Genomic DNA, 56,383 nt, shown 5'->3' on the forward strand with positions numbered 1-56,383 from the left:
AAACGCCCGGTTACATTTCGAACCCGGAAGCTAAGCCTCACAGCGCCGATGGTACTGCAGGGGGGACCCTGTGGGAGAGTAGGACGCCGCCGAACTACCTTTAGAGCTCCGGCTCTTGGGCCCACAGCCCAAGAGCCGGAGCTTTTTGCGTTGAGGTAGGGTCAGGGGGCATCGTTGGCACGTTTCCCACAGGAGGCTCCCGGGTGGAGGTCCAGGAGACCCGCGTCCAGACAGACCGGGTCCTCACCATCCCGAACATCCTCAGCATGGCGCGGCTCGTTGGCGTGCCGCTCTTCCTGTGGCTGATCCTCAGGCCCGAGTTCGGGGGGCCGAAGAGCGACGGTTGGGCGCTGCTCGTGCTCATGTTGAGCGGAGTCAGTGACTACCTGGACGGCAAGCTCGCGCGGCACTGGAACCAGATCAGCAGCCTCGGCCGGCTCCTCGACCCGGCGGCCGACCGGCTCTACATTCTCTCGACATTGGTCGGTCTTACCTGGCGGGAGATTCTGCCAATCTGGTTGACCGCTGCACTTCTGGCGCGAGAACTGGTTCTGCTGGTGATGGTGGGCATCCTCAGACGGCACGGCTATCCGCCGCCCCAGGTGAACTTCCTGGGGAAGGCCGCCACCTTCAACCTGATGTACGCCTTCCCGCTCCTGCTCCTGAGTGACGGAAGTGGATGGATCGCGTCACTCGCTGCTATTTTCGGATGGGCGTTCGCCGGATGGGGTACAACGCTGTACTGGTGGGCAGGAGTCCTCTACGTGGTACAAGTCCGCCGCCTGGTCCGTGCGGACGCCATGGCCGACTGACCCCGCCGATTCGCGGTAGCAGTGGCTCGATGGCCCGCAGCGGAAAAATGCGGGACAATCTGGACGGGTGAAGTCGGCTAGACCGTCGTCTCTTCTTAGGAGGACGCTTCCGACATGAAGGCCGTCGTGATGGCCGGAGGCGAAGGCACGCGCCTTCGTCCTATGACCTCGAGCATGCCCAAGCCGCTCCTGCCGGTGGCCAACCGGCCGATCATGGAGCACGTTCTGCGGCTGCTCAAAAGGCATGGGCTCAATGAGACCGTCGTAACTGTGCAGTTCCTGGCGTCACTGGTCAAGAACTACTTCGGTGACGGCGAAGAGCTCGGAATGGAGCTCACGTATGCCAATGAGGAGAAGCCACTCGGTACCGCCGGAAGTGTCAAGAACGCCGAGGAGGCGTTGAAGGATGATGCCTTCCTGGTCATCTCCGGTGATGCCCTGACGGACTTCGACCTCACCGAGCTGATCAATTTCCACAAAGAAAAGGGTGCGCTGGTCACCGTCTGTCTGACGCGTGTACCCAATCCGCTGGAATTCGGCATCACGATCGTCGACGAGGAAGGCAAGGTCGAGCGCTTCCTCGAGAAGCCGACCTGGGGGCAGGTCTTCTCGGACACCGTCAACACGGGTATCTACGTCATGGAGCCCGAAGTGTTCGACTATGTCGAGCCCGACGTGCCCGTCGACTGGTCCGGAGATGTCTTCCCGCAGTTGATGAAGGAGGGGAAGCCGGTCTACGGCTTCGTCGCCGAGGGGTACTGGGAGGACGTCGGCACGCACGAGAGCTATGTGAAGGCACAGGCCGACGTGCTCGAAGGCAAGGTCGACGTGGAGATCGACGGCTTCGAGATCTCGCCGGGAGTCTGGGTGGCCGAAGGGGCCGAGGTGCACCCTGACGCCGAGCTCCGCGGGCCGCTCTACATCGGTGATTACGCGAAGGTCGAGGCCGGGGCCGAGATTCGTGAGCACACCATCGTCGGCTCCAACGTCGTCGTGAAGAGCGGGGCCTTTCTGCACAAGGCCGTGGTGGGCGACAACGTATATATCGGTCAGCACAGCAATCTGCGAGGCTGCGTGGTCGGAAAGAACACCGACATCATGCGTGCGGCCCGGATCGAGGACGGCGCCGTCATCGGTGACGAGTGCCTGATCGGTGAAGAATCGATCGTGCAGGGCAATGTCCGGGTCTACCCGTTCAAGACCATCGAGGCCGGCGCCTTCGTCAACACCTCGGTGATCTGGGAGTCGAGGGGGCAGGCCAATCTCTTCGGTGCTCGGGGCGTGACCGGCATCCTGAACGTCGAGATCACGCCGGAACTCGCGGTGCGGCTCGCCGGTGCCTACGCGACGACGCTCAAGAAGGGCTCCACCGTTACCACGGCCCGTGACCACTCCCGTGGCGCGCGGGCCCTGAAGCGGGCGGTCATCTCGGCGCTCCAGGCCAGCGCTATCGACGTACGGGACCTGGAGAACGTACCGCTGCCCGTGGCGCGGCAGCAGACCGCGCGGGGCAGTGCCGGCGGGATCATGATCCGGACCTCGCCCGGGGTGCCGGACTCCGTGGACATCATGTTCTTCGACGGGCAGGGCGCCGACCTGTCGCAGGCCAGCCAGCGGAAGCTGGACCGGGTGTTCGCGCGGCAGGAGTACCGGCGGGCGTTCCCGGGGGAGATCGGCGACCTGCACTTCCCGGCGAGCGTGTTCGACTCGTACACCGGGTCGCTGCTGCGGAACGTCGACACGACCGGGATCGCCGATTCCGGGCTCAAGGTCGTCGTGGATGCCTCGAACGGCAGTGCGGGTCTGGTTCTGCCCAGTCTGCTCGGCAAGCTCGGTGTCGACTCGCTGACCGTCAACCCCGGTCTCGACGAGTCCCGGCCGACCGAGAGCGCTGATATGCGGCGCTCGGGGCTGGTGCGGCTCGGGGAGATCGTGGCCTCCTCGCGGGCGGCGTTCGGGGTGCGGTTCGACCCTGTCGGTGAGCGGCTGTCGCTCGTCGACGAGAAGGGGCGGATCGTCGAGGACGACCGGGCCCTGCTGGTGATGCTCGACCTCGTGGCCGCGGAGCGCCGCAGTGGCCGGGTGGCGCTTCCGGTGACCACCACGAGGATCGCCGAGCAGGTGGCGGCGTATCACGGAACCCAGGTCGAGTGGACGACCACGTCTCCCGACGATCTGACGCGCGTCGGGCGGGACGAGGCGACCATCTTCGGCGGCGACGGCAGGGGCGGGTTCATCGTCCCGGAGTTCAGCAGTGTCTTCGACGGTACGGCGGCGTTCGTGCGGTTGATCGGATTGGTGGCGCGGACGCAGCTCACGCTGAGCCAGATCGACGCGAGGATTCCGCGTGCGCACGTCCTGAAGCGGGATCTGGCGACCCCGTGGGCCGTCAAGGGGCTCGTGATGCGGCGGGTCGTCGAGGCGGCCGGAGATCGCTTCGTGGACACCACGGACGGCGTGCGGGTGGTGGAGACCGACGGGCGCTGGGTGATGGTGCTGCCGGACCCGGCTGAGGCGGTCACCCACCTGTGGGCGGAGGGGCCGGACGACGCGTCCGCCCAGGCACTGCTCGACGAGTGGTCGGCGGTCGTGGACAGCGCGGGGCGCTGAAACACACTGCACGCGTGCGTGCCGGACAAGTGTCCTCAAGGGGGCCGGTCCGGCACGCCGGTGGGGCCATTCGGAGGTAGTGGTCGCGACGTGCGACGATGTGCGGCATGCCGCAGCAGCCCCCCGTTCGGAGCACACCCACGCGCCCCTCGCGGCCGGACGCGTCCATGTCGCTGCTCACCAACGTCATGGACCACAGCCTCGACGACGGCTATGCCGAGGCCGCGGCCCGGAAGAAGGCCGCGGGCGAGGGCGGGCTGCCGAAGACACTGAGAGCGAAGCTCGGCCTGGCCGCCGGCCTTGTCCTCGCGGCCCTCGTGGTGACCGTGGGAGCGGCGCAGGCGCGGGTGGCGGCTCCTGTCGTTGCCAAGGAGCGCGAAGAGCTGATCGACCGGATCGACCGGGAGACCGAGGCGGCGGAGAAGCTCGAAGGCAGCGTCGACAAGCTGCGCGGCGACGTCAGCGCGCGGCAGCGGGAGGCGCTGAAGCAGAGCGGAGGCGGCGACCAGGCGGAGCTGGTGGGCATCCTGTCGGGCGCCGTCGAGGTGCACGGCCCCGGTGTGAAACTGGTCGTGAACGACGCCAAGGAAGCCACCACGGGCGGTGACGGCGACCCGCGCGAGACGTCCGGTTTCTCCGACACCGGACGCGTGCGCGACCGGGACATGCAGCGCGTGGTCAACGGGCTGTGGGAGTCGGGCGCGGAGGCCATCTCCATCAACGGGCAGCGGCTGACGGCGCTGTCGGCGATCAGGGCCGCGGGTGACGCGATACTGGTCGACAACAAGCCGCTGGTGCCGCCGTACACGGTGCTGGCGGTGGGGAACGGGCAGCGGTTGAGCACCAGGTTCCAGAACAGCGCCGACGGTCTCTATCTGCACGCCCTGCAGGAGAGCTACGGCATCCGGACCGGGATCTCCACGGAGGACGACCTCCGGCTGCCGGCCGCCCCGAGTGTGATCGTACGTACAGCACAGCCGAGAACTGAGAAGGGCACATCGTGATCGCCGTACTGGGCCTCGTCGTGGGAGTCGTGGCCGGCCTGTTGGTCCGGCCTGAGGTTCCGGCGGTCGTCGAGCCTTATCTGCCGATCGCCGTCGTCGCGGCGCTCGACGCCGTTTTCGGAGGTCTGCGGGCCATGCTCGACGGGATCTTCGACGACAAGGTCTTCGTGGTGTCGTTCCTGTCGAACGTGGTGGTGGCCGCACTGATCGTGTTCCTGGGCGACAAGTTGGGCGTGGGTGCCCAGCTGTCCACCGGTGTCGTGGTCGTCCTCGGCATCCGCATCTTCTCCAACGCCGCCGCGATCCGCCGGCACGTCTTCCGGGCGTGAGGCCGATGAGCGACAAGGACGAGACGGCCGAGAACAGGCTGCGCAAGGAACTGCCCGAAGAGGTGCCCGCGGCCGAAGCGGAGGAGGCCGCCTCCGAGGAGGCGGCCAAGCCCGGACTGACCGGGCGGCAGCGGCTGGCGCAGGGGCTGTGGCCGCCGCGGGTCACCCGGGCCCAACTCATCGTCGCCCTGCTCCTGTTCGGCCTCGGCTTCGGTCTGGCCGTCCAGGTGGCGTCCAACAGCGACGGCGACAGCGCGCTGCGCGGTGCGCGTCAGGAAGATCTCGTGCGCATCCTCGATGAACTGGATGACCGTACGCAGCGTCTTGAGGACGAGAAGGCGGGGCTCGAGAAGCAGCGCCAGGAGCTGGAGAACAGCTCCGACCAGGCCGAGGAGGCCCGCAAGCAGACGGTCGAGAAGGAGCGGCAACTCGGCATTCTTGCGGGCACGGTGGGGGCGCAGGGCCCCGGCATCACGATGACCATCGACGACACGAAGGGGACGGTCGAGGCGGACATGCTGCTCGACGCGATCCAGGAGTTGCGCGCGGCCGGCGCGGAGGCGATCCAGGTGAACGGCGTGCGCGTCGTCGCCGACACGTATCTGACGGATTCCGGCAAGAGCGTGAGCGTCGACGGGAACAAGATCACCGCGCCCTATCGTTTCAAGGTCATCGGCAAGTCACAGGATCTCGAACCGGCACTCAACATCCCTGGAGGTGTGGTGCAGACTCTCGAGAAGGAGCAGGCCACCGTCGCCGTCGAGCGGTCGACCAAGATCGTTGTGGACGCCTTGCGGGCGGCGAAGCAGCCTGACTACGCTCGGTCGTCCTCCCAGTGAACCGGGGGTGCATGGGGGCCGTCCGACGGGGGCATGAGGTTGCGGGGGGTCGGCGCACCGAATGGGTGGTGCGTGGTGGAAACTGTCTGGTGGATACGGACGTTGTGAGGATGTCCGGGTCGGCCGGTGTATTCAGTCAGGGTTCGTCCTGCCCCACGGGCGGGTCTGTTTCGGTCAAGGGGAATCGCCCGTGAAGTTGTTTGCGAAGTTGTTCGGCAAGAGCGCGCGAGAGGGCAGTGACAACGCCACCGCTCGTCATCGCGCACAGCCCGACGCGGAGGGCCAGCGGCCGCTGTTCCGGGACCAGGTCGGTGGTCCGGGTGGTGACATTTCCGGAGGTCAGGGCGCGCCGTCTGTTGACCCTGCCCAGTCCGGAGGCATAGGTTTCGGGCAACCGTCAACCTCAAGTACGGGTGGAGGGTTTTCCCCTATGTCGGCCCTGGTGTGTACGAGGTGCGGTAACCGCAACGCGGAGAACAGCCGCTTCTGTTCCAACTGCGGTGCTCCGCTGCGGCCGGGAGTCGCCCCCGAGCGCGCGTCGGAGACGACCTCCACGATCTCCATCTCCGGCCTCGAGGCCTACGACTCCGAGGCCACTGGCCAGACGCAGCTTCCGGCGCTTTCTCCGGAGGCGCAGGCCGCCGTGGACGCCCTGCCGCTGGGGTCCGCGCTGCTGGTCGTGCGTCGCGGCCCCAATTCGGGCAGCCGCTTCCTCCTGGACGGCGACCTGACCACGGCCGGGCGTCATCCGCAGAGCGACATCTTCCTGGACGACGTGACGGTCTCGCGCCGCCACGTGGAGTTCCGGCGCAGCCCGGACGGCTCGTTCACGGTGGCCGACGTGGGCAGTCTGAACGGTACGTACGTCAACCGTGAGCGGATCGACCAGGTCGCTCTGTCGAACGGGGACGAGGTGCAGATCGGCAAGTACCGGCTGGTCTTCCACGCGAGCCAGCGGGGCTACTGACCCTCCTCCGGACTCCGTCCGGGGGGACCCCAGGGAAGGTCCATGCTTCATACACCGAGGGGCGGCGCCGGGCACGGCGCCGCCGCCGCGGACAGTGGACTGATGAGCATCGGCACGGTGCTGAACGGGCTGCGCGACGAGTTTCCCGAAGTCACCATCTCCAAGATCCGTTTTCTGGAGTCGGAGGGGCTCATCGAGCCGCAGCGGACCCCTTCGGGGTACCGCAAGTTCAGCGCCGCGGACGTTGAGCGCCTCGGCCACGTCCTGAGGATGCAGCGGGACCACTATCTGCCGCTCAAGGTGATCCGCGAGCATCTGGACGCCATGGAGCGCGGCGAGGCCGTACAGCTGCCCGCGCTCGGCCGTCAGCGCAACGGTGAGAGCGGGGCCGAGGTCTCTGAGGGGCCCACCGCGGCCCGCATCGGGCGGGCCGAGCTGCTGGCCGCGGCCGGGATCGACGAGCGGGAACTCGCCGAATGGGAGTCGTACGGGCTCGTCACGCCGCTGGAGGGCGGGGTGTACGACGGGGAGACGGTGACCGTGGCCGCGCTCGTCGTCGAGCTGGGGCGGTTCGGGATCGAGCCGCGGCACCTGCGGGTGATGAAGGCCGCCGCCGACCGTGAGGCGGGGCTGGTGGACCAGGTGGTGGCCCCGCTGAAGCGGCACCGCAATCCGCAGACCAGGGCCCACGCCGAGGCCCGTACGAAGGAGCTGGCGGGGCTCACGGTGAAGCTGCACGCCGCGCTGGTGCAGACCGCCCTCGGGGTGCGGCTGCCCTGAGCGGGCCGTTCGCCGGCCCCGTGCGGAAGGGGCCGGGGTGGCCTGATCGGCCGCCGGATCCCGGCCCGACTACCCAAACGTCCCGGGCACGGCCTAGGGTTGCTGTGTGAACGAGCTCGATGTCGTAGGTGTCCGGGTCGAAATGCCCTCCAACCAACCGATCGTGCTCCTGCGTGAAGTGGGAGGCGACCGCTACCTCCCCATCTGGATCGGGCCGGGGGAGGCGACGGCCATTGCCTTCGCCCAGCAGGGCATGGCCCCCGCGCGACCGCTGACCCACGACCTGTTCAAGGACGTGCTGGAGGCCGTCGGCCAGGAGCTCACCGAAGTGCGCATCACGGACCTGCGTGAGGGCGTCTTCTACGCGGAGCTGGTCTTCGCCAGCGGGGTCGAGGTGAGCGCCCGCCCGTCCGATGCCATAGCGCTCGCACTGCGCACCGGAACGCCGATCTACGGCAGCGACACGGTGCTCGACGACGCGGGCATCGCGATTCCGGACGAGCAGGAGGACGAGGTGGAGAAGTTCCGCGAGTTCCTCGACCAGATCTCGCCCGAGGACTTCGGCACCAGCAGCCAGTAGCGGGGGCCGGTGCGGCCGGGGCGGCCCCGTGTATGCGGGGCACTCGCCGCGATGATGCGTGTGCCACGGCCCGCTCCGCCGGACAGGACCGAAATGCCGGTATTTGCCAGCGGCGCCGGAGTGCGTCCTGCGGCTCCTCCTCAGGGCATTCGGCTAGCCTTTCCCCGCGGTGGGGCACGGGAAACCACTCCTTGGGTGATTATCACTCGGCGTGCCGAGTGTGGCGATCGTTGACGCACCCCTGGTGACTGCCTACCGTCGAGAAGGCAGGTCAAGGACGGAGGTCGGCGTGAGAAGCAGCGGCGACGGTACGACTGGGGGTGCCCCCGGACTCGGTTCCGGGGGGAGCGGTCCGTACCCTCCCCCAAGCTCTCGGTTCCGCTCGAGCAGGGGGTACCCCCACCCCGGCAGCGCGGCCGACCACGCACCGCAGCGACCGGCGGCCGTGCCGAGCGGCGGAGGGGCGGCGTCCATGGAGTCAGAGGAGATCGGCTACCGCGGTCCGACGGCCTGCGCGGCCGCCGGCATCACCTACCGGCAACTGGATTACTGGGCGCGTACAGGGCTCGTCGAGCCGAGTGTGCGGCCCGCCTACGGCTCCGGGACGCAGCGGCTCTACAGCTTCCGGGACGTCGTCGTCCTGAAGATCGTCAAAAGGTTCCTCGACACCGGGGTGTCGCTGCAGAACATCCGTACCGCCGTCCAGCACCTGCGTGAGCGGGGGTTTCGCGATCTGGAGCGGATGACGTTGATGAGTGACGGCGCCACGGTCTACGAGTGCACGTCGCCGGACGAGGTGCACGCGCTCCTCCAGGGCGGCCAGGGCATCTTCGGCATCGCCGTCGGTGTGGTGTGGCGGGACGTGGAGAGCGCGCTGTCGCAGCTGCACGGGGAGCGGATCGACACGGGGGAGACCCTTGTCGGGCACAATCCGGCGGACGAGCTGGCGCGGCGGCGTAACCGGGCGGTCTGAGGGGCCGTCGGTTGTCCGGAGGCGGCGCCGGGAGGGCATTGTCAGTGGCGTAGGGCAGCATCGGAGATGTGAGAACCGCGCCCACGATCCTGCATCTCGACATGGATGCCTTCTACGCCTCGGCGGAGCAGGCAGCCAAGCCGAGTCTGCGCGGGAAGGCCGTGATCGTGGGTGGGCTCGGGCCGCGCGGGGTGGTGGCGACCGCCTCGTACGAGGCACGGGTTTTCGGGGTGCACTCGGCGATGCCCATGGGCCAGGCGCGTCGGCTCGCTCCGAACGCCGCGTATCTCGTGCCGCGGTTCCAGTTCTACCGGTCGATCAGCGAGCAGGTGATGGAGCTGCTGCGGGCGCTGTCGCCGCTGGTGGAGCCGCTGAGCCTGGACGAGGCGTTCGTCGATCTGGAGGCCGGGGCAGTGGCGTGGGACGAGGAGTCCGCGCGGCTGGTGGGGACGAGGCTGCGCGCCGACATACGTGACTACACGGGGCTCACTGGGTCGGTGGGGCTGGCGGCCTCCAAGATGCTCGCGAAGATCGCGTCCGAGCGGGCCAAGCCGGACGGGCTGGTGGTGATCGAGCCGGGGACCGAGCGGGCGCTGCTGGGGCCGCTGTCGGTGCGTACGTTGCCTGGAGTGGGGCCCGCGACGGGAGATCATCTGCGGCGGGCCGGGATCACCACGGTCGACGAGATCGCCGAGGCGGGGGAGGACGAACTCGTACGGCTGCTCGGGAAGGCGCACGGGCACGCCCTGCACGCGATGGCGCTGGCGCACGACGAGCGGCCCGTGGTGGCCGAGCGGGAGGCGAAGTCGGTGTCCGTGGAGGACACCTACGACGTCGACATCCATGATCGGGTGCGGGTGGGGATGGAGGTGCGGCGGCTGGCGGACCGGTGCGTGCGGAGGCTGCGGGAGGCGGGGTTGTCGGGGCGGACGATTGTGCTGAAGGTGCGGCGTTACGACTTCTCGACGTTGACGCGGTCGGAGACGCTGCGGGGGCCCACGGATGATCCGGCGGTGGTGCGGGAGGCGGCGGGCCGGTTGCTGGGCTCCGTGGACACGACGGGTGGGGTCCGGCTGCTGGGGGTGGGGGTCAGTGGGCTCGCTGACTACACACAGGAGGATTTGTTCGCGCAGGCGGCCGAGGAGAGTGTCGAGGAGCCGGTGGAAGAGGCGCGGGGTGAGGTTGTGGCGGGGGAGCCCGAGCCTGCTGAGCGGCGGTGGCATCCGGGGCATGACGTGCGGCATGCCGAGTACGGGGCCGGGTGGGTGCAGGGGAGTGGGGTGGGGCGGGTGACTGTGCGGTTCGAGACGCCGGGATCCGAGCCGGGGAGAGTGCGGACGTTCCTGGTTGACGATCCCGAGTTGGAGCCGGCGGAGCCGGTGCCGTTGGTGACGCGACAAGGCAGGCCGGAGAGGGGCGAGGGTTCTGTGGGTGCCGGTGAGATACGTGCGGGGGCGTCGGGTGGGGCGGGGCGTGCGGCCCGGCACTGACCGGGTGCGTCCTTCTCAGGGGTCTTCTGTTCCTGCCAGCTTCCCGAAGTCGTGGTCGGGGAGGGGGGGAGGTGGGGCGAGGTCCAGGCCGTAGTGGTGGTAGAGCTGGAGTTCTTGTTCGGGGGAGAGGTGGCGGCCTACGCCGAAGTCGGGGGCGTCCTTGATGAGGGCGCGGTCGAAGGGGACGTGCAGGGTGCCCTCGATGAGTTCGCTGGGTTCGAGGGGGACGAAGGCGTCCCGGGAGAAGAGACCGGTGCGTATGGCCGCCCACTCGGGCACGCCGGTCGCGTCGTCGAGGTAGACCTCGTCGATCGTGCCGATCTTGGTGCCGTTGCGGTCGAACGCCTTGCGGCCGATCAGGTTGCGCGGATCGATGTCGGTCAGCACGGGCCCTCCACTTGCTCGCAACTCATCCGTAAGCACTACAAAAGAGCACATTGGAGAAGGCGGCCACTCGAAGGCGTGTGCGTGGACCTCGCTGGTAGGCTGACAACGGCTGCTGACCCCGTGCGGGAGAGTCCTCCAGACATCATCGGAGGCGCCGAAGGAGCAAATCCTCCCCGGAATCTCTCAGGCCCACGTACCGCACGGACGAGGTCACTCTGGAAAGCAGGGCGGGTGTCGTCGACGGCTTCCGCTCTCACCGACGGTGAAAGCCGGAGACCTTCGGGCGATCCGGTGAAGCTCTCAGGTTGAGATGACAGAGGGGGAGGCCGTCCGGGTACCCGTGCAGTGGTGCCCCTCGAAGGTCGCGTCAGACCAGGAGGCCTCCGCAATGACCGCCCACCGCATTCCGCTCTCCGAGCTCGAGAAGGGGATTCCCTTCGAACAGCGCCACATCGGCCCCGACCATGAGGCGCGGGCCAAGATGCTCGCGCAGGTCGGCTATGGCTCCCTGGACGAGCTCACCGCCGCCGCGGTCCCGGATGTGATCAAGAACGCCGACGCGCTGGACCTGCCGGGCGCGCGCACCGAGGCCGAGGTGCTGGCCGAGCTGCGGTCCCTGGCGGATCGGAACCAGGTGCTCGATTCCATGATCGGGCTGGGGTACTACGGCACCTTCACGCCGCCGGTCGTGCTGCGGAACGTCATGGAGAACCCGGCCTGGTACACCGCCTACACGCCCTACCAGCCGGAGATCTCCCAGGGGCGCCTCGAAGCCCTGCTCAATTTCCAGACCATGGTCGCCGACCTGACCGGGCTGCCGACCTCCGGCGCGTCGCTGCTCGACGAGGGCACGGCCGCCGCCGAGGCCATGGCGCTCTCCCGGCGCATGGGCAAGAACAAGAAGGGCCTCTTCCTGATCGACGCGGACGCGCTGCCGCAGACGATCGCAGTGATCGAGACACGCGCCGAGCCGACGGGTGTGGAGGTCGTGGTCGCCGACCTCGGCGAAGGGATTCCGGCCGAGATCGCCGGGCGTGAGATCAACGGCGTGCTGATCCAGTACCCGGGCGCTTCCGGTGCCGTACGCGACATCAAGCCGCTGATCGAGCAGGCGCACCAGCTGGGCGCGCTCGTCACCGTCGCCGCCGATCTGCTCGCGCTGACGCTGCTGACGTCGCCCGGGGAGCTGGGGGCCGACATCGCGGTCGGGACGACGCAGCGGTTCGGTGTGCCGATGGGGTTCGGCGGGCCGCACGCCGGATACATGGCGGTGCACGAGAAGTTCGCGCGCAGCCTGCCCGGGCGGCTCGTGGGCGTGTCCGTGGACGCCGACGGGAACAGGGCCTACCGGCTCGCGCTGCAGACGCGTGAGCAGCACATCCGCCGGGAGAAGGCGACCAGCAACATCTGCACCGCGCAGGTCCTGCTCGCTGTCATGGCCGGGATGTACGCCGTGTACCACGGGCCCGAGGGGCTCCGGGCGATCGCCCGGCGGACCCACCGGTACGCCACCGTGCTCGCCGCCGGCCTCGCGGCGGGTGGTGTGGAGGTCGTGCACGGTGCCTACTTCGACACGCTGACCGTGCGGGTGCCCTCGAAGGCCGCCGAGATCGTCGCCGCCGCCCGGGAGCACGGGGTCAACCTGCGCCTTGTCGACGCCGACCACGTGTCGATCGCCTGCGACGAGACCACCGCGCGGGCCCAGGTCGGTGCCGTCTGGGCCGCCTTCGGGGTCGAGGGTGACATCGAGGCGCTGGACGCGGCCACCGAGGACTCCCTGCCGGAGGCGATGCTGCGCACCGACGAGGTCCTGACCCACCCCGTCTTCCACCAGTACCGCTCCGAGACCGCGATGCTGCGCTACCTGCGCAGGCTGGCCGACCGGGACTACGCGCTCGACCGGGGCATGATCCCGCTCGGCTCGTGCACGATGAAGCTCAACGCGACCACGGAGATGGAGCCGGTCACCTGGCCCGAGTTCGGCCAGCTGCACCCGTTCGCGCCCGCCGAGCAGGCGCAGGGCTACCTCACGCTCATCCGGGAGCTGGAGGAACGTCTCGCCGAGGTCACCGGGTACGACAACGTGTCCCTCCAGCCCAACGCCGGGTCGCAGGGCGAACTCGCCGGGCTGCTCGCCGTACGCGGATACCACCAGGCCAATGGTGACGAGCAGCGGACGGTGTGCCTCATTCCGTCGTCCGCGCACGGCACCAACGCCGCGAGTGCCGTGATGGCGGGCATGAAGGTCGTCGTCGTGAAGACCGCCGAGGACGGTGAGATCGACGTCGACGACCTGCGGGCGAAGATCGAGCGGCACCGTGACGAGCTGGCGGTGCTGATGATCACGTACCCCTCGACGCACGGGGTGTTCGAGGAGCACGTCGCCGACATCTGCGCGCAGGTGCACGAGGCCGGCGGTCAGGTGTACGTCGACGGGGCCAACCTCAACGCGCTGGTCGGGCTGGCCAAGCCGGGGCACTTCGGCGGTGACGTCTCGCACCTGAACCTGCACAAGACGTTCTGCATCCCGCACGGTGGCGGGGGTCCGGGCGTCGGTCCGGTGGCCGTGCGGTCGCACCTGGCGCCGTATCTGCCGAACCACCCGCTGCAGCCGGCCGCCGGACCGGAGACGGGTGTGGGGCCGATCTCGGCGGCGCCCTGGGGGTCCGCGGGGATCCTGCCGATCTCGTGGGCGTACGTGCGCCTCATGGGCGACGAGGGGCTGAAGCGGGCCACGCAGGTGGCCGTGCTCTCCGCCAACTACATCGCCAAGCGGCTCGAACCGCACTATCCCGTGCTCTACACCGGGCCGGGCGGGCTCGTCGCGCACGAGTGCATCATCGACCTGCGGCCGCTGACCAAGACGACGGGTGTGAGCGTCGACGACGTCGCCAAGCGGCTCATCGACTACGGGTTCCACGCGCCGACGATGTCGTTCCCGGTGGCCGGCACGCTGATGATCGAGCCGACCGAGTCCGAGGACCTGACCGAGCTGGACCGGTTCTGTGAGGCGATGATCGCGATTCGCGCGGAGATCGAGAAGGTCGGCTCGGGTGAGTGGCCCGCGGACGACAACCCGCTGCGGGGCGCCCCGCACACCGCGGCCGCGCTCGGTGGGGAGTGGGCGCACGCGTACAGCCGTGACGACGCCGTGTTCCCGGCCGGGGTCTCGGCGGCCGACAAGTACTGGCCGCCGGTGCGCCGTATCGACCAGGCGTTCGGGGACCGGAACCTGGTCTGCTCGTGCCCGCCGCTGGACGCGTACGAGGACTGAGTGAGGACTGAGTGACGTGTCCGAGGGCTCCCCGTTCCGGTTTCCGGGCGGGGAGCCCTCGGCGTGTCAGGCCGTGGCGAGGGCGACCTCGGTCGACTTGATCAGGGCGACCACGGAGGAGCCGGGGGCGAGGGCGAGGTCGGCGGCGGCGTCCGCGGTGATCACGGCGGTCAGCGCACCGCCGTCGACGGACAGCTTGACCAAGGCCATCGCGCCGCCGGTGGAGATGTCGGTGACCGTGCCGGGGAGCCGGTTGCGGATGGACAGGCCCTCGACCGGGCCGGTGGTGAGGGAGACCTCCGTCGACTTCACCAGGGCGCGGACGGCGGAGCCGGGGGCGAGGCCGAGTTCGGCGACGGCTTCCCGGGTGATCGCCGCGGTGAGGGGCTGGCCGCCGGTGAGGCGGAGGCCGACGGTGGCCATCACCTCGCCGGGGGTGATGGTGGTGATGGTGCCGGGGAGCTGGTTGCGGATGCTCATCGTCATGAGCATCAACGTAGGGCCCTCGAAGCGTTATGCCGGGTATGCGTGGGTCTGCGTCGCCTTGACGGTCGCCCAGACCTGGGCGCCCGGATACAGGTCGAGTTCGGCGGCGGCGACCGTGGTGAGGTCGGCGACGAGGGGGAGTTCGCCGGTGAGGTCGGCGCGGATCTGGTCGCCGTGGGTCTCCAGCCCTGCGACCTCGCAGCGCCACAGGTTGCGGGCGCTGGCGCCGGTCGGGCGGTCGCGGTAGAGGGTGACCGCGCTCGGCGGGAACGCGACGAAGACCGGTCCGGAGAGGACTTCCGTGGTGGTGATGGCGGGGCCGGCGTCGAGGCGGACCATGTGGCCGTCGGCGCGGCCCCGGTAGAGGTTCAGGCCGACCAGTTGCGCGATGTAGTCCGTGCGGGGGTGGCGGGCGATGTCGGAAGGGGTGCCCTCCTGGACGACCCGGCCGTGTTCGACGACGACCAGGCGGTCGGCGAGGACCATGGCGTCCAGCGGGTCGTGGGTGACGAGTACGGCGACGGCCTCGAAGTCGGCGAGGTGGCGGCGGAGCTGGGCGCGGATCTCCAGGCGGGTGCGGGCGTCGAGGGCGGCGAGGGGTTCGTCGAGGAGCAGCAGTCGGGGGTGGGTGGCCAGGGCGCGGGCCAGGGCGACGCGCTGGGCCTGGCCGCCGGAGAGGTGGCGGGGCTTGGCGTTGGCGTGTTCGGCGAGGCCCATGCGGTTCAGCCACTCGGTGGCCTGGGCGCGGGCCTCCGCTTTGGTCGCGCCGTGGCAGCGGGGTCCGAAGGCCACGTTGTCGAGGGCGGTGAGGTGGGGGAAGAGGAGGTAGTCCTGGAAGACGACGCCGACCGGGCGGGATTCGGGAGGCGTACGTTCCAAAGAGGCGCCGTCCAGGCGTAGGTGGCCGCCGGTGAGGAGGGCGAGGCCGGCCAGTGCGCGCAGGGCTGTGGTCTTGCCGGCGCCGTTGGGGCCGAGCAGGGCGACCACGTCACCGGGGGCGGCGGTCAGTGTCACGTCCAGCTGGAAGGTGCCGCGGTCGACGAGGAGGTGGGCGTCGAGGGCGGTGTCGCGGGTGTGATTGGTGTGGGGGCCGGTCTTGGTGGTGTCGGGGTGGGTCATGGGGTGCCGGTCCAGGGGTGGAGGGGGCTTTGTTGACGTGGGCCGCGTGACTTCCGGTGTGCTGTGGCTGGGGTGGGGTGGATCGCGCAGCCCGGCGCTTGCGGGGTGCGGCCCGCGCCCACCCTCCCCCACGATGCGTGAGTGGATGGGGTGGCTGAGCGCCGGGCGTGTCCGCGAGGGTCGCCGACGGGCACTCGTGGTGTCCCGGGCGGCGCGGCTGCCTGCGGACCGAGGGCGTGGCTGATGCTGCTCATGGGGGTGCTATCCAGCGGTCGCGGAGGGCTGCCAGGACTGTGATGGAGACGGCGAGGAGGACGAGGCTGAGGGCGATGGCCGCCTCGGGGTCGTTCTGAAGGGCGAGGTAGACGGCCAGCGGCATGGTCTGGGTGCGGCCGGGGAAGTTGCCGGCGAAGGTGATCGTGGCGCCGAACTCGCCGAGGGCGCGAGCCCAGGCCAGTACCGCGCCGGCCGCGATGCCGGGGGCGATCAGCGGCAGGGTGACGCGGCGGAACGCGGTGAAGCGGGAGGCACCCAGGGTGGTGGCCGCCTCCTCGTAGCGCGGGTCGGCGGCGCGGAGGGTGCCCTCGACGCTGATGACGAGGAACGGCATCGCCACGAACGCCTCCGCGACGACGACGCCCGCCGTGGTGAACGGCAGGGTGACGCCGAACCAGGAGTCCAGCCAGCGGCCGACGACGCCGTTGCGGCCGAGTGCCATCAGCAGGGCGACACCGCCCACGACCGGGGGCAGGACCAGCGGCAGGGTCACCAGGGCGCGGACCAGGCCGCGGCCGGGGAAGTCCGTACGGGCGAGGACCCAGGCCAGCGGAACGCCGATGACCAGGCTCACCACGGTCGCCGCCGTGGCGCAGACCAGGGACAGCTGCAGGGCCTGCCACACTTCCGCGCTGGTCAGCTGCTCCGGGAGGTCGCGCCAGGGGGCCCGTACGAGCAGGGCGACGAGCGGCAGGAGCAGGAACGCCAGGCCGACCAGGGCGGGGAGGAGGAGGGGGAGGGGCGGCAGGGGGCGGGGGGCACGGCTGGGTGTACCCCTCGTGGCCCTGGCCTTCCCCACGCGGCTGCGCCGCGGACCGTCCCGCACGGTGTCCGCGGCGCCTGCGGCTGTCCGGTCGGGCGGTGTCATGGCTTGAGGAAACCGGCCTCGGTCAGGATCTTCTGGCCCTCGGCGGATCGCACCAGGGCGATGAAGGCTTTGGCCGCCTCGGCGCTGGGGGCGTTCTTCAGCAGGGTGATCGGGTAGTCGTTGACGGCCTTGGCCGACTCGGGGAACTCCACGCCGTCCACCTTGTCACCCGCGGCCTTCACGTCGGTCTTGTAGACGACCGCGGCGTCGGCCTCCTTCAACTCCACCTTCGTCAGGGCGCCTTTGACGTCCTGCTCGTAGGAGACCGGTGTGAGCTTGAGGCCGCTCGCGGCGAGGGCCTTCTGGGCGGCCGCGCCACACGGCACCGTCTCGTCGCACAGGACGACCTTCAGGCCGGACTTGGTGAGGTCCTTGAGGGAGGAGACCTTGTCGGGGTTGCCCGGCAGGGTGGCGATCTCCAGCTGGTTGCGGACGAAGGTGACCGGCGTGGTCGCGTTGCTCTTCTTGTCGGTCACGATCGCCATGGTCTTGGTGCTGGCGGCGGCGAAGACGTCCGCGGGGGCGCCCGCGGTGATGTTCGCGGCCAGGCTGTCGCTGCCGCCGAAGTTGAAGGTGACCTTCGTGCCCGGGTGCTGCTTCTCGAACTCCGCGGCCAGCTTGGTGAAGCTCTCCTTGAGGGAAGCGGCGGCGAAGACGGTCACCGTGCCGGAGAGCTTCGCGGACGACGAGGAGGACGAGGAGGCGGAGGCGGGCTTGGAGGACGCGTCGGAGTCGGACGAGGAGCAGGCGCTCAGGGTCAGCAGCGCGGCGGCTCCCGCGCCGGTCACCTGCAGCATCCGGCGGGTCCGGCGCGGGGAACGGGTCATCACGGATCTACTCCTCGGTCTCGACGGCCGTGCGGTGATGATTCTGCCGCATGTGCGAGGCGGGAGTCTCCTATCAGGTTGCATGAGCTGGCACATCGCGCCTTGTGGGTCCGCACATGCGACCCGTAGACGAGCTCTCGTTCAGGTGCGGTCGATGTGCACGTTCGTCGACTTCACGCGGGCGGTGGCCTCCATGCCCACTTCCAGCCCCAGCTCCTCGACGGCCTCGCGGGTCAGCAGGGAGACCAGGCGGTGCGGGCCGGCCTGGATCTCCACCTGGGCGGCGACGTCACCGAGCTTGATCGCGGTGACGATCCCGGGGAAGGCGTTACGGGCCGAGGTGTACGAGGTGCCCTCCTCGGCTCCGCCGGTCTTGGCGAGTTCGACGGAGAACGCGGCGAGAGCCTTGCCGTCGATGAGGCGTCGCCCGGTCTCGTCGCGGTGGGTCGCCACCCGGCCGGCGTCCGCCCAGCGGCGCGCGGTGTCTGGGCTCACGCCGAGCAGCCGAGCCGCCTGGCCGATCGTGTAGGACTGCATGCCGGTCACGATAGGGCTGGTGGCGCGGAACCGTGGACGCGGGGCGGCGCGTTGCGGCAGGGGACGCGGCCCGGGGGTCGTGATCGACACCGACGCCCTGGTGACGAACGACGCCAGGACGAAGACGCGCACGGCAGGAAATCCCGACCCCGACCGCCTGTCCTGCTGCGCGTCGAGGTCGTGGCGCGCACCCCGCGCACGGCACGGCGGCTCTGACGGAGGGGCCGCCAGTGACGGCCCCTGCGCTCAGCCCGTGTGCACGCGTGGCCTGCGGGCGCGGTCCGGTTCGGCCTCGCGCAGCACCTCCCGGGTGACCGGGGCGACCTCACCCTGGCCGAACAGGAAGAAGCGCAGGAAGTTGGCGAAGGGGTTGCCCTCGGTCCACTCGAAGTAGATGTGCGGGGTGCAGCCGGTGGTGTCGCGGACGTGCAGGAGCATCGCGGCCAGCGCGTTGGGGACGGAGGAGGACTCCAGGGTCAGCACCCGGTAGCGGTTGTGCAGGACCTCGCCGCGTACGTTCAGGCCCGACTCGAACTCGGAGGGGTCGGTGACCGTCACTTCGGCGAAGACGAAGTCCTCCTGACCGGGGATGTCGTTGTCCTCCCGGATCTGCTCGATCTTGTCGCGGTACTCGGCCTTGTCCCGGCGGTCGGGCTCGTTGGCGATGAAGCGGATCTTGCGGCTGGCCATGTCCCGGATGAACCGCTCCGCCATGGGGTCGAGCGTCACGCTGGTCACGCGCAGCTCGAAGGCGCGGGCCAGCCGGGACAGCAGCGAGACCAGGATGATGCCCGCGATGAAGCAGGCGCCGATCTTCACACCGTCGGGGCGCTCGATGACGTTCATGACGGTCGTGTAGAGGAACACCGCCGATATCACCGCGAAGGCGATGGTCCAGCTCCGTTGCCCGGCCTTGTGGGCGGCGATGGTCACGGCGATCGCGGCGGAGCTGATCAGGACCAGCACGCCGGTGGCGTACGCGCCGCCCTGCGCGTCGACGTCGGCGTCGAAGATCCAGGTGACCAGGAAGGCGACCAGGATGAAGACGATGACCATGGGACGCACCGCGCGGGCCCAGTGGGGGGCCATGCCGTAGCGCGGCAGGTAGCGGGGCATCAGGTTCAGCAGACCGGCCATCGCGGAGGCGCCGGCGAACCACAGGATGGTGATCGTCGAGACGTCGTAGACCGTGCCGAAGGCGTTGCCCAGGTACTCGTGCGCGAGGAAGGCGAGGGCGCGGCCGTTGGCCTGGCCGCCGGACTCGAACTCCTTCTCCGGGATCAGCAGGGTGGTGATGAAGCTGGTCGTGATCAGGAAGGCGCTCATGATGAGGGCGGCGGTGGTGAGCAGCTTCTTGGTGTCCCGGATCCGGCCCCTGGGCTGCTCCTCGGTGTCGCCGGGGTCGCCCTTGACGTGTGGCATGACGGCGACGCCGGTCTCGAAGCCGGAGAGGCCCAGCGCGAGCTTCGGGAAGACGATCAGGGCCATGCCGATCATGACGAAGACGTTGCCGTGCTCGGCGGTCAGGGCGCTGGACCAGTCGGCGATCACATGGCCCTCGGTGCCGACGTGCCACAGCCCGACGACCACGACGACGACGTTGAGCGCGAGGTAGAGGCCCACCAGGACCACGGCGACGCCGATGGCCTCCAGAAAGCCCTTGAGGAAGACCGCGCCGAGCAGGGCCACGAGAATGAGTGTGATCAGCAGCTGCTTGTCGTGCAGGGCGCTGGTCAGATGCGGGTTCTCGACGAGGTGGGTCGAGGCGTCGGCCGCCGAAAGGGTGATGGTGATCAGGAAGTCGGTGGCGGCGAAGCCGAGCAGGGTCAGGACGAACAGCTTGCCCTGCCAGAAGGACAGCAGGCGCTCCAGCATCGCGATCGAGCCCTCGCCGTGGGGGCTCTCCTCGGCCACGCGGCGGTAGACGGGCAGGGCGCCCGCCAGAGTGACGATCACCAGCACGATGGTCGCCACCGGTGACAGCAGGCCGGCGGCGAGGGCGGCGATGCCGGGCTGGTAGCCGAGGGTCGAGAAGTAGTCGACACCGGTCAGGCACATCACCCGGTACCAGCGCTGGCCCTTGTGCGGGGGCTCGGGCTCGGCGTGCGGACCCGTGTGGCCACCGGCCTTGCCCATGTCGGACAGGCCCTCCAGCATCCAGGCGCGCAGGCGACTGGGCGCCGGGTGTTCGGTCGTGGCCATCGGCGTGCTCCTGAGGGACGGCTCAGCGTGCGGTTTCGGCCATCACGCGGACGGCGGCACCAGCGTAAGCAGAGAGTGACGCCTGGGCCTATGGATCATGGGGGGGCTGGTCGTCAAGCTTCCGTTAAGACTGGCAGGGTGCCGACTGGGCCGTAGGGGGGACGGCAGGTCGGCGGCCGGGGACGTGCGGTCGGCGGCCGGGGGCGGCGACCCAGCAACGAAGCCAAGGCCAAGGTCGTCAAGGACAACTCGACGGCCGACTACAAGGTCCAGCCCTCCCAGGTCCCGGCCGACGCGGTCACCTCTTCCGGCTCGGGCCTCGACCCGGACGTCTCCCCGGCGTACGCCCAACTCCAGGTCCACCGGGTCGCCGAGCGCAACCGCCTGCCCGTCCCGCAGGTCGAGAAGCTGGTCGAGGAGCACACCGAGGGCCGCATCCTCGGCTTCATCGGCGAGCCCCGCGTGAACGTCCTGGAACTCAACATCGCGCTCAAGGGAGTCGCTGAGGGCAGGTGACAGGGCCCGGCTGAGGACGAGAGCGCCGCGGCGGCCGTCGCGGCGCCCTTGTTCTTCCCCGGGGTGCCTCCTACAGTCCGCTCCGTAATGTTCGTCATCGAGACCGAATGTTTCGACCGGTCCGGCGGAGGGGCAGAGGTACATGCGGACGTACGAGAATCCCGTCATCGGCGGATTCCATCCCGACCCGAGCGTGTGCCGGGTGGGCGAGGACTACTACCTGGTGTGCTCCAGCTTCGAGTACTTTCCCGGCGTCCCCCTCTTCCACAGCCGTGACCTGGTGCACTGGCGGCAGATCGGCAACGTCCTCGACCGGCCCGGGCAGTTGGAGCTGCCGGACGACCTGCCCGCGTCCGCCGGTGTCTACGCCCCCACCATCCGGCACCACGACGGCCGTCTCCACGTCATCACCACCAACGTCGGTGGCGGGGGCAACCTCCTCGTCACCAGCGAACGGCCCGAGGGGCCCTGGTCCGACCCGGTGTGGATCGACCTGCCCGGGATCGACCCCGACCTGGCCTGGGACGAGGACGGCTCCTGCTGGTGTGCCGTGTCCGGGGTGCGGGTGGCCCGTATCGACCCCGCGACCGGGAAGGTGCTCGAAGGGCCGCTCCCCGTGTGGTCCGGGACGGGGATGCAGCACCCGGAGGCGCCGCATCTGTACCGGATCGGCGACTGGTGGTACCTCGTGCTCGCCGAGGGCGGCACCGCCCACGGCCACAGCGTCTCCGTCGCCCGGGCGCGCTCGCCGCGCGGGCCCTTCGAACCGGCCCCGCACAACCCCGTCCTCTCCCACCGCAGCACCGACTCGCCGATCCAGTGCACCGGCCACGCCGACCTGGTCCAGGCACCCGACGGCAGCTGGTGGATGATGCTGCTGGCCACCCGCCCGCGCGGCTACTTCCCGCAGTTCCACGTCCTCGGGCGGGAGACCTTCCTGACCCCGGTGGAGTGGGTGGACGGCTGGCCCCGCATCGCACCCGTGGCCGAGCGGCACCCGGCGCCACGCGGGGCCTGGCACCCCGGTGAACCCGAGCCGGTGCGCGACGACTTCGACGCCCCGGAGCTCGCACCGCGGTGGATCTCCCCGCGCCGTCGGCCGGAAGGCTCCTGGTCGTTGAGTGAGCGGCCCGGGTGGCTGACGCTGACCGCGACGGGCGACAGCCTCGACCGGCCCGGCACCACCTTCGTCGGACGCCGGCAGCAGCACCCCGACTGCCGGGCGGCGGTCCGGGTGGACCCGGGTTCGGGGCGGGCCGGCCTGTCCGTGCGCATGGACGAGGCGCACCACTACGACGTCGAGGTGGGCGGGGGAGCGGTGGAGGTCGTCGCACGGATCGGCCCGGTGCGGCAGAGCCTCGCCCGCCGGCCGGTGCCGCCGGGACCGCTCACCCTGGCGGTCGACATCCGCCCGACGGACGTACTGCCGCCCACGGTCACGGCCGCCGACCAGGACGCCCCGGGCATACGGGCGGGCGGACCCGACACGATCGGCTTCTCGGTCGAAGGGCCGGACGGTGCCGTGAAGTTGGCGGAGCTCGACGGCCGTTATCTGTCCACGCAGGTGGCCACGGGCTTCACCGGCCGGGTCATCGGCATGTACGTCACCGAGGGCAGCGCGACCTTCGACTGGTTCGACTACACATCCGCCTGACCCCAACTGCCCGCAAGTGCCGGGCGGTTCGCAGAGGGCTGTCGAAGGATTCACCGCGTACGAGGGGTTGCCACCCGTCGGACGCTGTCCTTAGGGTGCGGCAGCAACGAACCTTTCAGGATCAACTCCGAAACTTTCGCAACCTCGAGGAGTGCATGATGGGCGAGCCGGCACTGTCCCGCCGCGGTTTCCTGGCGGCATCCGCCGCGGCCGGTCTGGGCATCACGGCACTGAGCGGCTGCGGCGGCGACTCGGACGGGGGGTCGTCGGGCACGACCACCCTGGAGTGGTGGCACATCATGACCACCGAGCCGGCCAAGGGCGTCTGGGCCTCGCTGGCCCGGCAGTTCGAGTCGCAGAACCCCAACGTGAAGATAAAGACCGTCGCGCTGGAGAACGAGGCGTACAAGTCGAAGATGACCGCGCTGACCGCATCCGGGAAGCTGCCGGACATCTTCCACACCTGGGGCGGCGGTGTCCTGAAACAGCAGGCCGACGCGGGCCTCGTCGAGGACCTCACCGACCGGACCAAGGACTGGGCGGGCACGCTGCTGCCGGTCGCCAAGGAGCCGTACCTGGTCGACGACAAGGTCTACGGCATCCCGGACGACATCGGCATGGTCGGCTTCTGGTACAACAAGGCGCTTTTCAAGAAGGCCGGGATCGCCACGCCCCCGACCACCTGGTCCGGCTTCCTCGACGCCGTCCGTGCCCTGAAGTCCGCCGGGGTCGCGCCCATCGCCCTCGCCGGCAAGGAGAAGTGGCCCGGTATGTATTTCTGGGCCTACCTGGCGATGCGCACCGCCGGAATCGACGCCCTGCAGAAGGCCGCCGACACCAAGGACTTCACCGGGGCCGGGTTCGTCGAGGCCGGTGAGCACCTCAAGGAGCTCGTCGCGCTCCAGCCGTTCCAGAAGGGGTTCCTCGGCGCCGCCTACTCCACGCCCGCCGGGCAGGCCGCCGCCGTCGGCAACGGCAAGGCCGCGATGGAGCTGATGGGCCAGTGGGCGCCCAGGGTGCAGGACAGTGAGGGCAAGGGCCTCGGTGCCGACCTCGGCTTCTTCCCGTTCCCCACGGTCGAGGGCGGCAAGGGCGCGCTCACCGAGGTGTTCGGCGGAGGCGGCGGACTCGCCCTGCGCGAGGGCGCTCCACAGGCGGCCGTCGACTTCCTGAAGTTCTTCGCCTCGGCCGGCACCGGCCGCGAACTGGTGAAGAAGACCGGCACGCTGCCGGTGGTCACGGCCGCCGAGGACGCGCTGGCCGACCCCAACCTGAAGGCCGTGCAAACGCAGTTGAAGAGCACCACCGGCTTCCAGCTCTACCTCGACCAGGCCTACCCGCCCGCCGTCGGCCAGGAGGTCAACGACAGCGTCGCCGCGCTGATCGCCGGCTCCAAGTCGCCCGAGCAGGTCACCGAGTCGATCACCAAGGTCGCGAAGGAAGAGCAGTAGGCCGCGATGACCTCAACCTTCCTTCCGGACAAGCGATCCGGCCCCGACGTCGCGCCGACGCCCCCGGCCGGCCGGCCGTCGCCGGGGCGCAGACGGCGGCGCGTGCTGCACTGGCTCACCGCGGTCTCCTTCCAGCTGCCCGCGCTCGCGCTGTTCGGCCTGCTCGTCCTGCTGCCGATGCTCTTCGCGCTCTACGCCGCCTTCTTCCGGTGGGGCGGCTTCGGCATGCCCTCCGACTACACCGGCACGGACAACTTCACGCGGCTCTTCGAGGACCCGGTCTTCCTCGGCGACCTGTGGCGCTGCCTCCTCCTGGTGCTGCTCTCGCTCGCGTTGCAGCTGCCCTTCGCGCTTGCCATGGCCGTCCTGCTCAACCAGCGGCTGCGGGGGCGGGCGTTCTACCGGATGCTGTTCTTCGCCCCGTACATCCTGTCCGAGGTGATCACCGGCATCCTGTTCTCGATGATCTTCGCGCCGGACGACGGACTCGCCGACCGCGTCCTGGGCGGCATCGGCCTGGACGGGATCGGCGGGAAGTGGTTCTCCGACCCCTCCACCGTCATGGCCACTCTCTTCCTCGTCATGACCTGGAAGTACTTCGGCTTCCACATGATGCTCTACCTGGCCGGACTCCAGTCCATCCCGGCCGAGTTGACCGAGGCCGCGATCGTCGACGGCGCCGGACCCTGGCAGCGGTTCCGCAACGTCACCCTGCCGCTGCTCGCGCCCACGCTCCGGATCAGCGTCTTCCTGTCCGTGATCGGGTCGATCCAGCTCTTCGACCTGGTGTGGGTGATCACCGCGGGCGGCCCCGACCACCACTCCGAGACCATGGCTATCACGATGTTCCAGTACGGCTTCAAGCGCTACCAGGTCGGCTACGCCAACGCGATCAGCGTCGTCATCTTCGGTATCAGCCTCGTCTTCGCCCTCGCCTACCAGCGGTTCGTGCTCCGCCGCGACCTCGAAGGGGCCACCACGACCATGCGGGGAGGCGGACAGTGACGGTCAGTCAGAAACGTCGGGGCAGGGGTCTGCCGCTGCACGTCGTGCTTGTCACCGTCGGCGCGGTGATGGCCGTACCCCTGCTGTACGCGGTGTTCTCCGGCTTCAAGTCCACCGACCAGCTCTCCCGCAACCCGATCGGGCTGCCCGACCCGTGGGTGTCCTCGAACTACACCGGCATCCTCGGCTCGGGCGACTTCTGGCGGATGCTCGGCAACAGCACGCTGATCGCGGTGGGCACGACCGTGCTCGTCGTCGCGGTGTCGGCGCTCGCGGCCTTCTCCTTCGCCCGGTTCGCCTTCCGGGGGCGGGAGGCGCTGTTCACGCTGTTCACGATGGGGCTGATGTTCCCCTTCGCGGTGGCGGTCCTGCCGCTGTTCCTGCTGCTGCGCTCCATGGACCTGCTGGACAACCCGCTGGGCGTGATCCTGCCGCAGGCCGCCTTCGGGCTGCCGATGACGATCGTCATCCTGCGCGGCTTCTTCCGGGAGATCCCGGCCGAACTGGAGGAGGCGGCCACGCTGGACGGCTGCGGCCCGTTCGGCTTCTTCTGGCGGATCCTGCTGCCCATGGCCCGGCCCGCGCTCGGCACGGTGTCGGTGCTCGCGGTGGTCGGCAGCTGGAACAACTTCCTCCTGCCGCTGCTCGTGTTCAACGAGCCCGACTGGTGGACCATCCCCGTCGGCGTCCAGCAGTTCCAGGGCCAGTACGCGTCGGACACCGCCCGTGTCTTCGCCTACCTGGTCCTCGCCATGGTCCCCGCCCTCGCCTTCTACTCGGTCGCCGAGCGCCAGCTCGTCGGCGGCCTCACCGCCGGCGCCACGAAGGGATGACCCGCGCCGACGGACGTACGGCTCACCCACACCCCCCGATCGTGAGGAGTCGCACCATGCGCAAGACCACCCCCTCCCGCACCCGGCTCAGACTCGCCGGCGCCCTCGCCACCGTTCTGGTCGGCGCGGGCATCGTCACCGGCCCTGCCGCCCAGGCCGGTGAGCAGCACGGCAAGGAGCGCACCCTCGCCGAGCTCGCCCAGCGGCACGGGCGCTACTTCGGCAGCGCGACCGACAACCCCGAACTCACCGACGCCCCCTACACCGAGCTCCTCGGCGACGAATTCGACATGATCACGCCGGGCAACGGCATGAAGTGGTACGCCACCGAGCCGCAGCAGGGCGTCTTCGACTTCTCCAAGGGCGACGAGATCGTGAAGCTCGCCCGCAAGAACCACCAGCGGGTCCGCGCCCACACCCTCGTCTGGCACAGCCAGCTCCCGGGCTGGCTCACCTCGCGCACCTGGACGGCCGACGAGCTGCGAGCCGTACTGAAGAAGCACATCCAGACCGAGGTACGGCACTACCGGGGCAAGGTCTACGCCTGGGACGTCGTCAACGAGGCGTTCAACGAGGACGGCACCTACCGCGAGACGGTCTTCTACAAGACCCTCGGCCCCGGCTACATCGCCGACGCCCTGCGCTGGGCCCACCAGGCCGACCCGAAGGCGAAGCTCTACCTCAACGACTACAACGTCGAGGGCATCGGTCCGAAGAGCGACGCCTACTACGCACTCGCCAAGGAGCTGAAGGCCCAGGGCGTCCCGCTGCACGGCTTCGGCCTCCAGGCCCACCTCGCCCTGCAGTACGGCTATCCGACCACCCTGGAGGACAACCTCCGCCGCTTCGCCCGCCTCGGCCTCGACACCGCGCTGACCGAGGTGGACGTACGGATGCTGCTGCCCGCGACCGAGGAGAAGCTGGCGCAACAGGCCGACTGGTACCGGGACATGACGAAGGCGTGCCTCGCGGTGCGCCGGTGCGTGGGGATCACGGTGTGGGACTACACCGACAAGTACTCGTGGATCCCGGCGTTCTTCGAGGGCCAGGGCGCGGCTCTGCCGTGGGACGAGCAACTCCGGCCGAAGCCGGCGTACTACGCGATACGCGAGGCGCTGAGCTAGGGGGCTGCCCTGGCTGTGCTGTCCGGGCGTGGTGCGGACGTGCTGGACCGCACCACGAGTTCCGTGCCCAACTCCACCCGGGGCGAGTCCGGCTGCTCGTCCCGGGCCAGCCGCAGCACCGTACGGACGGCGAGTTTGCCCATGTCGGCGAGGGGTTGGCGGACGGTGGTCAGGGGCGGGGCCGACCAGCGGACCTCCGGAAGGTCGTCGAAGCCCACCACGCTCATGTCCTCGGGCACCCTGAGCCCCCGCCGGCGCAGCGCCTCGATCGCGCCGAGCGCCATCTGGTCGCTGGCCGCGAACACCGCGGTCGGCGGCTCGGGCAGGTCGAGGAGGGTGTTGCAGCCGGTGAAGCCCGACTCGGGGTGGAAGTCGCCGGGGACGACGAGCGACTCGTCGACGGGGACGCCGGCGGCCTCCAGCGCGGCGCGGTAGCCGTCGAAGCGGGCCCGGGAGCACAGCAGCCTGGGCGGCCCGGCGATCAGACCGATCCGGCGGTGGCCGAGGGACAGCAGATGCTCGGTGGCGGTCAGGCCCCCCGACCAGTTGGCGGCGCCGATGGTCGGGGCGTCCAGGTCGGGCGAGCCCGTGGGGTCGACGACCACCAGCGGCACTCCGAGGATGCGCAACTGCTCGTGCAGGACGGGGTCCAGGTCCGAGGTGACCAGGATGACGCCGTCGGAGGCGCGGGCCCGCAGGTTGCGCATCCACTCACGGGCGTCGCCGGAGCGCCCGTGGATCGCCGACACCACCGTGCCGACCCCGGCCGCGTGGGCGACTTCCTCGACCCCGCGGATGATCTGCACGGCCCAGGGGCTGTCGAGGTCGTTGAAGACCAGGTCGAGCAGGGCGGCGCGCGAGGTGGTGGTCTGCGGGCGTTTGCGGTAGCCGTGCCGGCGCAGCAGGTCCTCGACCCGGGCCCGGGTCTGCGGCGAAACGTCGGACCGTCCGTTGACCACCCGGGACACCGTGGGCACCGAGACCCCGGCCTGCCGGGCGATCTCCGTGATCGTGACCTTGCCTCGCCCGTCGGACGCCGTCTCGGCGCCGGCCTCGCGCGCTGCCAATACCCCCACCTCCGTTGTTCCGGACGCGTTCTCGAAACTTCCAGAAGTCTTCCGGAAGTTGGGTGGCCGTGGGAAGTCGTAGCGAGGGGCGAGTCGTGGAACTACGGTGCGTGACCGGCTGCGGACATGCGTCGGGGCCGGTTCGCAGCGCGGGTCTGCGGCCGGCCCCTCGTGTCTGCCGGGCGAGGCTCGGTGCCCCCGCCCGGTGGTGCTCAGGCTGCCGTCATCACCCGTTCGGCGCCCAGCGGGCGGTGCGGGGCGATGATCTGGCCGTCCGGCAGGAGCTCACCGGTGTCCTCGAACTGGAGCACGCCGTTGCACAGCAGGCTCCAGCCCTGTTCCGGGTGGTGCGCCACGAGACGGGCGGATTCCCGGTCGGCGGAGTCGGCTGTAGGACACGGTGGCTGGTGCTGGCACATGGGTGGGATCTTTCGCTCTGTCGTGGTCATGTCCGCCCCCCGTTGCGGTATGTGGTCGGAACCCAGTGTTGCCCCATGGGCGTCAATCCGCAGGTATTTCGCAGCACGGCTTCTTCACAGGTTGATGACGCGTCGCTCACGCGGATGGTTCATCCCAACTGGGCGGTCACTTCGGGTGGTTCGGGATGGCCGGATGGGGCTAGTCCGCGGGGGCGGGGTGCCTTTCCGACTCGCAAGAGCGGTGAATTGCTCGTACGAGCGGGTATTGCGGTCCCGTACATCAGGAGCGTCATGGCGGGCGGACATGCGGACGAACCCCGCCGCCCCTTGTTCGGGCGGCGGGGCGCGAAAGTAAGCCTCAGGCCGGCGAACCCAGCAGCGGGGTCGGCGGGGTCACCCGGTGGGTCAGTACCGGGAGCAGTTCGGCGACCCGGTGCGGACGGTGGGCCGCGATGCCGGGCGGTGCCGGAGCCAGCGGGACCAGGAGGTCCGTGGCGGCCGGGTGGCCCTCGGCGCCGTCCGCCGTGCAGTCGCCGTGCAGCCAGAGTGTGAGCATGTACAGGCCCGGCAGGGACAGCAGGCGCGGCTGGTACGCCTGCGGCAGCGTCTCGGCCTGGCGCAGGGCGAGCTCGGTGGAGGCGATGTACGGGCCCTCGAAGAAGTGCGAGAAGGCCCAGCCGTCGGGGGTCAGCATGGTCTCGGCCGCGGCCACCGCACGGTCGCCGCAGCGGATCAGGAACCGCCACCCGGCGAGCCGGGTGGCGGAGACGCCCTCGGGGGTGATCCGGTCCAGTACGTGCACGGGCAGCGGAAGGTCGGGCGTGGCCGGTCCCTGTGCGGTGCGCAGGGAGGGAGTTCGGGCCTCGAGGACCGCGGTGGGGGAACCGAGCGCCGTGAGAACGGAGCGAAGGGCGGGTGCGGGAGCCGGGGGGACATGCAGCGTCATGATGGGTCGCCTCTCATTTGGCAGGCACAGTGGCGCGAGGGCGGGGCAGGGCGGGGGCGGACGGCACTGTCAGCTCTCGGGGGGTCAGAGAGGCAGGGGCGGGGTCTGTGAATGAGAGGTACGGGTGCGGCCTGCCGTACGTCGCCATGACGGCAGCTTCCATCGACCGGGCGCCAACCTTCTCTGCCTTGTTCGCGGAGTTTATACGACGCATGTTCAGACTGTGTTTCGTCTAGTCGTTTCCGAAGGACTCCGCAAGGGTCCATTCAGTCGGCGATTCGCGGGAATCCTCCCGATTCAGAGCCTGCCGCGCGGCGGTGACCTCGGGATATGCGTCCGCAGCGGTCGGCCCATTGTCGTCGGCGTTTTTCACGAGGCCCGCTGGGTACACGCATCTGCACACTGCACCATGCCCGGTGAATGTGCCGCCGGTCACGTTCCATCAGAGTAGCGGGCGTCACGCCCGGCCGGGACGTTATCGATCGCTTCGGTTGGGCATAAGCCACCTGACCCGGGCCACCGGCGGGCGGATCCATCGGCCTGCCCATCCGAGGAGGGACGCTTCCATGGGGGAGAAGGTCGTGGCAGGAGGGTTCGACCTGTCCGATCGCCAGCACTACCGCGACAAGCTCCGGCGGTGCCTCGCGGGGCTGGAGCGACTCCTGGCGGAGGAGCGGTTCGATCGGCCGAAGAACCTCATGGGGCTCGAGATCGAATTGAATCTCGCCGGAGCCGACGGCACGCCCAGAATGCTGAATGCGCAAGTACTGGAACGTATCGCGAGCCGAGATTTCCAAACAGAACTCGCCATGTTCAACCTGGAAGTCAACATTGCCCCACACCGATTGGGTGGCAGGGTATTCGACCGGCTCGCCGAGGAACTCCGTACGTCGCTGGCATATGCCGACCGGAAAGCGGGCGAGGTCGACGCGGGAATCGTGATGATCGGCATTCTGCCGACCCTCGACCGGGACGACCTGGTGTCCGCCAACCTCTCCGACGTCGACCGCTACGCGCTGCTCAACGACCAGATCGTGGCCGCCCGCGGCGAGGACTTCGCCCTCGACATCGACGGCGTGGAGCGGCTGACGTGCACCGCCGGGTCCATCGCGCCGGAGGCCGCCTGCACTTCCGTACAACTGCACCTCCAGGTCACGCCCGGCCGCTTCGCCGACGTGTGGAACGCCGCGCAGGCCGTCGCCGCCGTGCAGGTCGCCGTGGGCGCCAACGCGCCCTTCCTGTTCGGCCACGAGCTGTGGCGCGAGTCCCGGCCGCCGCTGTTCCAGCAGTCCACCGACACCCGCCCGCCCGAGCTCCAGGCGCAGGGCGTGCGGCCGCGCACCTGGTTCGGCGAGCGGTGGGTCTCCTCGGCGTACGAACTCTTCGAGGAGAACCTGCGCTACTACCCGGCCCTGCTGCCGATCTGCGACGAGGAGGACCCGCTCGAGGTGCTGGACGCCGGCGGCGTGCCCAAGCTCGCCGAGCTCGTCCTGCACAACGGCACGGTGTACCGCTGGAACCGCCCGGTCTACGGCATCGCGGACGGGGTTCCGCATCTGCGCGTGGAGAACCGGGTGCTGCCGGCCGGGCCCACCGTCACCGACGTCATCGCCAACGCCGCGTTCTACTACGGCCTTGTGCGCGCCCTCGCGGAGGAGTCCCGGCCGGTGTGGACCCGGATGCCGTTCGAGACGGCCGCCGCGAACTTCGACGCGGCGTGCCGGTACGGCATCGACGCGCGGCTGGAGTGGCCGCGGCGGGGGCGGCTGGGGGGCACCGCGCAGGTCGACGCGGTGAGCCTCGTACGCGACGAACTGCTGCCGCTCGCGGACGCCGGCCTGGAGGCGTGGGGTGTCGAGGCCGTGGACCGGGACCTGTATCTCGGGGTGATCGAGGAGCGGTGCCGACGGCGGTTCAACGGGGCGCAGTGGCAGTCCGCGACGTTTCACCGGGGGCTGGAGATGGGGCTGAGCCGGGAGGCGGCGCTGGCGGCCACGACCCGGCGGTACCGGGAGCTGATGCAGATCGGGGAGCCCGTGCACACCTGGCCGGTGGGGCTGCCGGAGCCGGTGCCTCTGGGGTGAGAAGAGGCGGAGCGGCCAGGGAAGTCGTCGCGTGTGGTGGGGGTCGTTGATGTCCGGACCATACTGGTCGGGCATGCTGTGACGTCACGGTGCGGCGGTTGAACTGGAGGCTGGGGTGCAGGCGGAGGCTGGGGCGGCGGACGAGTTCTATCCGCGGGAGCGGCCCTCGCGGCGGATGCTGCGTGACGAGACCCTTCTGGTGCTGGGCCTCTCGCTCGGTGCCAGTGGAGTGTCCGCGCTGATCAGCTTCGTCGGGTCGGTCACCAAACCCGGTGGCCTCAAGGACCAGGCGGCCACCCTCAACGCCTCCGCCGCACCGGGCCGGCCCTGGCTCGACCTGGCGTGGCAGCTCTTCGGGATCGCCTCGGCGCTGGTGCCCGTCGCCCTCGTCGCCCACCTCCTGCTGCGCGAGGGGGCGGGCCTGCGCAGCCTCGGCTTCGACCGCACCCGTCCCTGGTTCGACCTCGGCCGCGGCGCCGGGATCGCGGCCGTGATCGGCAGCACCGGGATCGCCTTCTACCTCGCCGCCCGCGGCCTCGGCTTCAACCTCACCGTGGTACCGGAGGCCCTGCCCGACGTGTGGTGGAAGTACCCGGTGCTGATCCTCTCGGCGCTGCAGAACGCGATCGTCGAGGAAGTGATCGTCGTCGGCTATCTGCTGCGCAGGCTCGGCCAGTTGGGCTGGACCCCGGGCGCCGCACTCGTGGCCAGCTCCGTGCTGCGCGGCTCGTACCACCTCTACCAGGGCATCGGCGGCTTCATCGGCAACATGGTGATGGGCGTCGTCTTCGTCTACCTGTACCGGCGCTGGGGCCGCGTCGGCCCCCTCGTCGTGGCGCACTCGCTGCTCGACATCGGGGCGTTCGTGGGATACGCCCTGCTGGCCGGCAAAGTGGGCTGGCTGCCCACGGCATGAGCGGCCGGAGGGGGCGTAGCGTGCACAGCCCTGCGGGTCACTGCACCTGGGGCCCGGCCAGCAGCTCGCCCTCGATGACCGTGACCGCGCGCCCGCTCAGCAGGGTGCGCTCGCCGCGCAGTTCCGTGCGGACGCGGCCGGAGCGGGGCGAGGCCTGGAGGCCGGTGAGGACGGGGCGGCCGAGGCGCTCGGACCAGTGCGGGGCGAGGGCGGTGTGGGCGCTGCCGGTGACCGGGTCCTCGTCGATGCCGACGTTCGGGAAGAAGCACCGGGAGACGTAGTCGTAGCCCCGAGCGGGGTCCTCGGCGCGGGCGGTGGCGATGATGCCGCGCGAGGAGTGTGCGGAGAGGGCCCTGTGGTCGGGGGTGAGGGCGTGGACCGTCTTCTCGTCGGCGAGTTCGAGGAGCAGGTCGCCGACGTTCGGGCCGGTGTCGAAGGCCGCGCCCGGTTCGGCGCCGAGGGCTGCGCCGACCCCGTCCGGCACCGCGACAGGGGTGAGCGGGGCCGTCGGGAAGTCCAGGGTGATCGAGCCGTCCTGCTCGGGCGTGGCGACGAGGACGCCGCTGCGGGTGGCGAACCGCACCGGGCCCTCGTGGGCGCCCGTGGTGCGCAGGACGTGGGCCGTGGCGAGCGTGGCGTGACCGCACAGGGCGACCTCGCTGGCGGGCGTGAACCAGCGCAGCGCCCAGTCGGCCTCGCCGCCCCCGGGCAGACGGTGGGCGAAGGCGGTCTCCGCGTGGTTGACCTCCAGGGCCACCTTCTGGAGCCAGTCGTCGTCGGGGAAGGAGTCGAGGAGCAGGACCCCGGCCGGGTTGCCGGCGAAGGGACGGTCGGTGAAGGCGTCGACGATTCGAATCCGCATGGCCATGACGCTAGAGGCTGCGGGAAGCCGCAGGCCAAGGCCAATCCGTGAGTCCTGGACCGGTTTCCCTGCCGACGGACCGGCGTTCTTGCCGACGGACCAGCGTTCTTGCTGACGGACCGGCCTCTTGCCGACGGCGGGCGCGGGCCGGACTCACCCCCGGCGGGTGGTGCGCCCGTCCGTTTCGCCACTCCGGCTCCCTGCCGGGCACGGCGCGCGGGTGGGGCGGAACGCTGGGATGCTGAGGAGAGAGCGCTGCCCGTGACCTGACGAACAGTGGTGGTGAGCGCGGTGGCCGTGTCAGAGGTGAACGACGAGGGGGTGCGAAGCGGCCCGCGCGCCGATCCCCTGGGCGATCCGTTCCTGACGACGCGGTTCGCCGTACCGGCCCGGCCGACCACGTTCCTGCGGCGCGAGCGGTTGGTCGAGCACCTCGACCAGGCTCTCCTGACGCCGTTGACCATGGTCAACGGGTCCGCGGGCGCGGGCAAGACGCTGCTGGTCGCCGACTGGGCCGCCGACCGGGACCGGCCCGTCGCCTGGCTCACCAACGAGGCGACCGACCAGGCCCCCGGCATGTTCTGGGCGTACCTCCTCCAGGCCCTGCGCGCCTCCGGAGTACCGCTGCCCGCCGAGGTCGGCTGCCCGGCGGACGCGAGCCGCGTGGACCGTACGCTGCTGGCGCGCCTCGCCGCCGCGCTGAGGGCCCGGGGCCGGCCCGTGATCGTGGTGCTAGACGAGTACGACCGGGTGACCGCCCCGGAGATCGCGGAACAGCTGGAGTTCGTCCTGCACCACGCGGGACACGGCATGCGCCTCATCCTCGTCACCCGCACCGAACCGCTGCTGCCACTGCACCGTTACCGGGCCGCCGGAGACATGACAGAGGTCAGGGACGCGGAGCTGGCCTTCACCCCCGAGGAGGCCGCCGCGCTGCTGGAGCTGCACGGGCTGTGCCTACCGGTGCCCGCCGTACGGACGCTCGTGGAACGCACCCGGGGATGGGCCGCGGGCCTCAGGCTGTGCGCCCTGGCCGCCAAGGAGAGCCCGGATCCGCAGACGTATCTGAAGGAGTTCGAGGCCGACCGCACCGCGGTGGCCGACTTCCTGCTCGCCGAGGTGCTCAAGCGGCAGACCCCCGAGACACAGGACCTCCTGCTGCGGGTCAGTGTCCTCGACCGCTTCTGCCCCGATCTGGCCAACGCCCTGACGGAGCGCACCGACGCCGAGCCCATCCTGGCCGGCCTGCACCGCGAGAACGCCTTCGTCGAGCACCTCGGGCACGCCCGGTACCGCCTCCACCCGCTGTTCGGGGAGATCCTCCGCGCCCATCTGCGGGTACGTCGTCCCGGCTTGGAGCCCCTACTGCACCGCAGGTCCGCGGAGTGGCTGCGACGCTCCGGAGCCCTCGCCGAGGCCCTCGGGCACGGTGCCGCAGCGGGCGACTGGGAGTTCACCGCCGGGGTCCTCGTCGACGACCTCGCCATCGGGCAGCTCTTCACCGGCCTGCGCTCCGACGACCTCGCCGAGTTGTTCTCGCACATGGGGCCCGAGGCGACGGGCCCCGCCACGGACCTCGTCCGCGCGGCCCGTGAGCTGTCCCGGTGCGACCTCGACCGCGGCCTGACCCACCTGCGCCACGCCGAACAGAGCCTGGACGGGGAGTGCGGCCCGACGGGGGACGCGCCCGGCCTGGCGGCGGCCCGGCTGAGCTGTGCCCTGCTCGAAGCCCTGGCGGCCCGGCTGACCGGTGCGCCGGGACGGGCGGAGCGGGCGGCGGAGGCGGCGGGGGAACTGCAGGGTGCGGTCCCCGCCCACCTGTTGGACAAACATCCCGAACTCACGGCGCTGCTGCTGACGCATCTGGGGTCGACGAGGCTGTGGGCCGGATGCTTCCGTGAGGCGCGGGCCGCGCTGTCCGCGGTGGCCGACTGCGCCGGTGGCCCGTCGACGGCGCTTTTGCGCGAGGACTCCCTGGGCCGCCTGGCCCTGATCGACTACCTGAACGGCTGGCTCGGCAGGGCGGAGCGCAAGGCACTGGCGGCGATGACCGAGATGGAACGGTTCAGCCTGCCGCAGCAGTCCGGCTCCGGCATCGGACGACTGGTCCTGGCCGCGGTGGCCGTCGACCGCAACGAACTGGCCCGGGCGCAGGCCCTCCTGGACACGGCCGCCGCATCGCACCCCGTGACGCCGGACCCGGTGCTGGCGGCGGGCCGGGCCATCGCCACCGCCCGCCTGCTGCTGGCCCGCGGCGACACACGGGCCGCGCTCGAGGCGGCGGAACCGGCCGTCACCGCCGACGTGGCCTCACCCTGGTTCCGGGGCCACACCGCGCTGGTCGCCTCCGCCGCCCATCTGGCCGAGGGCAGGCCGGAGACGGCCGCCCGGCTGTTGCGGGCCGTCCCCGACGACCAGCCGGCCTGCGCGGTGGGTGCCGCACGGGCACAGCTCGCCGCGGGCCGGCCCGGCGCGGCGATCGACCTGCTCGACCGAGCGCACCCGGAGGGCCGCACCGGCCCCGCGGTGACCGTCCGGGCCCTGCTGGTGAGAGCGCAGGTCGCGGACGGGGCCGGAGACCGGGCCACCTCGCGCGGGCTCGTCGCCCGGGCTCTCCACGAGGCACGGCGCGAACGCCTGCGCCGTCCTTTCTTCGAGGCCGGACCCTGGATCCGGCCTCTGCTGAGCACGGCGCCCCTGCGCGGGCTGGCGGCGGGCTGGCTCACCCCCGCTTCACTCACCCCCGCTCCGCCTACTCCCGCCGCGCTCACTCCTGATCCGTCGCCGGCCGGCAGGCCCCCGCCGCCCGACGACCGGCTGCCACCGTTCGTGGAGGAGCTGAGCGGCCGCGAGCGCGACGTGCTGGTCCGGCTGGCCCGGATGATGTCCACGGAGGAGATCGCCGCCGACCTGTACGTGTCGGTGAACACGGTCAAGACCCACCTCAAGGGCGTCTACCGGAAGCTCGCGGTGAACCGGCGCAACGACGCGGTGCGCCGCGCCCGCGAGCTGCGGTTGCTCTGAGCGCCGCCCGGCTCGCCCGTGGTGGGTGAGGCGCGGGGCGCGTGCACCGGGATGCCATGGCGAGGTGGACAGCATGAGACATTGGCGGGCTCTGATCGTCCTGGGCACGGCCCAGTTCCTGATGGTCCTGGACACGTCCGTCATGAAGTTGTCCACCGGACGGCCCTGACCTGCGCTAACGCTGCCAACAACGCCCCTGACCTGCAGCGATGAGTCTTTCAGTGCCTTTCGGGATCGTATGACTTTACCTAGTCGATTCTCCCCGCGCCCTCCCCAGCGGAGTCCACACTCCCCGGATTCTCCCCAAGGGGGCCCGTGTCGTAGGCAGTGGCGGCGGCAGAAGTCGGTCCATCTGAGTAACTACTGTCGCAACGCTGAGTGACTGCTTGCAGGGCCGGAGCCTACTAGCAGGTTCTTCGTCTGCTGGTGGTACACGGTCACATGTACTTCTGACCTGCGGAAACGAATGAAATCGCTTGGTGAGGAGCGGAGTTGGCCCACTCTTGGTCCGGATCTTGCGAGGCGGGATCCGGGTGTCGGGCATCGGTGCCGGGAGGGTCCCGTGGTACGAAGAGGGCTACCGGGTCGGTCCCGATGACATCGAGGCCCACCGCGCCTTTGTGGCCGTTGGCGCTGACGAGGATGGAGGCCGGGTCCTCGGGTTCTACTCGCTCGTCCTCGCGCCACCGGAGCTCGACCTGCTGTTCGTGGCCGACGAAGCGCAAGGGCGGAGTGGGCTCGTGGAGCCGGAACGGTGGATGGGGCCGGTGCCGTGGGACAGGGGCAGGCCGGTGGCCCGGTTGCTGTGGGCGATGATCTCCGCCGTGATGGATATGGCTGTTTCCTCGGGGGTGTGGGCACCGAGGTCGAGGCCGATCGGGGAGTTGAGGCGGGCGAGTTGAGCTGTCGTGACGCCGGCCTCGTGCAGCCGCTGGTTGCGGTCCTCGTGGGTGCGGCGGGAGCCCATCGCGCCGATGTATCCGAGGGGGAGACGCAGCGCCAGGTCCAGGAGGGGGATGTCGAATCTGGCGTCGTGGGTGAGGACGCAGATGGCGGTGCGGGCGTCGGTCTCGGTGGCTGCGAGGTAGCGGTGGGGCCAGTCGACGACGACTTCGTCGGCGTGCGGGAATCGGGCAGTGGTGGCGAAGACGGGGCGGGCGTCGCAGACGGTGACGCGGTAGCCGAGGAAGGCCCCGGCCTGGCTCAGGGCGGCGGCGAAGTCGACCGCGCCGAAGATCAGCATGCGAGGGCGGGGCGCGTGGGTGTGAACGAGGACGGACAGACGCTGGGGACAGGTGTCGGCGTCTCCCCCGACCTCGGCGAGGCCGGTGCGCCCCGCTCTCAGCAGGGCGCGGGCCCCTGCCACGACCGCCCGGTCCTCGTTCTCACCGCCCAGGGTGCCGTCGTACGCGCTGTCTTCTCCGATGAGACTGAGGGTGCGGCCGAGGAGTTCGTCGGGGCCGTCCACGATCTGGGCCATGGCGGCGGGTCTGCCCTGTACCACTTCGTCCAGGGCGACGGTCAGGTGGGGCTGGTCTGCCGGCTCGACGCGTTGCACCAGGATGTCGATCTCGCCGCCGCAGGTCAGGCCGACGGCGAAGGCGTCGTCGTCGGAGTAGCCGAAGCGGGCCCTTGTGGGGGGACTGTCATCGTGAAGTACCTGTTGGCACAGGTCGTAGATGACTCCTTCCACGCAGCCGCCGGAGATGCTGCCGACCACCGTGCCGTCGGTGTCGACGGCGAGCGCGGTGCCGGGTGGCAGGGGTGCGCTGCCGCTGACCTGGATGACGGTGGCGAGGGCGAAGGGACGGTCCTCGCGGCACCACGCGGACAGCGTGTCTGCGATGTTGAGCATGGGGTGTCTCCGTGTGGGGCGGTGGGCGTGACGGATGACGGTGTGGGCGGGCCGTCGCCGTGTCTTCCGGGGGAGGTCTGACACGGCGACGGCCCTGGTGTCCGGCGGCGGCCCGCTCAGCCACCGCCGGACGGTCGGAGGGGCACCCTGGTGCTCAGAGCAGGGCTTCGGCGGTGATGGGCAGTTCGCGGATGCGGCGGCCGGTGGCGTGGAAGACGGCGTTGGCGATGGCGGGTGCGACCCCGACCTGCACGATCTCTCCGAGGCCCTTGACGCCGATGGGGTCGGCCTCACGGTCGTCGCCGTCGAGGTAGATGGCCTTCAGTTTCGGGATGTCGGCGTTGACGGGAACGAGGTAGTCGGCGAGGTTGGCGTTGACGATCCGGCCGTCGCGGTGGTCGGTGACCGTGTGCTCCAGCAGGGCCTGGCCGATGCCGCCGACCATGCCGCCCAGGGCCTGGCTGTCGGCGAGTTTGGGGCTGATGATGCGGCCCGCGTCGTAGACGCCGAGCATCCGCCGTACCCGGACGAGCCCGAGGCGGGCGTCGACGGCGACCTCGGCGAAGACCGCGCCGTAGGCGAACAGGGAGAACCGTTCCGGTCCCGTGGGCCGGGTGAAGGATCCCATCACGTCGAGGTGGGTGCGTTTGTTGCGGGCCAGGAGTTGCTGGTAGGTCTCGCCGCGTGTGGGGTTGTTCTTCACGTGCAGTCGCCCGGCGCGGACCACGACCGTTTCGGGGTCGACGCCGTGCAGCGGTGACTTCTCGTCCTCGACGGCGAGCGTGATGGCCTGCTTGCGCAGTTTGTCGCAGCCGTCCTGGACGGCCGATCCGACGCTGGCCATGGTCCAGGAGCCGCCGTGCGGCGGGGCGGGCGGCATGAGGGAGTCGCCGAGGCGGAACGTCACCTTGCCCATCGGCAGGCCGAGGGCGTCCGCGGCGAGCTGGGTCTGGGAGGTGTAGGTGCCCGGGCCCATGTCGCTGGCTGCGGACTGGATGAGCGCGGTGCCGTCGGCGTCCAGCCTGACCGACGCCTGGGCGCCGTTGCGTGCGGTGTCGTAAACGCCGGCCGCCATGCCGGTGCCGATCAGCCAGTCGCCGTCCCGGGTGGAGCGTGGGCCGGGGTTGCGCCGGTGCCAGCCGAACTCGCGGGCGCCGACGGCGTAGCACTCGCGCAGCCTGCGGGTGGAGAACGGCAGCCCGCTGGACTCGTCCTCCGTGGGTTCGTTGCGCAGCCGCAGCTCGATCGGGTCGATGCCCAGCTTGTGGGCGAGTTCGTCCATCGCCGACTCGATGGCGTATGAGGCGGTGGTGTATCCGGGGCCGCGCATGAACAGCGGGGTGTGCACGTCCAGCGGTACCGTCCGGTACTCCTGGCTGACGTTGGGCATGCTGTACAGCATCTGTCCCGGGATCAGGACGGACTCCAGGAACGTCTCGTAGCTCGACGTTTCGGCGCGCACGTCGTGGGACATGGCGGTCAGGCGTCCGCGCCGGTCGCTGCCCAGGCGCACCGCATACTCGTACGTGGGCCTGAAGCCCGTTCCGAAGTACAGCTGTTTGCGGGTCAGGGCGAGTTTGACGGGGCGTTTCGTCTCGCGGGCCGCGAGGGCCGCGATGGTGACGTGCGGCCAGGCCCGCAGTCCGCTGCCGAAGCCGCCGCCGACGAACGGCGAGATGACACGCACCGACTCCGGCGCGATACCGAAGACCGTGGCGAGTTCTATCTGGGTGCCGAACACCCACTGGGTCTTGTCCCACACGGTGAGCTTGTCGCCGTCCCAGCGGGCGGTGGTGGCGTGCGGCTCTATCGCGTTGTGGTTGTTGCGGGAGAGGTGGTAGGTCATCTCCATGTGTACGGCGGCCGAGTCCAGCGCCTTGGCCGTGTCGCCCCGTGCGTATGTCTGGGGCTCGCCGGCCTGGGCGTGGGCCATGTCGGTCAAGGGCTGCTCGGCGTCGCAGGTCACCTTCACCAGACTGGCGCCGTGCTGGGCGGCTTCCAGCGTGGTGGCCACCACGACGGCGACCGGCTGCCCGTGGAAGTGGACCTTGTCGTCCTGGAAGACGTGCAGTCGCTCGCCGGGCGGGGCGACCGGGAGCGGGTTGCGTCCGTAGGGCAGCTTGGGAGCGTTGAGGTGGCTGATCACCTTCAGCACGCCGGCGTGGTTGAGGGCGGCGCGGGTATCGATGCCGGTGATACGCCCCCGGCCGATGCTGCTGTCGACGATGACGGCGTGCACGGCTCCGTCGATGTCGTGGTCGACGGCGTATCGCGCCTTGCCGGTGACCTTCAGCCGGCCGTCCACCCGGGTGAGCGGGGCGCCGACGGCTGCCTGCGGCTGCGGGCTCATGCGGTGCCTCCTACGATGCGCAGCTGGCGCTCGACGGTGCGTTTCAGGAGCTCGGCCTTGAAGCGGTTGTGCTCCAGGGGGCGGGCTCCGTCCGCCGCTCGCTCCGCGGCCTGAGCCCACAGGGCTTTCGAGGGGCGCTCGCCGATCAGGTGCCGCTCTACCGCGGGTAGCTTCCACGGCACGGTGCCGACGCCTCCGGCAGCGATCTTCGCCTCCCGGATCACCCCGCCGCGGATGTGCAGGGCGACCGCTGCCGAGGTCAGGGCGAACTCGTACGACTGCCGGTCGCGGACCTTCAGGTAACCCGACTTCAGCGGGCGCGGGTGGGCCGGGATCTCCACAGCCGTGATCAACTCGCCCTTGCGCAGGGTCTGTTCGCGGTTCGGGGTGCTACCGGGCTTGAGGAGGAAGTCGGCGAAGGGGACGCTGCGCTCCCCGTCCGGGCCCAGCAGGTGCACTCTCGCGTCCAGCGCCGCGAAGGCGACGGCGACATCGGAGGGGTGCGTGGCCACGCAGTCGTCGGACGTGCCGAGAATCGCGTGGGTGCGGTTGAAGCCCTGGAGCGCCGCACAACCGGAGCCGGGCTCGCGCTTGTTGCAGGCGGCCGTCACATCGCGGAAGTAGGTGCAGCGGGTGCGCTGCATGATGTTGCCGCCGATGGTGGCCATGTTGCGCAGCTGGGCCGATGCGCTGAGTTCCAGTGCCTGGGAGACGACCGGGTAGGTGGTGCGGACCTTGGGGTGGGCGGCGGCCTCCGCCATCCGCACCAGGGCGCCGATGCGCAGGCCCCCGCGTTCGGTGACGGTCACGTCCCGCAGCGGCAGATCACTGATGTCGACGAGCGTGTCGGGGCGTTCAACGGTCTCACGCATCAGGTCGACCAGGGTGGTGCCGCCGGCTATGTACCGGCCGCCGCGCTTGCCTGCCGCGAGTGCGCCTCGGGTGTCGGAGACCTTGGTGAAGGAAAAGGGATACATGGGGGCCGGGCCTCATTTCCCGCGAGCGGTCTGCTCGACCGCCCGGACGATCTTCACGTAGCAGCCGCAGCGGCAGATGTTGCCGCTCATCCACTCGCGGATCTCCTCGTGCGAGCCGGTGTGACCTTCCTCGATACAGCCGACGCCGGACATGATCTGCCCCGGCGTGCAGAACCCGCACTGGAAGGCGTCCTGCTCGACGAACGCCCGCTGCATCGGGTGCAGTTCGTCGCCGTCGGCCAGGCCCTCGATGGTGGTGACCTCGGCACCGTCCAGGCGCACGGCCAGCGTCAAGCAGGAGTTGACCCGCCGCCCGTCGACCAGGACCGTGCATGCGCCGCAGGCACCGGCGTTGCAGCCCTTCTTCGTGCCGGGCAGGCCGAACTGTTCGCGCAGCAGGTCCAGCAGCGAGGTCCGGTTGTCGATCACGGTGGTGTGCCGCTCGCCGTTGACGGTCAGCGAGAGCCGGCCGCTGGGTGGCGCATCGGCGGTCACTGCGGCTGCGGCCTCCTCGGTGGCGAAGGGGGCTCCCGCGAACAGGCCGCCCGCCACGACGGCGCCCCCGACGGCGCTGGTCGTGGCGATGAACGTGCGGCGGGACGGGGCGGCGGCTGGGGGTTCAGGGGGATCAGGTGGATCAGGTGGATTAGAGGGAGAACCGTATGACTCGGGAAGGTTGGTGGACATGCCCGCTCTCTTCGTTCGGCGACAGTTTGGGCGGAGGTCGGTGGTGACCGGCCGGCTATGGACGGTCGGTGGTCTCGGCTGACTCCTGGGTGACTGCTCGTCAGGGCAGTTCGGGGTAGAGGGCGCTGACGCCTCCGGACAGTCCGGACTGGACCTGGCGGCTGATGTCGTCCGCGAGGATCTCGTAGGCGTCGGCGGCGAGGCCCTCGGCGGCGAGGCGGGCGATGTCGGCGGGGGCGGACTTGGGCGCGGTGACCGTCCGGGTCATGTCGGTGTCCATGTAGGCGACGTGCAGGCCGGCCACCCGGATGCCCCGGTCGGCGAGTTGGAGGCGCAGAGAGTTGGTGAGGGACCACTGCGCGGATTTCGCGGCGCAGTAGGCGCCGGACTCCGGGAAGCTGAACCAGGACAGGGCGGACAGGATGTTCAGGATGGCGCCGCCGCCATTGGCCGCTATTTGGGGCGCGAAACTGCGGACCACCGAGAGGGTGCCGTAGAAGTGGGTGTCCATCTCCAGGCGGATGTTGTCCAGGTCGCCTGCGAGCAGGCCGGTGCCGGTGGATGAGCCGGCGTTGTTGATCAGAACCGTCACGTCACCTGTGGCCTTGGCGGCGGCCGCGACCGAGGCGGGGTCGGTGATGTCGAGCGCGATCGGCGTGACGCCCGGCAGGTCCACCTGGTCGGGGTTGCGGGCACCGGCGTAGACAGTGGCGCCGCGGCCGAGCAGCTCTGCGGCGAGGGCGCGGCCGAGGCCGCGGTTGGCTCCGGTGACGAGAACGGTGCTGGTGGAGAGGTCCATGAGAAGTCCCTGTTGCATTGAGTGGGGGAAGGGGTTGCTGATCGGATCGGGGAAGCTTCTGCGTGCCTGGACGTGGTTGCAGCCGAAGGTCAGGCAGTCGCAGACATGTCCTGGGCGTCGTGTTGACGGGTACGGGCGGGTTGCTGGCCGGCTGGGAAGATCTGGCACGTGGTGGTGGCGTGGGCGAGCAGCCTGCCGGTGAGGTCGGTGACGGCGGCGGTCGCGTAGGCGGTGCGTCGGCCGACGTTGAGGGCGGTGCCTTCGCAGCGGATGCGGCCGGTGTCGATGGTGACAGGGCGCAGGAACGTGACGTTGATGCCCTGCGTGGTGTAGCCGGTTCCGGCGGGGAGGCGGGTGTAGACGGAGGCGCCCAGCGCGTTGTCGGCGAGGGTCGCGAGGACGCCGCCGTGGACGGTGCCGAGTGCGTTGTAGTGCCAGCCGGCGGGGGTCAGCTCGAACACGACGCGGCCTGGTTCGACCTCGACGGGTTCGATCGCCAGCGTGTCCATGGCCGGCGGGGTCGGCAGCGTTCCGTCGCCGATTCCCTGCAGTACCTCCAGGCCGCTCAGCCGCTGGATGGCCTCGGCGGTCGGCTGGGGATCCTGCCAGGTGTAGGTGCGGTGCTGAGGCGCGGGTGCAGCGCTCATGAGGCGGTGGGGGTGGTCGAAGGGCTGTGCATGCGCGTTCCGTTCTGATGCGGTCGGTTGTGTACGGCGGTCAGGGCCAGCACGGCGGCGGCGAAGAACACCGCGACGACGACAGCCAGGCCGGTGTGCACGCCGGAGGTGAAGGCGTCCTCGATCGCCGCCCGTCCTGCGCCGGCGGGTGGTCGGGTTCCGGTGCTCCCGGAGGCGACGGCCGCCTCGATGGGTGCGCGGGCGGCTACGGGCACGCCGTGTGCGGCGAGCTGGTGAGGCAGGTCCGCGCTGACGCGGGCGGTGAAGAGCGAGCCGAGCAGCGCGGTGCCCATGACCGAGCCGACCTGCCGGGCGGTGTTGACGGCGCCGGAGGCCATGCCCGCGCGTTCGGGGGCGACGCTGACCAGCGCGGCGGCCGTGCTGGGCGCGATGACCAGGCCGGACGCGGCACCGAACAGGACGAACAGCGGCCAGACCCGGCTGTACGGGGTGTCCGCGCCGACCGTGGCCAGGCCCAGGACGGCGAGCGCGCCGAGCAGCAGACCCACTGTCAGGGGCGCCTTGAAACCGGTACGGCGGATGACCCTGCCGGTGAGGAACGCCGTGACGACGTAGACGCCGAACAGGGGCAGCATGCGCCAGCTGGTGTCCAGCGCGTTCAGGTGCTGGACCTTGTTGTAGAACATCACGACGAGGACGGCCACGCCGGTGAAGCCGAACAGCGACACCGCGGCGATGACCATCACCGCGCTGAACGAACGCGAGGCGAACAGCCGCACGTCGAGCATCGGCGCCGCGACACGTAGTTCGACGACGACGAACGCCACCGCGCCGACCGCCGCCACGATCCACGCGACGAGGACGGGCGTGGCGGTGTAGCCGTCCTGGCCGCCCTGGATGAGCGCGTACACCAGACCCGCGATCGTCACCGTGCCCAGCAGCGCACCGGCCACGTCCAGGCGTTCGCCGCGGGCCAGGGACTCCGTGGCGAAGGGGACCGCGACCAGCAGCGTGATCACCCCCAGGACGGGGTTCGACACGAACACCGCGTGCCAGCTGGAGTGGTCGAGCAGGACACCGGCGAGCAGCGGGCCGACGGCCAGGCCGATGCCCGAGGACGCCGCCCAGACGGTGATCACCTCGGTCCGCCGGTGCGGGTCGGTGAAGGTCGCACCGAGGATGGCCAGGCTGTTGGGCAGGATCAGCGCACCGCCGAGGCCGGAGACCAGCTGTGCGATGATCACCGTGGCGGTGGTGTCGGCGGTCGCGGCGAGCAGCCCTCCGGCGATCATGACCACCACGCCGACGCAGAACATCCGCTTGCGGCCGTAGAGGTTGCCCAGCGTGCCGGCCGACAGCACCAGACTGGCCACGACCAGCGTGTACGCGCTGGGAATCCAGATCAGCGCGCTCGGGCTGACGTGCAGATCGGCCTGGAGCGCAGACAGCGCCGAGATGGTGGCGGTGATGAGCAGGAACGTCATCATCACGCCCAGGCACATCGCCACCAGCGTGAGAAGTTCCCTGCGCTGCATGGCCTGCGCCACCGCGCGTGGCTGGGCCGTCCGTATGTCAGCCATGGTGTCGACGTCCTTGCGCTTCGGGTTCGGCGGGGGTGAGGTGCTGCCGGGTGCTATGCCTGCTGGTTGATGAGGCCGGCGTAGTAGCCGAGGTTCCGCTCGATCTCGTCGAGGCCGACCTCGGCGATGGCCTTGCCCAGTTGCGGCACGCGCGCCTGGAATCCCGGCCAGTTGACCGAGTCCGCGAACTCCGCCCAGGACGCGCGCAGGTCGGCCACCGGCGGCAGGGTCGACCGGTTGATCTGTGCCTTGGCGCCCAGGACGGACGCCTTGTCGAAGGACGCGATGCGCGTCGCGACACCGTTGACGAGGTCGTCGAGTTCGGCGTCGGGGACGGCCCGGGTCACCCATCCGTACTTCTCGGCGCGCTCGGCGTCGTAGTCCTCGCTGGTGAGGACCGCTTCGAGCGCGCGGTCCCGTCCCAGCAGCCGGGCCAGACGGTCGCTGCCGCCACCGCCCGGGACGATGCCGATCGCGACCTCGGGCTGGCAGAAGACCGCCTCCTCGAGGCTGGCGTAGCGCAGGTCGAAGGCCAGGGTGATCTCGTCGCCGCCGCCCCGCGTACGCCCGCGGATGGAAGCGATGCTGATGAAAGGGGCGCCGCTGAGGCGGGTGACGAGTTCGACCCACGTCGGGGTTCCGTCCGCGGCGTTCAGCGCCAGGAGTTCGGGCACCTGACCGAGATCGGCGTGGTTGAAGAAGTATCCGGGCGTGCCGCTGTCGAAGACGACGACCTGAACCGCCTCGTCCCGACTCAACTCGTCGACCACGGCGATGAGTTGGACGACGGTGTTCGCGTCGACGACGTTCACGGGCGCATTCGTGAAGGTGACCCGGCGGATCTTCGGCGTCACGGTCTCGATGCTGAACATGCTGTGCTGCGTCATGGTGTGCTCCGGTTCTGAGGTGTTCGAGTGGTGGGGGTGGGAAGTGGTCTGTGGATCGGCGTGAACGTGCGGTGCACCTACGCCGGCGGGAGATTCGGCCAGACGGCCGGGCTGCGCTCCACGGTGGAGAACCGCGTAGCCAGCTCGGCGGCGAACCGGCGGGCCGGGGGAGTCCAGGCGGCGTGGACGTAGGCGAAGGTGCTGAACCGGCCGTTCGTGTTCAGTACGCCGGTCACCGCGTCGAGGATCCGGCGCTGCCGCTCGTGCGGCATGACGGTCCACGGCAGACCGGATACGACGGCGTCGACCGGGTGGGGGACGAGCGCCGACAGGTCCTCGGCGGAACCGTGGACCACCTCGAGGGTGCTGCCCCGGTACCGGTCCGCGAGCCGGTGGGCGAAGACGGGGTTGAGTTCGACCGCGATCAGGCGTGTCCCCGGTGCCATCCGTTGCCGTATCGCCTCGGTGATCGCTCCGGTGCCGGCCCCCAACTCCACCACGACGTCGGCGCGTTCCAGGTCCAGGCCGGCGGTCATGGCCTGCGCGAGTGTGGCGGAACTGGGGGCGACGGCGCCGGTGAGCCGGGGGCGGCGAAGGAACTCGCGCATGATCGACATGTCCGGAACCTAGGGAGCGTCGGTGTCGTCGCAAACCATCTCGACCGCCCGACGGGGTCATCCGCCAGGACGAACCAGTCCGCTCTCGTAGGCCACGACGACGGCCTGAATCCGGTCGCGGAGGCGCAGTTTGCTGAGGATCCGGGCCACGTGGGTTTTGACCGTGGTCTCGCCGAGGAACAGCTTCCCGGCGATCTCCGCGTTGTTCAGCCCGCGGGCGACCAGGCTCAGCACCTCACGCTCGCGGTCGGAGAGCACGTCGAGGCGCGCGTCGGTGAGCGGAGCGAGGGCACCGGTGACGTACCGGTCGATCAGCCGCCGCGTCACCGAGGGGGCGATGACCTTGTCGCCGCGCAGGACGCCGCGGATGGCGACGAGCAGTTCGGCGGTCGGCGCGTCCTTGACGAGGAAGCCGCTCGCTCCCGCACGCAGCGCAGCGTAGGCGTACTCGTCGCGGTCGCACATGGTGAGGGCCAGTACCTGCGTCCCGGGCAACGCGGCCCGTAGCTGCTCGGTGGCCGAGATGCCGTCAAGGCAGGGCAGCCGTACCTCCATGAGGACAAGGTCCGGGCGCAGGGTGAGCGCCTGCGCCACTGCCGCCTCGCCGTCCCCGGCCTCGCCGACCACCGTGAGGTCCGGCTGGTCGTCCACGACCATGCGCAGGCCGGCCCGCATCAGCTCCTGGTCGTCACAGATCAGCACGCCGGCCTGCGTCATGGCGCCCGGCCAAGGCCACGGTCGGCCCCGGTGACGAGGACGGTGTGGGTGAAGAGGTTCATCAAAAGCTCCGGTGAGTCGGTCGGTGAGTGGGTGAGTAAGCGCATTGACGGAGGTCAGCGTGGTGGGAGGGGCTTCGCACGCTCCCTCCCGGGCTGATGGCGGTCTTCGATCACGGCCAGCGCGACGACGATCGTGGCCGCGATGACGGCCGACAGGTAGGCCGGTGCCGCCGTCGTGACCGCGCATCCGACGACCAGGGCGGACAGCGTGACCAGCCGTGCCGGGCTCAGAGCGTCGAACAGGGTCGCCCCGTGCCAGGTCTGCGCGCCGATGTAGAGGGCCGGCCCGCCGAAGAGGAGCAGGTTCGTGGTGATGCCTGTGTGCTCCACCGGATGGGCGACGACCCGTTCGTCGCCCGCGGCAGCGGCGATGATTCCGGCGACGGAGGCCATGAGGCTGATGACGCCGCTGCGCCCGGCCCTGATGGGGTCCTCGGTCCTCTCGTAGTGGCGGACGACGTGTTCTGAGCGGCTGAAGAACAGCCAGAACAACGCGATGGTGCCGGTGAGCGCGACACCGCTGGTTAGCAGCGTCATCGGCTCGTACGGCGCCGTGGTGAGCGCGGTGCCGGTGGTCATGATCGTCTCACCGAACGCGATGATCATGAACAGGCGGCCGCGTTCCAGCAGGTGGCCACCGGCGAAGGCGACCTCGCGCGAGTCCAGCCTGCGGCCGGGCAGCGGATGCGCCGCCCAGGTGCCGACCAGCTCGACCAGGACCGCCGCGGCCCACCAGGTCAGCCGGGCATCGCCATCGACCGCCGCGCCGGTCAGCCACAGGGGTGCGGCCGCGACGAACCAGACCAGGACGCGGATGAAGTGCTCCTGGTTGACCCGGTCGAGGCCCACGGTCAGCAGCCACACGGTCCGGCCGATGTGAATCAGCAGGAAGGTGGCGACGAAGACCCAGCCGGCGTCGCCGAAGGCTCGTGGGATCGCGGCGTTCATGAACAGCCCCGCGAGCATGACCCCCAGCAGCATCCGCCTGGTCCGCGGGTTCTCGGCCGGGACGAGGGTGACCGCCCAGGTGGTGTACGCCCACGCCGCGTAGACGGCGAGGTAGAGCACGAGCGCCTGGGCGGCGCCGGTCCAGGTGGGGTGTACGAGGAGCCGGTGCGACAGCTGGCCGATCGCGAAGACGTAGACCAGGTCGAAGAACAGCTCCAGCGGCGTGACCTCCCGGCGCGCCGGGTCGCTGGTCAACTGCACGATGGCTCTCCTCGGGGTGTCCGTGTGAACGGTCAGTCGGCGAGAAAGGCGCTCACCTGGCGGGCGAATTCCTTGGCGTGCTGGAAGAGGAAAGCGTGCCCGGCGTCGCTGTAGGCGACGAGGGTGGCGTCGGGGAGGTGCTGGACGGCGGTGTAGGAGGCCAGGGCGGGGATCATCGCGTCCTGCATGCCGGTGGCGTACAGAACGGGCTGCCGGATGCTTGCCAGGTCCGCGCGCACCTGCTCGAAGGGGATCGACGCGTCCTTCTGGATCGCTGCGATCTGGCCCATGGCCGCCGCCTCGGACACGTCCGGGCGTCCGGTAACCAGCCGGGTGGCCACCCTGGCGAGATGCTCGTACCCGGCGGCGCGGCCGGTGTCCGTCTCGGGGAAGAACAGGAACACCAGGTCGTCCCCGGTGACCTCGGGCTTGGTCATGGTGGCCCCGACCTTCGGGTTCGGGTCTGGCGCGCCGGGCACCTGCCCGCCCGGATTGGCGGCCGCCACGACCAGCCTGCGCACGAGGTCGGGCCGTATGCGGGTGATGTGCTGGGCGACGGTGCCCCCCAGCGTCCAGCCCAGCAGGTCCACCTGCGGCAGACCGAGAGCCTCGATGAACTCGACGGCGCCGTCGGCCAGACCCTCGACCGAGTCCCGCGGGGTGCCGGTGGTGTAACCGGTGCCGACGTTGTCGAACACGATCACGTCATGGCCGGCGGCGAGGTGGTCCAGGAACTCCGGGTCCCACCAGTCGAGGGTCCCGCGGACCCGGTTCAACAGGACCAGCGGGATGCCGCCCCGCGGGCCCATGCGCCGGTAGGTGAACGTCGCGGAGGGACCTTCCACGGTGAGGTCCTCGGCCGCGTCTGCCAGATAGGTGCTCATGGCGGGCTTCGCTTTCCTGTCGCTGTGTCGCGTGGGGATCTGGTGGGGCCGGGTCAGGCGGGCAGGTGGTTGAGCTTGCGCAGCTGCTGGTCGAAGATGCGGGAAGGGACCATGCGGCGCATGGTGCGAACCCGTCCGGTCATGGCGCCGGCGGTGTAGCGCAGCTTCGGCTTGGCGTCCGTGGCCGCCGCGACGATCTCCTTGGCCACGACGGCGGGGTCGTCGCCGTCCTTGACCGCGCCGGCCATGTACTCCTCGAAGACGTGACGCTGCTCGGCGTAGATGTCCAGGGGCTGGTCGGGCCGCACGCTGGCCGCGTCGAACGCGGTGTTCGTCCAGGCGGGTTCGACGAGCAGGGACCGCACGCCGTACTCGCGGACCTCGTGATCGACGGACTCCGAGTAGCCCTCGACCGCATGCTTGGAGGCGGCGTAGACCGCCATGTAGGGCTGCGGCATGAACCCGACGATGGACGAGATGTTGATGATCCGTCCGCTGCGCTGTGCACGCATGTGCGGCAGGACGGCGTTCGTCATCCGGATGACGCCGAAGACGTTGATGTCGAAGAGGGCCTGCGCCTGCGCGGCGGAGCTCTCCTCGGCGGCGCCCGCCGAGCCGATACCGGCGTTGTTGACCAGGACGTCGATGTGCCCGAACCGGTCGATCACCTCGCCGACCGCGGCGGTCACCGACGCGTCGCTGGTCACGTCGAGGTCGAGGAAGGTCACGCCCTTGAGGGGGGTGACGTGCGCGGTGTTGCGGCTGGTGCCGACCACGTCGTAGCCCGCCGTGGCCAGCGCGAGCGCGGCTGCCTTTCCGATGCCGGAGGACGCACCCGTGATGAGGGCTACCGGTCGTGTTGTCGTTGCCATTTCGGACTCCTGACTCATGAGATCGCGTGTGCCTCGCCGTGAAGGGGATCGCTTCCGGCGACCTCCGATTGGTTTCATCAATGTATCAGGTTCATTCATAGTGGCAACAGTGGAGCATCAATTAGTCGGCTATCCGTATCGTCAACGTATCTCCTGTAGGGAGTCAAAGGAGGGGCCGACGCTGGCGGGCGAGGTCTCGCCGAGGCGCCCGGCCGGGGGTGGCGCGTACTCCCCGACCTGCGGCTGAGTGGGCGGCGAGCGGGCTCCGGCGGTCGGGGCGATCTCCATCTGCGGGGTACTCGTGGGGGTGCGGGCGAGGCGGTGCGGCCTGCCCTGCGCAGTCGTCGACCGTCGCCCCGTCTCTGTCGGCCGGCGGGTGAGGCGGCCTCGGCGCCGGTTCGCCGCGGCGGCGGGGATCAGGAGTTCCGTCCACCCCGCCCCGCCGCCCGGGTGGGAGGCGGGGGTGACGGTCGCGGTGGCCTCCTTCGTGGCCCGGACCTGTCCGGTCGACAGGTCTGGCCCCGCCCTGGCGGAAGCCCCTCACGACGTGACGTTGACTGCCCGCCCTGCCGCAGGCCGGTCGGCGTGCGCCTGCCCCTGGCCCGTCGGCACGTCGTCCTGGCCGCCATGGCGCCGGCGGCCCGCATGTCCGCCCGCCCTGGCATGTTGTTGGAGCTCGGCCCTGCTGTCCGGGGGTCCGTGTCATCGAGTTGTCGGCGCCTCGGAAGGATCCGTGCCCGACAGTGCCGGTCCGTCCCTTGGCGCCCCTTAGAAGATGCGATGACGCTACGGATAGCCGACTAATTGATGCTTCACTGTTGCTGTTACTGAGCAACCTGATACGTTGACGAAACTGATTGGGAGGCGCCAGGAGCGTGCTCGATACCAAGCAGGCAGTCAAGAAGTTCTCATTTCTGGAGGTCCCGCGATGTCCGACACCACTTCGACCGAGGTCTCAACCACCTCGTCCGACCACCGCATGCGCACCGACTCCCGCACCGACCGCGTCCGCGAGATCCTCATCGTGGTGGCCAATCCCACCGTGAGCAGCAACAACAACTGGCCGGTCGGCTTCTGGGGCGCCGAACTGACGCACCCGTACTACGAGCTGACCGAAGCCGGTTTCCGGGTCACCATCGCCTCCCCGCAGGGTGGGAGGGTCGAGATGGATGCCCTGTCCGACCCCCGGGACCCGTCCCGCTGGTCCGCGGAGGACCTGATCACCATGGGTTTCCTCAACACTCCCGAACTCACGGCTCTGCTCGAGGAAACCCCTTCGCTCGACGCCCTGGACCTGTCCCGGTTCGAGGCCGTGCTGATCGCGGGCGGACAGTCACCCATGTTCACCTTCCGCGACAACAAGTCGCTCCACCGCACCATCCGCGCCTTCTGGGACGCGGAGAAGATGGTGGCCGCCTACTGCCATGGCGTCGCCGCCCTGGTCGACTGCGACTTGGAAGACGGCAGCGCGCTCGTCGCCGGACGCACCGTGACTGGCTACTCGAACGTGGAAGAGGACTACATCGACCGCGCCGCCGGCGTTCAGATCACGCCCTGGCGCGTTGAGGACGCCCTGCGCGAGCGAGGTGCGAACTACATCGGCGCCGGCCTGTTCAAGGCTTTTGCCGTCCGAGACGGGCGCTTGATCACCGGCCAGCAGCAGTACTCCAGCCGCAAGGTCGCCCAGGCCGTCATAGCGGCGATCGGCGTCTGACCGCAGAACCAAGGCGGCACCCAGTGACCGCTGCGGTCATCGGAACCGGATTCATCGGCGGCACGCTCGGCCGGGCCTACGCCCGGGGTCCCGCAGACCGTGGGTCGAACTCGTCACCCGGCTGAGCAGCGCCCCCTTCATCAGCATCTCCTCCATCCGCAGGCGCTCTGGGCCGAACTCACCGACTGCATCGCGGCCGGCCGTGAACTGCTCGGCGACGACGGCGACGCCTACAAGAAGGCCATCACCGCGCGCTGCCCCGCCTACAAGGGCGCGGCGCTCATCGGCGTCGCCAACGCCTGCATGTTCGACCCCAGGGCTGAACCTTTTCCAAGGCCGGTTGTAGCACCGCAGAACGACGCGGCGGGGCGAGACCTCGCCAAGTACGCCGGCGCTTCGACACCCCCCGGCTCGGCTCCGGCGGGGGCAGGGCTGCCCGGGGCCGTCCGTATCACCGGGCTTGTTCACGCAGTGGGCACTGGGCATCGTGCAGGTCACCGGCCTGGTGTGCGAGGGTTTCGGGATGCTCGGGCTGATCACGGGCGGATGTCTTCGGCGAAGACAGTCGAACAGCGAGAGACGCCTCGGTTCGTCAGGACCAGCAGAACCCTCGCCAACGCGGTCGCCCACTTCTGGCTGGCGCGGCCCCTGCCGAGGACGCGCCAATCCTTCAGGTGGACAGAGCCGTGCTCGACCGGCGGCCACACGGCGGCAAAAACCCAGTTGGGCCCAGCCTGACGATGTGTCAGGGAGCGGTTTCGGGCGGCCCCTGGAGCCGGTGATCACTGCCGGGTCGGCATGGGGTTTGCTGTCGTTGAGTCCGACGGATCCCATCGCAGGAGCGGCGCAGCCGTCGGCGCGGCAGAACCCGTCAGCGTCTGCCGACAAGCCCGACGATCTTCACCCGTGGGCACCGGCCGACGCCAACGAGAACATTCCGCCCGCCCCATACGTCAGATCCTGCGGACCTTGTCAGAGGACTCTGGCCAGGTTGGCGAGCGCGGAGCGGTAGTCGGGGCCGACCGGACTGAGGACGGCGGTCGTGACGCCTGACTCGAAGAGGTCCTGTACGCGGGCACGGACCTGGCTGGGGGTGCCCGCCAGGACCAGCCGCTCCGCCCACTCCTCGGGCATCCCCCGAGCGAAGTCCCGCGCGCTCTTGCTGGTGCGACGCAGTGCGGCGAGCTCGTCATGGAAGCCGAGGGGGACGATGTGGGGGGCCCAGTCGGGATCGCCCAGGGGTTGCAGGGCGGGCCGTGCCGCCAAGAGGGCGGCGTGCGGGTCGTCGTCGACGACGGTGATGTTGTAGGCGGCGAGCCGGTGCGGGCGCTGCGGGTTGATGCTGGTGAGGGCTTGGCGGACGTACTCGGGCGATACGGGCTCGGCGAGCAGGGTTCCGTCGGCCACTTCACCGGCGAGGGCGAGCGACTTGGAGCCGCGAACGCCGGCGAAGATGTCTGGGACATGCTCGGGCAGCACCGACGGGTCCAGGCGTAGTCCGTCGAGCCGGATGTAACGGCCGTCCGTGTCTGCCGTCCGGCCTGCTAGCAGCGTCTTGAGCGTGTGGATGTACTCGCCCAGCAGCGTCAGTGGGCTGGCGGGCCAGGATCCGACGCTGCGCATCCAGTCGGGCATGCCGTGACCGACTGCGAGGTCGAGGCGGCCGGGGTGGAGCTGGGCGAGAGTGGCCGCTTCCATCGCGGCGAAGGCGACGTTGCGGGCCCCGGCGGGCAGAAGTCCGACTCCGACGCGGATCCGGCGGGTGCGGGCCAGCACGGTGGCGGCCTGGACAAGCCCGCCGCGGTAGCCGAGGTCTTCGACGACCCACAGTTCGTCGAAGCCGTAGGCGTCTGCTTCCTGCGCGAAGGCGATGAGGTCGGCCTGGGCGATGTCGCGGGGGAGGAGGACGCCGATCGTGCCGGACGTTTCCTGCGGGCTCATGAACGGTCTCCTTGCTGGTGTTCTGCGGAATCTGTGCTGGGCTGCCGGCGCTGGGGTGTGTCCACCGCGGCGGCGGTGCCGTCCCGGGTGCCGTCGGCGGTGCGGTCATGGGTGTCGGCGGCGGGAGCGATGAGGATGGCGGATGCGACGAACACCAGAACCGCCACCATGGCAGAGCGCAGCCCGTAGTGGTCGCCCAGGAACCCGAGGGCGGGCGGCCCCACGAGGAAGGCGACGTAGCCGATGATGGCGACCAGCGAGACGCGGGCGGTCTGGTCGGGGCCCGAGTCACCCGCCGCGGACAGGGCCACCGGGAAACCGAGGGAGGACCCAAGTCCCCAGAAGAGTACGGCTGTTGCCGCTACTCCAGCGTTGTCGGAGAAGATGACCAGGAGCAGTCCGGCGGCGCCGGAGACGGCGCTCGCGCGCACGACAGCGGCCCGTCCGAAACGACCGAGGAAGAACCCGCCGCTGAAGCGTCCCAGAGTCATCGCCGCCGCGAACCCCACATAGACGAGCGAGCCCATCGCGGCGTCAAGGCCGTGGCCGTCGACCATGAGCAGCGGCAGCCAGTCGTTGGCGGCGCCCTCGGCCAGCGCCATGGCCAGCACGATGGCGCCGATCAGCAGCAGCTTCCGGTCCTTCCACACCTGCGGCTTGGATCGTCGCGCCGGACCCGGGCCCGGCCCCGGCATCGACGGTGCGGCGCTGATGCCGGTACCGGCGGGAACAGCACGCAGGGCGTGGACCAGCATCCCTGTGGCGACCAGGGCGATCACGGTCAGATGCCAGTGGGCGGGTACTGCGGCGGCGATGGCCGCCATTCCGGCCGAACCCCCGATGACCGTGCCCAGGCTGAAGCAGCCGTGCAGCGTGGGCAGCACCGCGGTCCCGGTGATGCGCTCCACGTCGGCGCCGTCCACGTTGATCGCTACTTCGCCCCCGCCCATGCCCGCGCCGAACAGGCACAGTCCCGCGGTGACCAGGGGCGCCGACGGCACGGCGCTGCCCAGACCGATGACGACCGTGCCCGCGATGATCAGGGCAGTCCCGAGTGCGATGACCGGCCGGGTGCCGAACCGGGACACGAAACGGCCGGAGCACAGGATGCCGATCATGGAACCGATGGACAGACCGAACAGGACCAGACCCATCTGCCCGGTGGACAGGCCCAGTTGATCGCGGACATCCGGGGTGCGCGTGACCCAGGACGACATGGCGATGCCTGGAAGAAAGAACAAGAGGAACAAAGCTCGACGGCGTCGGCGTACGGCGCGGTCTGTCAAGGGGGAGCTCCGCTGAGTTCGGAAGACGGTCCGGAAGGCTCTATGCCGGATCGCTTGCCGAGTGTCTGCACATTCGGCAAGCGATCGACAAGAGGAGGCAGACGGGCGGTGACCGTGTCTCGGCGGAGACGCGATCAGCGGTCGAGGAAGACGTTCACCTGCTTGCCGAACTTCACGGCGTGCTGGAAGAGGAAGCCGTGGCCTGAGTTCGGGTAGATGCTGAGCTGGGCGTTGGGGAGGTACTTGGCCAGCAGGTGGGAGTTCTTGGGGGGCATCAGGATGTCGCTGTCCCCGTCGGCGACCAGGGTGGGCTGGAAGAGGGCGTTGAGCCGCACCAGCTTGGACTTGTCGGGGATGCCCCACTCGGACATCGCGGTGAGCTGCGCGTCGCGGGTCGCGAGGCTCGCGGGGGCGTCGTGGTCGGTGGTGCGCTGGCCGAGGCGCTGCAGGAACTCGGTTCCCGCGGCCTGGCTGGATGCGGTGTTCTTGAAGAACAGGAAGAGGAAGTCGGCAGGGCCGGGGTTGTCCGCCAGCGCGCTCGCCAGCACCTTGGGGTCGGACGCCCTCTGGTCGACCCCGCCCTGCGGGCCGGTGCCGGCCAGGACGACGCGACGGACCTGCCAGGGACGGCGCAGGGCGACCTCCTGAGCCACCTGGCCGCCCAGGGAGAAGCCGAACAGGTCGTAGCGGGGCAGCTTGAGGGCGTCGATGAAGTCGATGGCGTCCAGGCTCATCTGCTGGATGGTGCTGGGCGTAGTGCCGGTGGAGCCGCCGACGCCGACGTTGTCCACGAGGATGACCTCGCGCTTGGCGGCGATGGTGTCGATGAGCTTGGGGTCCCAGTTGTCGAGGGTGCCGCGGTAGTGCTGGAGGAAGACCAGGGGAACGCTGCCGGGGCTGGTGTTGCCGAAGCGGCGGTACTGGTAGGTGATGCCATTGGCGGCCTTGACGCGCAGGTTGGGGGCGGTGGCGGCGCTCTGGGTGTTCTGCGTCTGAGTGACCGCATGACGGGCGACGCTCGAGCTGTCGTTCACCGCGGTTGCCACA

46 protein-coding genes, 1 rRNA gene, 3 pseudogenes and 1 riboswitch (1 of these 51 cut by a window edge) are annotated in these 56,383 nt (G+C 70.1%); of the genes and pseudogenes, 23 read left to right on the forward strand and 27 right to left on the reverse strand.

Features of this window, described 5'->3' with window-relative positions; translation table 11 throughout:
• From rrf to ACFYWX_RS44330, 11 genes and pseudogenes are all read left to right on the forward strand, one after another.
• Window positions 1-95 (forward strand): 5S ribosomal RNA (rrf, locus tag ACFYWX_RS44280); the annotation flags it as partial.
• 108 nt (window positions 96-203) lie between these two features.
• Complete coding sequence (locus tag ACFYWX_RS44285; protein ID WP_389431065.1) at window positions 204-812, forward strand: CDP-alcohol phosphatidyltransferase family protein; 609 nt, start codon at window positions 204-206, stop codon at window positions 810-812.
• A gap of 114 nt (window positions 813-926) precedes the next feature.
• Window positions 927-3,422: a sugar phosphate nucleotidyltransferase gene (locus tag ACFYWX_RS44290; protein WP_389431067.1), complete on the forward strand. Its 2,496-nt coding sequence runs from the start codon at window positions 927-929 to the stop codon at window positions 3,420-3,422.
• 98 nt (window positions 3,423-3,520) lie between these two features.
• A complete protein-coding gene (locus ACFYWX_RS44295) occupies window positions 3,521-4,426 on the forward strand; it encodes a DUF881 domain-containing protein (protein WP_389431068.1) in 906 nt (301 codons plus the stop codon).
• Window positions 4,423-4,755, forward strand: a complete 333-nt coding sequence (locus ACFYWX_RS44300; RefSeq protein WP_003988855.1) for a small basic family protein — start codon at window positions 4,423-4,425, stop codon at window positions 4,753-4,755. The genes ACFYWX_RS44295 and ACFYWX_RS44300 overlap by 4 nt, the downstream gene beginning before the upstream one ends.
• A 5-nt stretch (window positions 4,756-4,760) precedes the next feature.
• The gene (locus ACFYWX_RS44305; RefSeq protein ID WP_389431069.1) at window positions 4,761-5,594 is read left to right on the forward strand and encodes a DUF881 domain-containing protein; all 834 of its coding nucleotides are present in this window, start codon (window positions 4,761-4,763) and stop codon (window positions 5,592-5,594) included.
• A gap of 61 nt (window positions 5,595-5,655) precedes the next feature.
• Window positions 5,656-6,561, forward strand: a complete 906-nt coding sequence (locus tag ACFYWX_RS44310; RefSeq protein ID WP_133931701.1) for an FHA domain-containing protein — start codon at window positions 5,656-5,658, stop codon at window positions 6,559-6,561.
• A gap of 42 nt (window positions 6,562-6,603) precedes the next feature.
• A complete protein-coding gene (locus ACFYWX_RS44315; RefSeq protein WP_389431071.1) occupies window positions 6,604-7,341 on the forward strand; it encodes a MerR family transcriptional regulator in 738 nt (245 codons plus the stop codon).
• A 106-nt stretch (window positions 7,342-7,447) separates the two neighbouring features.
• Entirely contained in the window at window positions 7,448-7,921 is a 474-nt protein-coding gene (locus tag ACFYWX_RS44320; RefSeq protein WP_026253112.1) for a bifunctional nuclease family protein, read from the forward strand.
• Window positions 7,922-8,210: 289 nt separating this feature from the next.
• Entirely contained in the window at window positions 8,211-8,894 is a 684-nt protein-coding gene (locus ACFYWX_RS44325; protein ID WP_389431073.1) for a MerR family transcriptional regulator, read from the forward strand.
• Window positions 8,895-8,962: 68 nt separating this feature from the next.
• A pseudogene (locus ACFYWX_RS44330) lies at window positions 8,963-10,478 on the forward strand (DNA polymerase IV).
• Here ACFYWX_RS44330 and ACFYWX_RS44335 read toward each other — a convergent pair.
• Window positions 10,400-10,771: a PRC-barrel domain-containing protein gene (locus ACFYWX_RS44335; protein WP_389431074.1), complete on the reverse strand. Its 372-nt coding sequence runs from the start codon at window positions 10,769-10,771 to the stop codon at window positions 10,400-10,402. The pseudogene ACFYWX_RS44330 and the gene ACFYWX_RS44335 sit on opposite strands and share 79 nt — an antisense overlap.
• A 113-nt stretch (window positions 10,772-10,884) precedes the next feature.
• A riboswitch (glycine riboswitch) is annotated at window positions 10,885-10,980 on the forward strand.
• Window positions 10,981-11,159: 179 nt separating this feature from the next.
• Here ACFYWX_RS44335 and gcvP point away from each other — a divergent pair.
• Window positions 11,160-14,045 carry an aminomethyl-transferring glycine dehydrogenase gene (gene gcvP / locus ACFYWX_RS44340; RefSeq protein ID WP_389431075.1) on the forward strand — a complete coding sequence of 962 codons (2,886 nt, stop codon included), beginning with the start codon at window positions 11,160-11,162 and terminating at the stop codon, window positions 14,043-14,045.
• Window positions 14,046-14,111: 66 nt separating this feature from the next.
• Here gcvP and ACFYWX_RS44345 read toward each other — a convergent pair whose 3' ends face one another.
• The 6 genes from ACFYWX_RS44345 to ACFYWX_RS44370 form a co-directional block, all read right to left on the reverse strand.
• A complete protein-coding gene (locus ACFYWX_RS44345) occupies window positions 14,112-14,531 on the reverse strand; it encodes a molybdopterin-binding protein (RefSeq protein WP_389431076.1) in 420 nt (139 codons plus the stop codon).
• A 27-nt stretch (window positions 14,532-14,558) separates the two neighbouring features.
• On the reverse strand, window positions 14,559-15,650 hold the full coding sequence (locus ACFYWX_RS44350) for an ABC transporter ATP-binding protein (protein ID WP_389431077.1): 1,092 nt from the start codon (window positions 15,648-15,650) through the stop codon (window positions 14,559-14,561).
• Between the two features lie 250 nt (window positions 15,651-15,900).
• Window positions 15,901-16,794 (reverse strand): molybdate ABC transporter permease subunit, encoded by an 894-nt coding sequence (gene modB / locus ACFYWX_RS44355; protein ID WP_389431079.1) that lies wholly within the window; start codon window positions 16,792-16,794, stop codon window positions 15,901-15,903.
• A complete protein-coding gene (modA, locus tag ACFYWX_RS44360) occupies window positions 16,791-17,621 on the reverse strand; it encodes a molybdate ABC transporter substrate-binding protein (RefSeq protein WP_389431080.1) in 831 nt (276 codons plus the stop codon). The genes modB and modA overlap by 4 nt, the downstream gene beginning before the upstream one ends.
• A gap of 141 nt (window positions 17,622-17,762) precedes the next feature.
• On the reverse strand, window positions 17,763-18,158 hold the full coding sequence (locus ACFYWX_RS44365) for a molybdopterin-binding protein (protein ID WP_389431081.1): 396 nt from the start codon (window positions 18,156-18,158) through the stop codon (window positions 17,763-17,765).
• Window positions 18,159-18,404: 246 nt separating this feature from the next.
• Window positions 18,405-20,360 carry an amino acid transporter gene (locus tag ACFYWX_RS44370; RefSeq protein WP_389431082.1) on the reverse strand — a complete coding sequence of 652 codons (1,956 nt, stop codon included), beginning with the start codon at window positions 20,358-20,360 and terminating at the stop codon, window positions 18,405-18,407.
• A 195-nt stretch (window positions 20,361-20,555) separates the two neighbouring features.
• Here ACFYWX_RS44370 and ACFYWX_RS44375 point away from each other — a divergent pair.
• From ACFYWX_RS44375 to ACFYWX_RS44400, 6 genes and pseudogenes are all read left to right on the forward strand, one after another.
• Window positions 20,556-20,876: pseudogene (locus ACFYWX_RS44375) on the forward strand (potassium-transporting ATPase subunit C); the annotation flags it as partial.
• 142 nt (window positions 20,877-21,018) lie between these two features.
• Window positions 21,019-22,530: a glycoside hydrolase family 43 protein gene (locus ACFYWX_RS44380; protein WP_389431083.1), complete on the forward strand. Its 1,512-nt coding sequence runs from the start codon at window positions 21,019-21,021 to the stop codon at window positions 22,528-22,530.
• Between the two features lie 158 nt (window positions 22,531-22,688).
• Window positions 22,689-23,981 carry an extracellular solute-binding protein gene (locus ACFYWX_RS44385; RefSeq protein ID WP_389431084.1) on the forward strand — a complete coding sequence of 431 codons (1,293 nt, stop codon included), beginning with the start codon at window positions 22,689-22,691 and terminating at the stop codon, window positions 23,979-23,981.
• A 6-nt stretch (window positions 23,982-23,987) separates the two neighbouring features.
• Window positions 23,988-24,986, forward strand: coding sequence for a carbohydrate ABC transporter permease (locus ACFYWX_RS44390; RefSeq protein ID WP_389431085.1), 999 nt, complete (start codon window positions 23,988-23,990; stop codon window positions 24,984-24,986).
• Window positions 24,987-25,054: 68 nt separating this feature from the next.
• Complete coding sequence (locus ACFYWX_RS44395) at window positions 25,055-25,819, forward strand: carbohydrate ABC transporter permease (protein ID WP_389431134.1); 765 nt, start codon at window positions 25,055-25,057, stop codon at window positions 25,817-25,819.
• A gap of 56 nt (window positions 25,820-25,875) precedes the next feature.
• Entirely contained in the window at window positions 25,876-26,943 is a 1,068-nt protein-coding gene (locus ACFYWX_RS44400) for an endo-1,4-beta-xylanase (RefSeq protein ID WP_389431087.1), read from the forward strand.
• Here the strand turns inward: ACFYWX_RS44400 and ACFYWX_RS44405 are convergent.
• From ACFYWX_RS44405 to ACFYWX_RS44415, 3 genes are all read right to left on the reverse strand, one after another.
• Window positions 26,940-28,010 (reverse strand): LacI family DNA-binding transcriptional regulator, encoded by a 1,071-nt coding sequence (locus tag ACFYWX_RS44405; RefSeq protein WP_389431089.1) that lies wholly within the window; start codon window positions 28,008-28,010, stop codon window positions 26,940-26,942. The genes ACFYWX_RS44400 and ACFYWX_RS44405 overlap by 4 nt on opposite strands.
• 212 nt (window positions 28,011-28,222) lie before the next feature.
• On the reverse strand, window positions 28,223-28,429 hold the full coding sequence (locus ACFYWX_RS44410; RefSeq protein WP_389431135.1) for a DUF5999 family protein: 207 nt from the start codon (window positions 28,427-28,429) through the stop codon (window positions 28,223-28,225).
• Window positions 28,430-28,787: 358 nt separating this feature from the next.
• Window positions 28,788-29,375 carry a hypothetical protein gene (locus tag ACFYWX_RS44415; RefSeq protein ID WP_389431090.1) on the reverse strand — a complete coding sequence of 196 codons (588 nt, stop codon included), beginning with the start codon at window positions 29,373-29,375 and terminating at the stop codon, window positions 28,788-28,790.
• A 566-nt stretch (window positions 29,376-29,941) separates the two neighbouring features.
• Between ACFYWX_RS44415 and ACFYWX_RS44420 the strand changes: the two genes are divergently transcribed.
• Both ACFYWX_RS44420 and ACFYWX_RS44425 read left to right on the forward strand, forming a co-directional pair.
• Complete coding sequence (locus tag ACFYWX_RS44420) at window positions 29,942-31,459, forward strand: glutamate--cysteine ligase (RefSeq protein ID WP_389431091.1); 1,518 nt, start codon at window positions 29,942-29,944, stop codon at window positions 31,457-31,459.
• 115 nt (window positions 31,460-31,574) lie between these two features.
• A complete protein-coding gene (locus ACFYWX_RS44425) occupies window positions 31,575-32,375 on the forward strand; it encodes a CPBP family intramembrane glutamic endopeptidase (RefSeq protein WP_389431093.1) in 801 nt (266 codons plus the stop codon).
• A gap of 37 nt (window positions 32,376-32,412) precedes the next feature.
• Here the strand turns inward: ACFYWX_RS44425 and ACFYWX_RS44430 are convergent, their stop codons facing one another.
• Entirely contained in the window at window positions 32,413-33,237 is an 825-nt protein-coding gene (locus tag ACFYWX_RS44430) for a PhzF family phenazine biosynthesis protein (protein WP_389431094.1), read from the reverse strand.
• Window positions 33,238-33,513: 276 nt separating this feature from the next.
• On the opposite strand from ACFYWX_RS44430, the gene ACFYWX_RS44435 reads away from it, so the two are divergent.
• Complete coding sequence (locus ACFYWX_RS44435; protein ID WP_389431096.1) at window positions 33,514-36,261, forward strand: LuxR C-terminal-related transcriptional regulator; 2,748 nt, start codon at window positions 33,514-33,516, stop codon at window positions 36,259-36,261.
• Between the two features lie 476 nt (window positions 36,262-36,737).
• A pseudogene (locus ACFYWX_RS44440) lies at window positions 36,738-36,992 on the forward strand (GNAT family N-acetyltransferase); the annotation flags it as partial.
• Here the strand turns inward: ACFYWX_RS44440 and ACFYWX_RS44445 are convergent.
• The 13 genes from ACFYWX_RS44445 to ACFYWX_RS44505 form a co-directional block, all read right to left on the reverse strand.
• Complete coding sequence (locus ACFYWX_RS44445) at window positions 36,926-38,116, reverse strand: XdhC family protein (RefSeq protein WP_389431097.1); 1,191 nt, start codon at window positions 38,114-38,116, stop codon at window positions 36,926-36,928. The pseudogene ACFYWX_RS44440 and the gene ACFYWX_RS44445 sit on opposite strands and share 67 nt — an antisense overlap.
• A gap of 154 nt (window positions 38,117-38,270) precedes the next feature.
• Window positions 38,271-40,466 carry a xanthine dehydrogenase family protein molybdopterin-binding subunit gene (locus ACFYWX_RS44450; protein ID WP_389431099.1) on the reverse strand — a complete coding sequence of 732 codons (2,196 nt, stop codon included), beginning with the start codon at window positions 40,464-40,466 and terminating at the stop codon, window positions 38,271-38,273.
• Window positions 40,463-41,443, reverse strand: coding sequence for an FAD binding domain-containing protein (locus ACFYWX_RS44455; RefSeq protein ID WP_389431100.1), 981 nt, complete (start codon window positions 41,441-41,443; stop codon window positions 40,463-40,465). The genes ACFYWX_RS44450 and ACFYWX_RS44455 overlap by 4 nt, the downstream gene beginning before the upstream one ends.
• A 12-nt stretch (window positions 41,444-41,455) precedes the next feature.
• Window positions 41,456-42,130 carry a (2Fe-2S)-binding protein gene (locus tag ACFYWX_RS44460; RefSeq protein WP_389431102.1) on the reverse strand — a complete coding sequence of 225 codons (675 nt, stop codon included), beginning with the start codon at window positions 42,128-42,130 and terminating at the stop codon, window positions 41,456-41,458.
• A gap of 100 nt (window positions 42,131-42,230) precedes the next feature.
• Entirely contained in the window at window positions 42,231-42,929 is a 699-nt protein-coding gene (locus tag ACFYWX_RS44465) for an SDR family oxidoreductase (RefSeq protein ID WP_389431103.1), read from the reverse strand.
• A gap of 89 nt (window positions 42,930-43,018) precedes the next feature.
• Complete coding sequence (locus ACFYWX_RS44470) at window positions 43,019-43,576, reverse strand: PaaI family thioesterase (RefSeq protein WP_389431104.1); 558 nt, start codon at window positions 43,574-43,576, stop codon at window positions 43,019-43,021.
• Window positions 43,573-45,147 carry an MFS transporter gene (locus ACFYWX_RS44475; RefSeq protein ID WP_389431105.1) on the reverse strand — a complete coding sequence of 525 codons (1,575 nt, stop codon included), beginning with the start codon at window positions 45,145-45,147 and terminating at the stop codon, window positions 43,573-43,575. The genes ACFYWX_RS44470 and ACFYWX_RS44475 overlap by 4 nt, the downstream gene beginning before the upstream one ends.
• Before the next feature lie 53 nt (window positions 45,148-45,200).
• Window positions 45,201-46,034: an enoyl-CoA hydratase/isomerase family protein gene (locus tag ACFYWX_RS44480; protein WP_389431107.1), complete on the reverse strand. Its 834-nt coding sequence runs from the start codon at window positions 46,032-46,034 to the stop codon at window positions 45,201-45,203.
• A 77-nt stretch (window positions 46,035-46,111) separates the two neighbouring features.
• Complete coding sequence (locus ACFYWX_RS44485) at window positions 46,112-46,651, reverse strand: class I SAM-dependent methyltransferase (RefSeq protein WP_389431108.1); 540 nt, start codon at window positions 46,649-46,651, stop codon at window positions 46,112-46,114.
• A 57-nt stretch (window positions 46,652-46,708) separates the two neighbouring features.
• Window positions 46,709-47,368, reverse strand: a complete 660-nt coding sequence (locus tag ACFYWX_RS44490; RefSeq protein ID WP_389431109.1) for a response regulator — start codon at window positions 47,366-47,368, stop codon at window positions 46,709-46,711.
• A 116-nt stretch (window positions 47,369-47,484) separates the two neighbouring features.
• The gene (locus tag ACFYWX_RS44495; RefSeq protein ID WP_389431110.1) at window positions 47,485-48,639 is read right to left on the reverse strand and encodes a low temperature requirement protein A; all 1,155 of its coding nucleotides are present in this window, start codon (window positions 48,637-48,639) and stop codon (window positions 47,485-47,487) included.
• 32 nt (window positions 48,640-48,671) lie between these two features.
• Window positions 48,672-49,523 carry an alpha/beta fold hydrolase gene (locus ACFYWX_RS44500; protein ID WP_389431111.1) on the reverse strand — a complete coding sequence of 284 codons (852 nt, stop codon included), beginning with the start codon at window positions 49,521-49,523 and terminating at the stop codon, window positions 48,672-48,674.
• Between the two features lie 53 nt (window positions 49,524-49,576).
• Complete coding sequence (locus ACFYWX_RS44505) at window positions 49,577-50,395, reverse strand: oxidoreductase (protein WP_389431112.1); 819 nt, start codon at window positions 50,393-50,395, stop codon at window positions 49,577-49,579.
• Between the two features lie 928 nt (window positions 50,396-51,323).
• On the opposite strand from ACFYWX_RS44505, the gene ACFYWX_RS44510 reads away from it, so the two are divergent.
• Complete coding sequence (locus ACFYWX_RS44510) at window positions 51,324-52,109, forward strand: type 1 glutamine amidotransferase domain-containing protein (RefSeq protein WP_389431113.1); 786 nt, start codon at window positions 51,324-51,326, stop codon at window positions 52,107-52,109.
• 972 nt (window positions 52,110-53,081) lie between these two features.
• Here the strand turns inward: ACFYWX_RS44510 and ACFYWX_RS44515 are convergent.
• The 3 genes from ACFYWX_RS44515 to ACFYWX_RS44525 form a co-directional block, all read right to left on the reverse strand.
• Window positions 53,082-54,050, reverse strand: coding sequence for an LLM class flavin-dependent oxidoreductase (locus tag ACFYWX_RS44515; RefSeq protein ID WP_389431114.1), 969 nt, complete (start codon window positions 54,048-54,050; stop codon window positions 53,082-53,084).
• On the reverse strand, window positions 54,047-55,336 hold the full coding sequence (locus ACFYWX_RS44520; protein WP_389431115.1) for an MFS transporter: 1,290 nt from the start codon (window positions 55,334-55,336) through the stop codon (window positions 54,047-54,049). The genes ACFYWX_RS44515 and ACFYWX_RS44520 overlap by 4 nt, the downstream gene beginning before the upstream one ends.
• A 134-nt stretch (window positions 55,337-55,470) precedes the next feature.
• A protein-coding gene (locus tag ACFYWX_RS44525; protein ID WP_389431116.1) for an alpha/beta fold hydrolase crosses the window boundary here: on the reverse strand, window positions 55,471-56,383 show its 3' portion. 98 nt of this gene lie beyond the right edge of the window; 913 of the gene's 1,011 nt are visible here — the last part of the coding sequence; its start codon lies off the right edge, out of view; the stop codon is at window positions 55,471-55,473.

This window comes from Streptomyces sp. NPDC002888, from assembly GCF_042888465.1.
GTDB lineage: Bacteria > Actinomycetota > Actinomycetes > Streptomycetales > Streptomycetaceae > Streptomyces.

What these genes read in the sequence shown, in the direction of transcription:
- ACFYWX_RS44290 (WP_389431067.1), top strand. Translation starts at nt 927, where the DNA reads ATGAAGGCCGTCGTGATGGCCGGAGGCGAAGGCACGCGCCTTCGTCCT.
- ACFYWX_RS44295 (WP_389431068.1), top strand. Translation starts at nt 3,521, where the DNA reads ATGTGCGGCATGCCGCAGCAGCCCCCCGTTCGGAGCACACCCACGCGC.
- ACFYWX_RS44305 (WP_389431069.1), top strand. Translation starts at nt 4,761, where the DNA reads ATGAGCGACAAGGACGAGACGGCCGAGAACAGGCTGCGCAAGGAACTG.
- ACFYWX_RS44310 (WP_133931701.1), top strand. Translation starts at nt 5,656, where the DNA reads ATGGGTGGTGCGTGGTGGAAACTGTCTGGTGGATACGGACGTTGTGAG.
- ACFYWX_RS44315 (WP_389431071.1), top strand. Translation starts at nt 6,604, where the DNA reads ATGCTTCATACACCGAGGGGCGGCGCCGGGCACGGCGCCGCCGCCGCG.
- gcvP (WP_389431075.1), top strand. Translation starts at nt 11,160, where the DNA reads ATGACCGCCCACCGCATTCCGCTCTCCGAGCTCGAGAAGGGGATTCCC.
- ACFYWX_RS44345 (WP_389431076.1), bottom strand. Translation starts at nt 14,531, where the DNA reads ATGACGATGAGCATCCGCAACCAGCTCCCCGGCACCATCACCACCATC.
- ACFYWX_RS44350 (WP_389431077.1), bottom strand. Translation starts at nt 15,650, where the DNA reads ATGACCCACCCCGACACCACCAAGACCGGCCCCCACACCAATCACACC.
- modB (WP_389431079.1), bottom strand. Translation starts at nt 16,794, where the DNA reads ATGACACCGCCCGACCGGACAGCCGCAGGCGCCGCGGACACCGTGCGG.
- modA (WP_389431080.1), bottom strand. Translation starts at nt 17,621, where the DNA reads ATGACCCGTTCCCCGCGCCGGACCCGCCGGATGCTGCAGGTGACCGGC.
- ACFYWX_RS44365 (WP_389431081.1), bottom strand. Translation starts at nt 18,158, where the DNA reads ATGCAGTCCTACACGATCGGCCAGGCGGCTCGGCTGCTCGGCGTGAGC.
- ACFYWX_RS44370 (WP_389431082.1), bottom strand. Translation starts at nt 20,360, where the DNA reads ATGGCCACGACCGAACACCCGGCGCCCAGTCGCCTGCGCGCCTGGATG.
- ACFYWX_RS44380 (WP_389431083.1), top strand. Translation starts at nt 21,019, where the DNA reads ATGCGGACGTACGAGAATCCCGTCATCGGCGGATTCCATCCCGACCCG.
- ACFYWX_RS44385 (WP_389431084.1), top strand. Translation starts at nt 22,689, where the DNA reads ATGGGCGAGCCGGCACTGTCCCGCCGCGGTTTCCTGGCGGCATCCGCC.
- ACFYWX_RS44390 (WP_389431085.1), top strand. Translation starts at nt 23,988, where the DNA reads ATGACCTCAACCTTCCTTCCGGACAAGCGATCCGGCCCCGACGTCGCG.
- ACFYWX_RS44395 (WP_389431134.1), top strand. Translation starts at nt 25,055, where the DNA reads ATGGCCGTACCCCTGCTGTACGCGGTGTTCTCCGGCTTCAAGTCCACC.
- ACFYWX_RS44400 (WP_389431087.1), top strand. Translation starts at nt 25,876, where the DNA reads ATGCGCAAGACCACCCCCTCCCGCACCCGGCTCAGACTCGCCGGCGCC.
- ACFYWX_RS44410 (WP_389431135.1), bottom strand. Translation starts at nt 28,429, where the DNA reads ATGTGCCAGCACCAGCCACCGTGTCCTACAGCCGACTCCGCCGACCGG.
- ACFYWX_RS44415 (WP_389431090.1), bottom strand. Translation starts at nt 29,375, where the DNA reads ATGACGCTGCATGTCCCCCCGGCTCCCGCACCCGCCCTTCGCTCCGTT.
- ACFYWX_RS44420 (WP_389431091.1), top strand. Translation starts at nt 29,942, where the DNA reads ATGGGGGAGAAGGTCGTGGCAGGAGGGTTCGACCTGTCCGATCGCCAG.
- ACFYWX_RS44430 (WP_389431094.1), bottom strand. Translation starts at nt 33,237, where the DNA reads ATGCGGATTCGAATCGTCGACGCCTTCACCGACCGTCCCTTCGCCGGC.
- ACFYWX_RS44445 (WP_389431097.1), bottom strand. Translation starts at nt 38,116, where the DNA reads ATGCTCAACATCGCAGACACGCTGTCCGCGTGGTGCCGCGAGGACCGT.
- ACFYWX_RS44450 (WP_389431099.1), bottom strand. Translation starts at nt 40,466, where the DNA reads ATGAGCCCGCAGCCGCAGGCAGCCGTCGGCGCCCCGCTCACCCGGGTG.
- ACFYWX_RS44455 (WP_389431100.1), bottom strand. Translation starts at nt 41,443, where the DNA reads ATGTATCCCTTTTCCTTCACCAAGGTCTCCGACACCCGAGGCGCACTC.
- ACFYWX_RS44460 (WP_389431102.1), bottom strand. Translation starts at nt 42,130, where the DNA reads ATGTCCACCAACCTTCCCGAGTCATACGGTTCTCCCTCTAATCCACCT.
- ACFYWX_RS44465 (WP_389431103.1), bottom strand. Translation starts at nt 42,929, where the DNA reads ATGGACCTCTCCACCAGCACCGTTCTCGTCACCGGAGCCAACCGCGGC.
- ACFYWX_RS44470 (WP_389431104.1), bottom strand. Translation starts at nt 43,576, where the DNA reads ATGAGCGCTGCACCCGCGCCTCAGCACCGCACCTACACCTGGCAGGAT.
- ACFYWX_RS44475 (WP_389431105.1), bottom strand. Translation starts at nt 45,147, where the DNA reads ATGGCTGACATACGGACGGCCCAGCCACGCGCGGTGGCGCAGGCCATG.
- ACFYWX_RS44480 (WP_389431107.1), bottom strand. Translation starts at nt 46,034, where the DNA reads ATGACGCAGCACAGCATGTTCAGCATCGAGACCGTGACGCCGAAGATC.
- ACFYWX_RS44485 (WP_389431108.1), bottom strand. Translation starts at nt 46,651, where the DNA reads ATGTCGATCATGCGCGAGTTCCTTCGCCGCCCCCGGCTCACCGGCGCC.
- ACFYWX_RS44490 (WP_389431109.1), bottom strand. Translation starts at nt 47,368, where the DNA reads ATGACGCAGGCCGGCGTGCTGATCTGTGACGACCAGGAGCTGATGCGG.
- ACFYWX_RS44500 (WP_389431111.1), bottom strand. Translation starts at nt 49,523, where the DNA reads ATGAGCACCTATCTGGCAGACGCGGCCGAGGACCTCACCGTGGAAGGT.
- ACFYWX_RS44505 (WP_389431112.1), bottom strand. Translation starts at nt 50,395, where the DNA reads ATGGCAACGACAACACGACCGGTAGCCCTCATCACGGGTGCGTCCTCC.
- ACFYWX_RS44510 (WP_389431113.1), top strand. Translation starts at nt 51,324, where the DNA reads ATGTCCGACACCACTTCGACCGAGGTCTCAACCACCTCGTCCGACCAC.
- ACFYWX_RS44515 (WP_389431114.1), bottom strand. Translation starts at nt 54,050, where the DNA reads ATGAGCCCGCAGGAAACGTCCGGCACGATCGGCGTCCTCCTCCCCCGC.